General features: G+C 51.6%; 48 protein-coding genes and 2 pseudogenes (1 of these 50 running past the window's edge). 38 read left to right on the top strand and 12 right to left on the bottom strand.

All coding sequences use genetic code 11. From position 1 onward, the window contains the following. The 5 genes from TY10_RS12575 to TY10_RS12555 form a co-directional block, all read left to right on the top strand. On the top strand, positions 1 to 23 hold the 3' end of the coding sequence (locus tag TY10_RS12575) for a GNAT family N-acetyltransferase (RefSeq protein WP_042163893.1). Its footprint begins 484 nt before the window's first position; 23 of the gene's 507 nt are visible here — the last part of the coding sequence; the start codon falls outside the window, past its left edge; its stop codon occupies positions 21 to 23. A 54-nt stretch (positions 24 to 77) separates the two neighbouring features. Beyond that, positions 78 to 3,113, top strand: coding sequence for a HEAT repeat domain-containing protein (locus TY10_RS12570; RefSeq protein WP_042163891.1), 3,036 nt, complete (start codon positions 78 to 80; stop codon positions 3,111 to 3,113). 398 nt (positions 3,114 to 3,511) lie between these two features. Beyond that, complete coding sequence (gene pheS / locus TY10_RS12565; protein ID WP_042163888.1) at positions 3,512 to 4,543, top strand: phenylalanine--tRNA ligase subunit alpha; 1,032 nt, start codon at positions 3,512 to 3,514, stop codon at positions 4,541 to 4,543. A gap of 23 nt (positions 4,544 to 4,566) precedes the next feature. Beyond that, positions 4,567 to 7,011 carry a phenylalanine--tRNA ligase subunit beta gene (gene pheT, locus TY10_RS12560; protein ID WP_042163887.1) on the top strand — a complete coding sequence of 815 codons (2,445 nt, stop codon included), beginning with the start codon at positions 4,567 to 4,569 and terminating at the stop codon, positions 7,009 to 7,011. Positions 7,012 to 7,157: 146 nt separating this feature from the next. Then, positions 7,158 to 10,664 (top strand): hypothetical protein, encoded by a 3,507-nt coding sequence (locus TY10_RS12555; RefSeq protein WP_042163886.1) that lies wholly within the window; start codon positions 7,158 to 7,160, stop codon positions 10,662 to 10,664. An 89-nt stretch (positions 10,665 to 10,753) separates the two neighbouring features. On the opposite strand, the gene TY10_RS12550 is transcribed toward TY10_RS12555, so the two are convergent. The 3 genes from TY10_RS12550 to TY10_RS12540 all read right to left on the bottom strand — a co-directional run bounded on the left by TY10_RS12550 (position 10,754) and on the right by TY10_RS12540 (position 12,575). After that, positions 10,754 to 11,434, bottom strand: coding sequence for an SDR family NAD(P)-dependent oxidoreductase (locus TY10_RS12550; protein WP_042163885.1), 681 nt, complete (start codon positions 11,432 to 11,434; stop codon positions 10,754 to 10,756). Positions 11,435 to 11,658: 224 nt separating this feature from the next. Then, on the bottom strand, positions 11,659 to 12,036 hold the full coding sequence (locus tag TY10_RS12545) for a cupredoxin domain-containing protein (protein ID WP_042163883.1): 378 nt from the start codon (positions 12,034 to 12,036) through the stop codon (positions 11,659 to 11,661). A 173-nt stretch (positions 12,037 to 12,209) separates the two neighbouring features. Further along, the gene (locus TY10_RS12540; protein WP_042163881.1) at positions 12,210 to 12,575 is read right to left on the bottom strand and encodes a phage holin family protein; all 366 of its coding nucleotides are present in this window, start codon (positions 12,573 to 12,575) and stop codon (positions 12,210 to 12,212) included. Positions 12,576 to 12,758: 183 nt separating this feature from the next. Here TY10_RS12540 and TY10_RS12535 point away from each other — a divergent pair, with 183 nt between their 5' ends. The 5 genes and pseudogenes from TY10_RS12535 to cysK all read left to right on the top strand — a co-directional run bounded on the left by TY10_RS12535 (position 12,759) and on the right by cysK (position 18,633). Beyond that, positions 12,759 to 15,131, top strand: a complete 2,373-nt coding sequence (locus TY10_RS12535) for an endonuclease MutS2 (protein WP_042163993.1) — start codon at positions 12,759 to 12,761, stop codon at positions 15,129 to 15,131. Positions 15,132 to 15,210: 79 nt separating this feature from the next. Beyond that, positions 15,211 to 15,634, top strand: a pseudogene (locus TY10_RS12530) (DUF350 domain-containing protein). A gap of 107 nt (positions 15,635 to 15,741) precedes the next feature. Then, positions 15,742 to 16,293 (top strand): hypothetical protein, encoded by a 552-nt coding sequence (locus TY10_RS12525; RefSeq protein ID WP_042163879.1) that lies wholly within the window; start codon positions 15,742 to 15,744, stop codon positions 16,291 to 16,293. A 105-nt stretch (positions 16,294 to 16,398) separates the two neighbouring features. Then, positions 16,399 to 17,664 (top strand): MFS transporter, encoded by a 1,266-nt coding sequence (locus tag TY10_RS12520; protein WP_238327570.1) that lies wholly within the window; start codon positions 16,399 to 16,401, stop codon positions 17,662 to 17,664. Between the two features lie 42 nt (positions 17,665 to 17,706). After that, positions 17,707 to 18,633, top strand: a complete 927-nt coding sequence (gene cysK / locus TY10_RS12515; protein WP_042163876.1) for a cysteine synthase A — start codon at positions 17,707 to 17,709, stop codon at positions 18,631 to 18,633. A gap of 30 nt (positions 18,634 to 18,663) precedes the next feature. On the opposite strand, the gene TY10_RS12510 is transcribed toward cysK, so the two are convergent. The 3 genes from TY10_RS12510 to TY10_RS12505 all read right to left on the bottom strand — a co-directional run bounded on the left by TY10_RS12510 (position 18,664) and on the right by TY10_RS12505 (position 20,090). Further along, entirely contained in the window at positions 18,664 to 19,383 is a 720-nt protein-coding gene (locus TY10_RS12510; protein ID WP_162160606.1) for a CotH kinase family protein, read from the bottom strand. Beyond that, positions 19,310 to 19,735 carry a CotH kinase family protein gene (locus TY10_RS30425; RefSeq protein WP_155985840.1) on the bottom strand — a complete coding sequence of 142 codons (426 nt, stop codon included), beginning with the start codon at positions 19,733 to 19,735 and terminating at the stop codon, positions 19,310 to 19,312. The genes TY10_RS12510 and TY10_RS30425 overlap by 74 nt, the downstream gene beginning before the upstream one ends. Before the next feature lie 103 nt (positions 19,736 to 19,838). Further along, complete coding sequence (locus TY10_RS12505) at positions 19,839 to 20,090, bottom strand: hypothetical protein (RefSeq protein WP_042163875.1); 252 nt, start codon at positions 20,088 to 20,090, stop codon at positions 19,839 to 19,841. Between the two features lie 277 nt (positions 20,091 to 20,367). Between TY10_RS12505 and TY10_RS28855 the strand changes: the two genes are divergently transcribed. From TY10_RS28855 to TY10_RS12425, 15 genes and pseudogenes are all read left to right on the top strand, one after another. Further along, complete coding sequence (locus TY10_RS28855) at positions 20,368 to 21,153, top strand: hypothetical protein (protein WP_052350523.1); 786 nt, start codon at positions 20,368 to 20,370, stop codon at positions 21,151 to 21,153. 101 nt (positions 21,154 to 21,254) lie between these two features. Then, entirely contained in the window at positions 21,255 to 21,920 is a 666-nt protein-coding gene (locus TY10_RS12495; RefSeq protein ID WP_042163873.1) for a hypothetical protein, read from the top strand. A 117-nt stretch (positions 21,921 to 22,037) separates the two neighbouring features. After that, positions 22,038 to 23,153: an endospore germination permease gene (locus tag TY10_RS12490; protein ID WP_042163871.1), complete on the top strand. Its 1,116-nt coding sequence runs from the start codon at positions 22,038 to 22,040 to the stop codon at positions 23,151 to 23,153. Beyond that, a complete protein-coding gene (locus tag TY10_RS12485; protein WP_042163869.1) occupies positions 23,150 to 24,601 on the top strand; it encodes a spore germination protein in 1,452 nt (483 codons plus the stop codon). The genes TY10_RS12490 and TY10_RS12485 overlap by 4 nt, the downstream gene beginning before the upstream one ends. 4 nt (positions 24,602 to 24,605) lie before the next feature. Then, positions 24,606 to 25,778, top strand: coding sequence for a Ger(x)C family spore germination protein (locus tag TY10_RS12480; protein ID WP_042163867.1), 1,173 nt, complete (start codon positions 24,606 to 24,608; stop codon positions 25,776 to 25,778). An 81-nt stretch (positions 25,779 to 25,859) separates the two neighbouring features. Further along, a complete protein-coding gene (locus tag TY10_RS12475) occupies positions 25,860 to 26,084 on the top strand; it encodes a hypothetical protein (RefSeq protein ID WP_202903178.1) in 225 nt (74 codons plus the stop codon). Positions 26,085 to 26,102: 18 nt separating this feature from the next. Beyond that, a complete protein-coding gene (locus TY10_RS12470; protein WP_042163863.1) occupies positions 26,103 to 26,510 on the top strand; it encodes a spore coat protein in 408 nt (135 codons plus the stop codon). 1,121 nt (positions 26,511 to 27,631) lie between these two features. Beyond that, positions 27,632 to 28,126, top strand: a pseudogene (locus tag TY10_RS12460) (Lrp/AsnC family transcriptional regulator). A gap of 13 nt (positions 28,127 to 28,139) precedes the next feature. Continuing rightward, a complete protein-coding gene (locus TY10_RS12455; protein ID WP_042163859.1) occupies positions 28,140 to 29,351 on the top strand; it encodes an aminotransferase class I/II-fold pyridoxal phosphate-dependent enzyme in 1,212 nt (403 codons plus the stop codon). A 188-nt stretch (positions 29,352 to 29,539) separates the two neighbouring features. Next, positions 29,540 to 30,115: a cob(I)yrinic acid a,c-diamide adenosyltransferase gene (locus TY10_RS12450; RefSeq protein ID WP_042163857.1), complete on the top strand. Its 576-nt coding sequence runs from the start codon at positions 29,540 to 29,542 to the stop codon at positions 30,113 to 30,115. Next, positions 30,112 to 31,080, top strand: coding sequence for an RluA family pseudouridine synthase (locus TY10_RS12445; RefSeq protein ID WP_042163855.1), 969 nt, complete (start codon positions 30,112 to 30,114; stop codon positions 31,078 to 31,080). The genes TY10_RS12450 and TY10_RS12445 overlap by 4 nt, the downstream gene beginning before the upstream one ends. A gap of 18 nt (positions 31,081 to 31,098) precedes the next feature. Further along, positions 31,099 to 31,461 (top strand): arsenate reductase family protein, encoded by a 363-nt coding sequence (locus TY10_RS12440; RefSeq protein WP_042163854.1) that lies wholly within the window; start codon positions 31,099 to 31,101, stop codon positions 31,459 to 31,461. Next, complete coding sequence (locus TY10_RS12435) at positions 31,449 to 32,684, top strand: aminotransferase class I/II-fold pyridoxal phosphate-dependent enzyme (RefSeq protein ID WP_042163851.1); 1,236 nt, start codon at positions 31,449 to 31,451, stop codon at positions 32,682 to 32,684. The genes TY10_RS12440 and TY10_RS12435 overlap by 13 nt, the downstream gene beginning before the upstream one ends. An 86-nt stretch (positions 32,685 to 32,770) precedes the next feature. Beyond that, positions 32,771 to 33,676, top strand: coding sequence for a 5'-3' exonuclease (locus TY10_RS12430; RefSeq protein ID WP_042163848.1), 906 nt, complete (start codon positions 32,771 to 32,773; stop codon positions 33,674 to 33,676). A gap of 122 nt (positions 33,677 to 33,798) precedes the next feature. Continuing rightward, positions 33,799 to 35,196: a phosphodiester glycosidase family protein gene (locus tag TY10_RS12425; protein ID WP_052350522.1), complete on the top strand. Its 1,398-nt coding sequence runs from the start codon at positions 33,799 to 33,801 to the stop codon at positions 35,194 to 35,196. Positions 35,197 to 35,281: 85 nt separating this feature from the next. Here the strand turns inward: TY10_RS12425 and TY10_RS12420 are convergent, their stop codons facing one another. After that, complete coding sequence (locus tag TY10_RS12420) at positions 35,282 to 35,557, bottom strand: hypothetical protein (RefSeq protein WP_042163846.1); 276 nt, start codon at positions 35,555 to 35,557, stop codon at positions 35,282 to 35,284. Between the two features lie 60 nt (positions 35,558 to 35,617). Next, positions 35,618 to 35,914 (bottom strand): DUF3055 domain-containing protein, encoded by a 297-nt coding sequence (locus tag TY10_RS12415; protein WP_202903177.1) that lies wholly within the window; start codon positions 35,912 to 35,914, stop codon positions 35,618 to 35,620. A 200-nt stretch (positions 35,915 to 36,114) separates the two neighbouring features. Between TY10_RS12415 and TY10_RS12410 the strand changes: the two genes are divergently transcribed. The 7 genes from TY10_RS12410 (at position 36,115) to TY10_RS12380 (ending at position 43,625) form a co-directional block, all read left to right on the top strand. Then, the gene (locus TY10_RS12410) at positions 36,115 to 37,098 is read left to right on the top strand and encodes an HRDC domain-containing protein (RefSeq protein WP_042163844.1); all 984 of its coding nucleotides are present in this window, start codon (positions 36,115 to 36,117) and stop codon (positions 37,096 to 37,098) included. A gap of 233 nt (positions 37,099 to 37,331) precedes the next feature. Beyond that, entirely contained in the window at positions 37,332 to 37,793 is a 462-nt protein-coding gene (locus TY10_RS12405; RefSeq protein ID WP_042163840.1) for a chemotaxis protein CheX, read from the top strand. Positions 37,794 to 37,872: 79 nt separating this feature from the next. Then, positions 37,873 to 38,646, top strand: a complete 774-nt coding sequence (locus TY10_RS12400; RefSeq protein WP_042163837.1) for an SDR family NAD(P)-dependent oxidoreductase — start codon at positions 37,873 to 37,875, stop codon at positions 38,644 to 38,646. A 25-nt stretch (positions 38,647 to 38,671) separates the two neighbouring features. Then, positions 38,672 to 40,105 (top strand): DEAD/DEAH box helicase, encoded by a 1,434-nt coding sequence (locus TY10_RS12395; protein ID WP_042163833.1) that lies wholly within the window; start codon positions 38,672 to 38,674, stop codon positions 40,103 to 40,105. Positions 40,106 to 40,235: 130 nt separating this feature from the next. Next, positions 40,236 to 41,489 (top strand): S-layer homology domain-containing protein, encoded by a 1,254-nt coding sequence (locus TY10_RS12390; protein ID WP_042163831.1) that lies wholly within the window; start codon positions 40,236 to 40,238, stop codon positions 41,487 to 41,489. A gap of 112 nt (positions 41,490 to 41,601) precedes the next feature. Beyond that, positions 41,602 to 42,375 (top strand): ABC transporter ATP-binding protein, encoded by a 774-nt coding sequence (locus TY10_RS12385; protein ID WP_272945290.1) that lies wholly within the window; start codon positions 41,602 to 41,604, stop codon positions 42,373 to 42,375. Beyond that, positions 42,372 to 43,625 (top strand): ABC transporter permease, encoded by a 1,254-nt coding sequence (locus TY10_RS12380; RefSeq protein WP_042163830.1) that lies wholly within the window; start codon positions 42,372 to 42,374, stop codon positions 43,623 to 43,625. Before TY10_RS12385 ends, TY10_RS12380 begins: the two co-directional genes overlap by 4 nt. Positions 43,626 to 43,671: 46 nt before the next feature. On the opposite strand, the gene TY10_RS12375 is transcribed toward TY10_RS12380, so the two are convergent. Then, entirely contained in the window at positions 43,672 to 44,973 is a 1,302-nt protein-coding gene (locus TY10_RS12375) for an aminotransferase class I/II-fold pyridoxal phosphate-dependent enzyme (RefSeq protein WP_042163826.1), read from the bottom strand. 376 nt (positions 44,974 to 45,349) lie between these two features. On the opposite strand from TY10_RS12375, the gene TY10_RS12370 reads away from it, so the two are divergent. Beyond that, positions 45,350 to 46,141 (top strand): helix-turn-helix domain-containing protein, encoded by a 792-nt coding sequence (locus TY10_RS12370; protein WP_042163823.1) that lies wholly within the window; start codon positions 45,350 to 45,352, stop codon positions 46,139 to 46,141. 72 nt (positions 46,142 to 46,213) lie between these two features. On the opposite strand, the gene TY10_RS32260 is transcribed toward TY10_RS12370, so the two are convergent. Both TY10_RS32260 and TY10_RS32255 read right to left on the bottom strand, forming a co-directional pair. Then, positions 46,214 to 46,507, bottom strand: coding sequence for a hypothetical protein (locus TY10_RS32260; RefSeq protein ID WP_337588355.1), 294 nt, complete (start codon positions 46,505 to 46,507; stop codon positions 46,214 to 46,216). Next, positions 46,443 to 46,841: a pyridoxamine 5'-phosphate oxidase family protein gene (locus tag TY10_RS32255; protein WP_337588354.1), complete on the bottom strand. Its 399-nt coding sequence runs from the start codon at positions 46,839 to 46,841 to the stop codon at positions 46,443 to 46,445. Before TY10_RS32255 ends, TY10_RS32260 begins: the two co-directional genes overlap by 65 nt. A 133-nt stretch (positions 46,842 to 46,974) precedes the next feature. Between TY10_RS32255 and pdxR the strand changes: the two genes are divergently transcribed. Continuing rightward, complete coding sequence (gene pdxR / locus TY10_RS12360; protein WP_042163821.1) at positions 46,975 to 48,474, top strand: MocR-like pyridoxine biosynthesis transcription factor PdxR; 1,500 nt, start codon at positions 46,975 to 46,977, stop codon at positions 48,472 to 48,474. An 85-nt stretch (positions 48,475 to 48,559) separates the two neighbouring features. Here pdxR and asd read toward each other — a convergent pair whose 3' ends face one another. Beyond that, entirely contained in the window at positions 48,560 to 49,351 is a 792-nt protein-coding gene (asd, locus tag TY10_RS12355; RefSeq protein WP_042163817.1) for an archaetidylserine decarboxylase, read from the bottom strand. A 184-nt stretch (positions 49,352 to 49,535) separates the two neighbouring features. Here asd and TY10_RS12350 point away from each other — a divergent pair, with 184 nt between their 5' ends. The 4 genes from TY10_RS12350 to TY10_RS31525 form a co-directional block, all read left to right on the top strand. After that, on the top strand, positions 49,536 to 50,729 hold the full coding sequence (locus TY10_RS12350) for a glycosyltransferase family 4 protein (protein WP_042163812.1): 1,194 nt from the start codon (positions 49,536 to 49,538) through the stop codon (positions 50,727 to 50,729). Between the two features lie 217 nt (positions 50,730 to 50,946). Next, entirely contained in the window at positions 50,947 to 51,990 is a 1,044-nt protein-coding gene (locus TY10_RS12345; RefSeq protein ID WP_042163809.1) for a FecCD family ABC transporter permease, read from the top strand. Continuing rightward, a complete protein-coding gene (locus TY10_RS12340) occupies positions 51,990 to 53,012 on the top strand; it encodes a FecCD family ABC transporter permease (RefSeq protein ID WP_042163806.1) in 1,023 nt (340 codons plus the stop codon). The genes TY10_RS12345 and TY10_RS12340 overlap by 1 nt, the downstream gene beginning before the upstream one ends. 313 nt (positions 53,013 to 53,325) lie before the next feature. Continuing rightward, positions 53,326 to 57,671, top strand: a 4,346-nt coding sequence (locus TY10_RS31525; protein WP_272945289.1) for a pentapeptide repeat-containing protein, incomplete at its 3' end; no start/stop codon positions are given.

Here is a 57,671-nt window from a genome sequence, read left to right as displayed (position 1 = left end):
GGAAACTACTATACAGCGCTTAGCCGTTCAGCCGCTGATACGGGCTTAATGAGTGTGCGAAACGGATGGATAGCCTAATGAATATGGAACGAATGATAGGCGCGATAGGCGCCCGTGCCGAAGATCAGCGCAAGCTGATCTTGATGGCACCTGTTTTTTTTATATGCGGTATAGCCGAAATGCTCAATTACAACGGCTTTATGACGCTGTTCAACCAACGGCTCGGAAGCGAGTATTTGCCTTACGTTTATGCGGCGGAAGCGGTCATTTTACCGCTTGAAGCTTGGCTGTTGTCCTGGCTTGCGGGAAGACTGCCAAAGCCGCAGCTGATGCGGGTCATGTATGGCATGATGCTGGGGATTGTGGCGTTCAATGCGCTGGTGCTGCTGACACTGAAGCTTGCCGGTGTGGAGCTGTTATGGTACTACCCTGTGCTGTTCATCTTCTCTAACTTTGTCGTCAGGCAGCAGACGATTCTATTGTGGAGCCTTGCTGTTGATACATGCCAGACGCAGCAGGCCAAACGGCTAATGCCGATATTTGTCGGGGCAGCAACGCTTGGCGGCGTAGCGGCCGGCTTACTAGCCCAAGCGATCAGCATCGGCTTTGGTCCAGAGACGATCTATGCAGCCGGAGCTGTTCTTCTTCTGCTTGCATGGCGTAATTATAATCAGGTAATTGGAAAATATCTGGTGCCGCTATCGTTAAAAGCGGAAGCTTCCCGTGAAGAGGCTCCTGTCCTTACGACGGGAGCAGTGTTTCGTGATGCGCTCCGGTCGCCGTTTTTGCTTACGGTTATTTTACTGATGACCTTTATGCCGGCACTGTACTTTCTAATGGAATATCAGTTCTTGAATGTAACGAGAATCTCTTATCCTAGTGAACAAGAGTTCAGCCGTTACTTCGGGATGATCACAATGGTGCTGTTCATACTCGCCTTCCTGCTGCAGACCGTATCGGGCAAACTGATGGCAAAGCTGGGTGCAAGCCAAATGCTGACGGCAATATCCGCCATTTACGTTCTATCATTTGCCGCTGCCGTTATGCTAATTGGCTCGTCTGCCGCACTGCCTATCATTTCTGCGGGCTATATGCTGCTCTATTTATTGCTCTATTATTCGGCAGAGCCGTCTTATCAGATCTTCTTCAAAACCTTCCCGCTTGCTCAGCGGGACAGCTACCGCTATGCGGCTCAAGGCATTGCGGCATCAGTCGGTATTATGGCGGGCGCTGCTCTGCAATTTCTTCATTCTGGACTGGGAATGTCATGGACGCTGCTATCGCTTGTCGGCTTATGCGGTTCCGTGCTTTTGCTCGGACTGGCCTGGATCGGAAGAAAATATTATATGCGCGAGCTGGTAAGCAGCGTACAGTCGGCCGGTGAGCTTGATCTGACGGAACAATTTGAGGAGCTGGTTCGCAATCCGGCTGCTATGGCGAGAATAAGCGGCATGCTGAAGGAAGAGAATGATCCGGCCAAGGAAATCGCTCTTCAAATCATAGCACGCCTGCAAAATCCGAGAGATCTGCCCGAGTTATTGAAACTGATTGAAGACCCGAGTCCCCGGATTCGGGTGTCGGCAGTACGTGCGATGAACTTGGAGCAGGCTGATTTAACAGCTATGGTGAAAATCGCGGCTTTTCTGGAGGACCCTGATGATGAGCTGCGTGCGGAGGGTGTTCGGCAGATCGGCCGGATGAAGCATATGGAACATCAGGCTTTTTATTTTTTACGGCAAAAGCTGCTCGACCGTCATCCCGCTGTAGTAGCGGAAGCGGTCAAGGCGATGTATTCCTTCAATAATGCGCCCAGCTTTGAGGCGTGCTCTGAAGTGATTCACCGTATTTTGCAGGAAGGCGGACAAGCCTCTATCTATATTTGCCGGGTAGTCGCGGAGCTGAAGCTGAAGGATTTCATTCCTGAAGTTAAAAAGCTCGTACATGACCAGCATCCTGCCGTTCGTGTCGCGGCCATCGCTTGCCTCGGCGAGTTGGGCGAGGAGGGGTTGCTGCCGGAACTGCTTCAGGGCTTGCCGACCATGGATCAGGAAATGACCCGGACGGTATTCCATTACTTCGTTCAGATTGGAGATCGGGCAGTTGCTCCGCTGCTGGACAGCTTGGAAGGTGCACATCCGAAGCGATGGACGATCGCGATTCAGGCACTGGCCAGATTGCTTCCTGAGGATGAAATTCGTTCCCGGCTTATTGAATCTGCGTTATTAAGGCTCGCCCACTTGGATGATGCCGCTGCATATGGCGCAGCATTTGCCGCCATGGAACGAGAGGATATAGCTCAGCTTGCGGGTTTGAGGCTGAATGAAGTTCGTATTTTTTACATGGATGGCGTATGGTCGGTACTTGGCGCCCTGGCAGATGAGCAGGTTGTGGATGCTATCCGTAAAGCGGCTGGCGATCCCGATGAGGAGATTCGCAGCAATGGCTGGGAGGTGCTCGCCGAAGGTGTCGGAGACCGCAGATTGTCGCAGCGGCTGCTCCTTTTATTGGAGCAGGAGGATTCTGCCGGACCGATAGATCGTCTGCCGGAGTCTGGCACCCAGAATGTATTGGATCAGGCGCTTGCGGAATCGGATGACTGGTGGCGGGAGATGGCTGTTGCGAGCCAACATGGAAAGGGTGGGGACATGTCGCAGGAACAGGCAATGGGACGATTGAATAAAGTGGTGTTTTTGCGGCAGGTGCCGTACTTTACCGATTTATCGCTGGAAGAGCTAGGATTAATCGCAACGATTGCCAAAGAGAAGGTCTGGGCGGATGATGCTAAGCTGCTGGAGCGGGGAACGCCAAATATGGCGATGTATGTCATCATCGATGGCAATGTTGAGCTTACTAGTACTTCCGCTGCCGGCTGGGAAGGGACGATCGGTGTACTTGGCTCCGGCGATGTATGCGGGGAGACATCAGCTCTCGACGGTACGCCGTCATCGGTATCCGCACAGTCACTGCTTGGCGAAGTTCGCGTGCTGGAGCTTGCCGGTGATGATATGGCGCGCCTTATCCGCCTGTATCCGGAGATTGGAATGGGACTGCTGCGGGCGTCTTTTGCCAGAATTCGTTTACTGGAAGAGATGATGATGCGGATTGATTCATAGGCGGCTTTCGAAGTTGCAACCGTTGCTGAAATTGCATATAATAGAGACTAATGTTTTAATATTGAATTTATATGCTTGAAAGCCGAGATGGAGATAAGTAAGCAGTGCTGCCGCACAGGGAAAAGACGCCGTAGATTGAGAGCGCCTTTACGATTACACACTGATGAAATTCACTCCGGAGCAGACGCCTGAACCGCATGTATCATGTCATATATGCTCGAGTAGGGATTGTCCGGTTCCCGCCGTTATGGGAATAAGGGATTGCAGCAAGGCGGCCGTATCGCGCCGGCAGCAGTCCGAATTAGGGTGGTACCACGGTTCTTTCGTCCCTTGCGGGGAGAAAGGGCCTTTTTTTGTTTGTCCCGAACGAGAGATGGTAAATATGGAGGCGAATGTTGATGAAAGAGAAATTGGAAGCTTTGCGCGGCGAAGCGCTGCAAGAGCTGCAGCAGGTAGACAGCCCGCAGCTGCTGAATGATTTGCGAGTGAAATATTTGGGCAAAAAAGGCGCTTTGACCGAAATTCTTCGCGGCATGGGAGGCTTGAGCGCTGAAGAGCGTCCGATCATCGGCCAAGTCGGCAATGATGTCCGGGCAGCGATTGAAGCTGTTATTGAAGAAAAACAAGCGGCGTTCCTGCAGGCGGAGACGGAAAATCGTCTGCGCGCAGAGACAATCGATGTGACGCTGCCAGGTAAGGCGCTGCCTACTGGATCCGTTCACCCTTTGAACAAAGTAGCACAGGAGATCGAGGATATTTTCGTAGGTCTCGGTTATACGATTGCGGAAGGTCCCGAGGTGGAAACCGATTATTTCAACTTCGAGGCGCTTAATTTGCCGAAAAACCATCCGGCCCGCGACATGCAGGATTCGTTCTATATTACAGACGATATCTTGATGCGTACGCATACGTCCCCGGTGCAAGTGAGAACGATGCAGCAAATGAACGGGAAACCCGTTAAAGTTATTTGTCCTGGCAAAGTGTATCGCAGAGATGATGACGACGCGACTCACTCCTTCCAGTTCAATCAAATTGAAGGACTCGTAATCGGCGAAAACATCCGGATGAGCGATTTGAAAGGCACGCTGCTGCAATTCGTACAGCAAATGTACGGTTCGCAAGCGGAAATCCGCCTTCGTCCAAGCTTCTTCCCGTTCACGGAGCCAAGTGCCGAGGTTGACGTTACTTGCGTGCAATGCAGCGGCCGCGGCTGCCGGATGTGCAAGCACACCGGCTGGTTGGAAATACTGGGCAGCGGCATGATACATCCGCGCGTATTGGAGATGGGCGGCTACGATCCGGCCAAATACAGCGGTTTTGCGTTCGGTATGGGCGTTGAACGGATTGCATTGCTCAAATACGGCATTGACGACATCCGTCATTTCTACACGAACGATATGCGCTTCTTAAGTCAATTTGGGAAAATGTAACGGAAGGAAGGGGAGATAAAGCGATGAAAGTATCCTATAAATGGTTGAATGAATATGTCGATCTGTCCGGCTTCACGGCGGAGGAACTTGCGGAAAAAATGACGCGCGGAGGCATCGAGATCGATAGCGTGGAAAACCGCGATAAAGGGGTAACCGGCGTCGTTGTCGGCTATGTGACATCCCGCGAGAAGCATCCGGATGCGGATAAGCTGAATGTTTGCAAAGTGGACGTAGGCACCGGCGAAGAACTGCAAATCGTGTGCGGAGCGAAAAACGTGGAGGCAGGCCAGCGCGTTCCGGTAGCGACGATCGGCGCAGTACTTCCTGGTGATTTCCGCATTAAGCGCGCGAAGCTGCGCGGTGTGGAGTCGCAGGGCATGATTTGCTCCGCGAAGGAGCTGGGCTTGAACGACAAGCTGCTGCCGAAGGAGCAGCAGGAAGGCATTCTTGTGCTGCCGGAGTCGACCCCGATCGGGACATCAATCAGCGATGTTCTTGGCATCAATGATGAGGTGCTTGAGCTTGACCTGACGCCAAACCGCTCCGATTGCTTGAGCATGCTGGGCGTTGCTTACGAAATCGGCGCACTGACAGGACGTCCTGTTAAGCTGCCGGAAAATACGATTAACCATACACCAGAGCGGACGGACAGCCATATTTCGGTAGCAGTCAGCGTGCCTGACTACTGTTCGCATTATAGCGCCCGTTATATTAAGGGAGTAAAGATCGGTCCTTCGCCGCTTTGGCTGCAGAACCGTCTGATCGCTGCCGGCATTCGTCCCATCAGCAACGTTGTCGACGTAACGAACTTCGTCATGCTGGAATATGGACAACCGCTTCATGCGTTTGATGCGGATGCTGTACAAAGCGGGAAAATCGAAGTACGCTTCGCGAAAGAAGGCGAAACGCTGGTAACGCTTGATGATCAGGAACGCCGTCTGGAGCCGCATATGCTGCTTATTACCGATGGGGTGAAGCCAATCGGCCTTGCGGGCGTTATGGGCGGAGCGAACTCGGAAGTGAACGAGAGCACCGTTAATATTTTGCTGGAGTCGGCTAAGTTCGACGGCGGCACAATTCGTAAAACGTCACGCCAACTGGGGCTGCGTTCAGAGTCGAGCATTCGCTTCGAGAAGGAAGTGGATCCTGCCCGCGTCATTCCAGCCTTGGACCGTGCGGCGGCATTGATCGCTGAACTCGCTGATGGTCTGGTAACAGAAGGCATTGTCGAGGCAGCAGCTGCCAAAGCTGAGCCGGCCAAAATCGACATTACGCTGGCTAAAATTAATGGCTATCTTGGTACGGAGCTTTCGAAGCTGGAAGTTCAGACGATTTTCGAACGATTGAATTTCGGCTACAGCCTGTCTGATGAAGGCAAGTTTACCGTTCAAGTGCCTACGCGCCGCGGTGACATTACACGCGACGTTGACTTGATTGAAGAAGTTGCTCGTCTGCACGGCTACGACAACATCCCGACGACGCCGATTCACGGCGATGTAACACCGGGTTCGTTGACAAAGCCGCAGGCAATCCGCCGCGATTTGCGCCGGAGATTGACCGATGCAGGACTGCATGAAGTAATCAGCTATTCGTTTACTTCACCGGAGCGTACGGCGCTATTCCCGGCCTTGTCCGGCGAAGGGCAGAAGCCGGTGAAGCTGGCGATGCCGATGAGCGAAGACCGCAGCGTACTGCGTACAATGCTGGTTGCTCAACTGCTTGAGACGGCAGTCTACAACCGCAACCGGAAAAACGATTCAATCTCCGTATTCGAAATCGGCAGCGTCTTCCATACCGATGAAGAAGTGTTGACACGCTTGCCGCAAGAGAAGCACCGTTTCGCAGCTTTGTTGACGGGCAGCCGGACAGAGGCGCAATGGAACCGCAAATTGGAGCCAGTCGATTTCTACGATGCCAAAGGCGTTCTGGAGACGTTGTTCCAAGTGCTTGGCTTAACTTCGAAAGTACGTTATGAAGCTGCACAACCGGAGCACTTCCATCCGGGCCGCACGGCTGCAGTCTTGCTGGAAACGGCTAGAGGTCCGCAAACGATCGGCTACGTTGGACAATTGCATCCTACGCTTCAGCATGAGAGCGACCTGGCTGATACCTATGTGCTCGAAATCGAGCTCGATGAGCTTTACGAGCAGGCTCAATTCGATATCGAATACAAAGCGCTGCCGCGTTACCCGGCTATGCAGCGGGACATTGCAGTCGTACTGGACCGTTCCGTTCCGGCGGCTGATCTGACAGCTTCGGCATGGGCAACGGCAGGTGAGCTGCTGGAGTCTGTTCGCGTGTTTGACGTATTTACCGGCGAGAAGCTGGGAGCGGATAAGAAGAGCGTCGCGTTGTCGCTCGTATATCGTCATGCTGACCGGACATTGACTGATGAAGAGGTTACAGAGCTTCATGGGAAGGTAGTTGCGGAGCTTGAACAATCTTTTGCCGCAGAATTGAGAAAGTAGGCAGGAAACCTCCAAAGTCGCATCGAAATAGTTCCTTGTGAGCTTTCGATGCGGCTTTTTTCTATAAGCTCAGGCAGATCTATGCTGGCTGTCTGGCTTTCATCTATGACAAGCGATCAAGAGATAGACTATAGGAGGATTCCTTTATGATGGATGCTGATCAAACCGTCGTAACCGTTGATATATACGGAAACCAATATAAACTTAAGGGCCATTCCAATATTGAATATATGAGAAGAGTTGCCAGTACGATTGACGATACGATGAAAAAGCTGGCAATAGGCTACCCTCGGCTGGATATGCCGAAGCTGGCCGTGCTGACGGCTGTGCAAATGACTGAGGAAGTGTTCCGGCTTCGCCGCGAGAACGATACGCTTCATGATTCCGAAGCGAAACGTCTTGTTCTGGCTGAGCAGCTGGAGCATGCGAACCAGCGGACATCGGGCTTGCAGGAGGAGCTTGCCGCCTTGCGTGAGCAAGCGAAGGCAGACCTTGAGGCTCATGAAGCCGAGCATGAAGCGAAGCTGGCCGCTGCTGTTGCAGAAGCGGCGGAAGAGCTGGCGTCAAAGCTGGAGGAGGCTGCGCGCAAGCTGTCTGTTCAGCAAGCGGAAGCCGAGGAGCTGTTTGCCGTTCAGGAGGCGCAAGCCGCCGAGGCGCTGAAGCGGGAGCAGGCGAAAGCAGCTGAGCTGCTGGCAGCGCAGGAGGCGAAGTCTGCCGCAGCGCTGGAGCAGGAGCAGGTAAGAGCTGCTGCTGTCTTGGCGAAGGAGCAGTCTGCTGCGGCTGAGCTGCTCGCAGAACAGCAGGCGAAGTCGGCAGCGGTACTGGAGCAAGAGCTAGCGAGAGCAGCAGCGGCACTGGCGGAAGAGCAGTTGGCTGCTGCGGAACTGCTTGCCGAGCAGGAAGCGAGGTCGGCAGAGAAGCTGGAGCAAGAGCTGGCGAAAGCGGCAGCGGCATTGGCGGAGGAGCAGATGGCTGCTGCCGAGCTGCTTGCCGAGCAGGAAGCGAAGTCAGCAGAGACGCTGGCAGCGCATGAGGCGAAGTCGGCAGAGAAGCTGGGGCAAGAGCTGGCGAAAGCGGCGGAGGCACTAGCGGAAGAGAAGTCTGCTGCAGCCGCACTGTTGGCAGAGCAGGAAGCGAAGTCAGCAGAGAAGCTAGAGCAAGAACTGGCGAAAGCGGCGGCTGCCTTGACGGAGGAGCAGATGGTTGCAGCTGAATTGCTTGCCGAGCAGGAAGCAAAGTCGGCTGAGAAGCTGGAGCAAGAGCTGGCGAGAGCGGCAGCGGCACTGGCGGAAGAGAAGTCTGCCGCAGCGGAGCTGCTTGCCGAGCAGGAAGCGAAGTCAGCAGAGAAGCTGGAGCAAGAGCTGGCGAGAGCAGCGGCGGCACTGGCGGAGGAGCAGTCGGCTGCTGCAGAACTGCTTGAGACGCAGGAGGCGGAAGCGAAGGCAGCGCTGGAGAAGGAGCGGTCGGCGACTGCCGGATTGCTTGCGGAGAAGACAGCTGCAGCAGTGAAGCAGCTTGAGGATGAGCGGGCGAGCGCAGCTGCCCGGCTGAAGGCGAGTGCAGAGGAAGCCGAGCAGCAATTGGCGGAGCAGCGGGCTGACACAGAAGCGCAATTGGCAGAGCAGCAGGCCGCAGCGGAAGAGCTGCTGAGGATTCAGCAGGCGGAGGCGGAAACGCGTCTGGCACAATTGCAATCGGAGCTGGCATCCTTGCAAGCCAATTCGGACGCACGATTAGTCGAAGCGGAACGGCGTTTGATCGAGCAGCGCGATGACGCGGAGGAGCAGCTGCTCACTCTGCAATTGAAATTGGAAGAGGAGCGGACTTCACAACGAGCGGCTGCAGAAGAGCAGCTGGCAGCTTTGCGCGCAGAGATGGAGCAGCGCCTTTTATCCCAGCAGGAAGAGGCGCAGTCACTTCTCGCGGCACGTCAAGCGGAGGCGGAAGCCCAATTGGCCCGCGAGAAAGACGAACTGTCGGAGCTGCTTGCACTGCAAGAAGCGGAAATGGCTGATCTTCGCGCTAAAGCGACCGAAGCGGAGCAGACTGCCGCTGTGAAGCTGGTTGAGTTGGAGCAAGGGTGGAAAAGCGATGTCACTCGTATCGAGGAGCGATACATAACAGAAGCAGAAGCCAAAGCTGCGGAGCATGCGCAGCTGCTGGAGGAAAGCCGGCTGCAGCTGCAAAGTGAATTTGAACAGAGCAAAGTCAGCTGGCAGGAGGAGAAGTTGCGCCTGCAAGCTTTGGCGGAGGAGCTCCAGCAGAGCTGGAATGCGGAGAAGGCATCATTCGAGCAGCGTATTCAGGCTGCGGATGATCATTTGATGCAGGCGATGGAGCAGGAGGAAGCACTTCGTTCATCCTTGCAATCGCAAGAGCAGCTTGGCTCTGAGCAGGAAAGCATGCTCACAGAGGCACTTGGCGAAGTGGAAACGTTGACGGAGCAGGCAGCTCTCAAGGCGGAACGAGTCCGTCAGCTGGAACAGCAATTGCAGGAGAAGCAGGAACAGGAGCTGTCTGCTGCCCAGCAGCAAGAACAGCAGCAGTCGGAGCTTAACGCGCTCAAAGAGCAGCTCGCAGAAGCGAAAGTACAAGCGGAGGAAAGCTTGCGTCAGTTCGAGTCGGAACGGGGCGAGCTTGGACGCAGCAATGAAGCGAAGCTTGAAGAGCTGCAAGAGCGGTTCGAGGCTGAGGTTCGGAAGCAGTCGGATCACCGCGAGGAGCTGGAGCTTGAGAAAGCCGAGCAGTTGGCTCAATTGGAGCAGTTGAAAGAACGGCAGCAAGCTGAGCGTCAGCGGTTCGAAGAGCAGACTGGGGAGCTGGCCGCCAGCCACCAGGCCGAGGTTGCAGAGCTGGAACGGCAATTCGCAGAGCAGGGCAAGAAAAGGGAGCTGGAGTTCCAAGAGTCGCTTGAGGAGCAGTTGCTTCAGCAGTTGGAGCAATATGATTCGCTTGAACGCCGCCATAAAGAGCTGGAACGCGAGCTTCAAGCTGAATTTGATGCCAGTGAGCTTTATGCCGCACGGCAGCAGCAGCTTGAGAAACAGCTCGTAACACGTACTCGTGAGACCGAGAGCACGCTGGAAGAACAGCAGCTGAGACATACGGAGCAATTGCAAGCACTGCAAGCCCAATTAGAGGAATTGAAGGCCTCAATCGATCATGCGGAGTCCCGTGAGCTTGAGCAGCTCGATGAGCTGGAATCTTACAAAACCCGGGAACGCGAGCTGACGGAGCAATTCGAGTTTATCGCGGCTCGGGAACGGATTGCCGCACAGCAAATTGAGGCGGCGATTTCGAGGGAGAAAGAACTGGACGGCCGGTTGCAGGCCGGACGGTTAGAGCTGGAGCAAATGAAGCAGACGGCGGAGAAGCTGCAGGCTGCCGAGCAGCAGCGCCTGGAATCCGAGGATACGCTTCGCAGACAATTGGAGCAGGTTATTGCTGAAGCAGCCGCTGCATCGGAGCAGCAGGGCGCGCAGGACGAGCGTATGGAACTGCTGGAGCTCGAGCGCAATGAGGCACAGGCTGCAGTGGAGCGGCTGCAAGAGGAGCATGACCGGATAGCAGTGCAATTCGACAAGCTGTCGAATGAATATCGAAAGCTTCAAACGGAATACAATGAATGGATTGAACTAATCGAGCAGAGCTGATTAGAATCATAATTCATTGGGGAAGAGAAGGGGCTGACCGCCGGATCCATACGATCCGGGGCCAGCCCCTTTGCCCTTCTATTTGCGATCTATCCATAACTGACGATCGTACCGGTCGTGCCGCCCAGCGGAAGGCTGGCCAGCCGGATGAGATCAGGCGTAACGATTGCGGGATCTTTGCCTGTGGCATGCATTTCGGTGCGCAGCGTGCCAGGATTGTACAGGTTAACTAAAATGCCGTATTCATATTCCTCGTCGGCGAGCGTCCGGGTGAGCGATTCCAGACCGGCCTGAGCCGCACTATAGGCGGCAAAGCCTCCAGATCCGTTCCGCGAATGCGCAGACGTAATATTGATAATGCGTCCGTATTTCGCCGCCCGCATCGTCGGGAGAACAGCTTTCGTCAGCAAGAAAGGTCCGGTTAAATTGGTTGCTACCTGTGATTGCCAATCTTCCTTCGTTAATTCCAATACGGTACCTTGTTCCATGATGGCTGCGTTATTAAGCAAGATGTGAATAGCGCCCCATTGCTGAATCGCTTGCTGAACAGCCGAATCGATCTGCCTTTCATCGGTGATGTCAGTAGGAATAATTAATGTTTCCTGTCCTGTTTGCTGGAGAATAAGGCCGGCTGTTTCTTCCAGCTTGCTGCGCCTGCGTCCGAGCAAAGCGACGCGCGCTCCTTCTCTTGCAAATGCGAGCGAAGCTGTTCTTCCGAGTCCGCTGCCCGCACCGCTAACGATCGCAACCCGTTTATCGAGTAAGCTCATTAGCCATCCCTCCTGATCTGTTCCAATCGGCATCATAATACATTTATATCCAGTATATGAAATGATAGCAGAGCGATGAATACAGGGGAAGAGGGAGAGCTATCAGTCTTTCTTGGGGAAAGGCAAACTTTCGATTATAATTGGGGCATCCTGTCCTGACCATAAAAAAACCTCCTGATATCCGAGTACAGAATCGGATATCAGAAGGCTATTAGGCGCTGAACCTATTCAACGATCAGCTTGGCTGTCATTTTCGCATGTCCGTTGCCGCATGGCACGTTGCAGACGATATTGTATTCGCCGGCTTCAAGCGTTACCACTTTCGTCTTTTTGTTGGCGATTTTTATGTTGGTTTTGGAAATATCGATCCCGTGAACGCCGCCATTGGATTCAAGCGTCAAATTAACAGGCTCGCCTGCTTTAATTTTGTATTCTGCTTTGTCGAATTCCCAGCTTTTTGCTTTGATAACGACTTCAGGCGCTGCTGTATTCGGCTCCGATACGCCGCTTGTTGTTGGCTCGCTGTTACCTTTATTGCTTCCGCATGCTGCGATTACGGCAACCAAGCAAAGCACTGCCGCAAATAAAATCCATTTTTTCAAAACTAGCTCCTCCTTGAAACGGAAATAATTGTTTTTCAGCTCTATTGTAACCGATTATAAGCTGCTTTGCAGTGACAACCCGGTGACAATCTTGCCCAGAAAAGAAAAGCCCTCAATCTCCAACAAACGAGATCAAGGGCTGATCTTCACTCGGTGCCTGATGCATTGCAGGTCTAATCGTGATCCCGGCTGCTCCGGCCGGCTTCATACGGTGTGCTGACCGGGATAAACAAGTCGATTATCCCGATAACGAGCGCAGCCAGTATGGCGCCAAGCCATGTAACGGTAACACCGCCCACGATAAATTGCGCGACCCAGATGACGACGGCGCTGGCGATAAAGCCAACGATACCGCGGCCAAAAGGCGTAACCTTTTTGCCGAAAATTCCTTCAATGATCCAGCCCAAGGCTGCAATAACCAAAGCAAGGAAAAAAGCGCTCCAGAAGCCGCCGACGCTAAACTGGGGAACAATCCACCCGACAACCATCAGTACAAGCGCTGATACGATAAATCTGACAACATGGCCTAAAAAATTCATATCCACAACCTCCCAATAATTTGCGCCTAGGGCTTCCGTTCACTTCGGTCCGGAGCCAGACTGCGCACTGGTGAAATGGCATTTCGAATTCTTTTGTAGTATGACCATAAATCATTTATCCATGTATGGTTCGTGCATCCGCGCCTAGGTTCGGATATAATAAAGTGGCGAGAGGAGTGTTACATTGGACAGCGAAAAATTTTATCTACACTTGAATTTCATAAAATTACACATAAATTGCAGCAGCATGCCGCAACTTCGCTTGGCAAAGGGATCATTGAAAAGCTATTGCCAAGCTCTGATCTGGAGCTGGTGAAGCTGTCGCTGCAAGCCACGGATGAAGCTTATAAGGCGGACCGCTTGAAAGGAAATGCGCCATTCGGAGGCATTGTCGATATTAGCGGTCCGCTTCACCGGGCCCGCATCGGCGGAACGCTCAATCCCGAAGAGCTGCTCGATATTGCGTTGACCGCTCGCGGCTCCAGACGCGTCAAGAAGCATATTGAGGTGCTTCACGAGGATGACCCGATTCCGCTGCTGCAACAAACCTCGGATGAACTGAGTGAACACAAACCGCTTGAGGATGCGATATTTGATTGTATCGATGATCAGGGTGAGGTGCTGGACAGCGCAAGCGCAGAGCTTGCTTCTGTGCGCCGCGAGCTGCGGAGCGGAGAGTCGCGGGTTCGTGAGAAGCTCGAGCAGATGATCCGTTCAAGCTCCGTGCAAAAAATGCTGCAGGACGCGATCGTTACGATCCGTAATGACCGTTATGTAATTCCGGTTAAAGCTGAATACCGCTCGAACTTCGGCGGTATCGTCCATGATCAGTCCGGTTCGGGAGCTACTCTATTCATTGAGCCGGAAACGATCGTTGCAATGAACAACAAGCTTCGAGAGCTGAAGGCGAAGGAACTGCGTGAAATCGAGAAGATTTTGCAAAAGCTCACAGCACTGGCATCTGACCATGTCGATGACTTGCTGTACAATCTGGAGCTGATCGGACGATTGGATTTCGCTTATGCGAAAGCGCGCATGGCGCATGAAATGAAGGCAACACTGCCTCGCATGAATGACCGCGGGTTTCTGAAGCTGAAGCGCGGCCGCCATCCGCTCATTGCGGCGGATCGAGTTGTTCCGCTGGACGTTGAACTGGGCAACCAGTACACGGCAATAATTGTTACGGGTCCCAACACGGGCGGTAAGACCGTATCCCTCAAGACAATCGGCTTATTAAGCTTAATGGCGATGTCGGGACTGTTCGTGCCAGCGGAAGACGGAAGCCAGCTTTGCGTGTTTGATGCCATCTACGCCGATATTGGCGATGAGCAGAGCATTGAGCAAAGTCTGAGTACGTTCTCCAGCCACTTAACGAACATTATTCGTATTTTGCAATCGATGACTTCGAAAAGTCTCGTCCTGCTCGATGAGCTTGGCGCGGGTACCGATCCGGCAGAAGGCTCGGCGCTTGCCATCGCCATATTGGAGCATGTGCATCGCAAAGACAGCCGCATCATCGCTACCACGCATTATAGCGAGTTGAAAGCGTATGCCTATAACCGTAAAGGCGTTATTAATGCGAGCATGGAGTTTGACGTTGCGACGTTAAGTCCGACTTACAGGCTGCTCGTTGGTGTTCCTGGACGAAGCAACGCATTCGCTATCGCTGAGAGGCTGGGACTGGATAAAAAAATTATCGATCACGCCCGCGGAGAGGTTAGCGAAGAAGATCAACGGGTTGAGAATATGATCGCATCCCTTGAGGAAAATCGACTGAGTGCGGAATCCGAGCGACTGACAGCGGAATCGCTGCGTCAGGAAATGGAGCGACAGCGTGCCCGTCATGAAGCTGATATGACGCGGTTCGAAGAACAGCGCGACAAGCTTCTGCTGAAAGCGCAAGAGGAAGCAGCTGCGGCTGTTGCGAAAGCTAAGAAAGAGGCTGAGCAAATTATTGCCGATCTGCGCAAGCTGGCGCTGGAGGAAGGCGCTTCCGTCAAAGAGCATAAGCTGATCGAGGCTCGCCGCAAGCTTGATGAAGCTGCTCCGGAGCTTGCTAAGAAGAAAAAAGCGGCTGGTGGGGGAACAGGCGGAAAGCCAGCTAAGATTGAGCCAGGCGACGAGGTTACGGTCTACAGTCTGAACCAAAAAGGAACAGTTGTGGATATCAGCGGGTCGGAGGCAACAGTTCAGCTCGGAATCATGAAGATGAAGGTTGCGCTGGACGATTTGGAACTCATTAAGCAGTCCGCTGCCGTCAAGCAGCAGCAGCCGAAGCAAGCCGCCAGCCTGAAGCGCTCCAAAGAGGATCAAGTCCGGATGGAACTTGATCTGAGAGGTGAGAACTTGGAGGAAGCGATTATTGAGGTTGATCGTTTTCTGGATGAATCGTACTTGGCCGGCATGGGTCAGGTTTACATTATTCACGGCAAAGGCACAGGCGTATTGCGAACAGGCATTCAGCAATATTTGCGGAGGCATAGCCTGGTCAAAGCATACCGGATTGGCAATTACGGAGAAGGCGGTACGGGTGTGACGGTGGCGGAGCTGAAGTAGCTCTGCCCCCTATCGTAATCAACAAGCTGTCAGGCGTATGCCGGCGCTTGCATTTTCAACCGCAGTGAGGTGAAGAACAATGGAAAACGAAGTCGACCGTTTGCTTAGCAATTCCTATGCGGCATCGCTCGTATATGTATCGCTTGTCGTCCTGTCGCTTATCGTCTTTCTGTTTGTGTTTGAACTGGTTACCAAGTACAACTGCTGGAGCGAAATTAAGAAAGGCAATCTTGCAGTAGCCATGGCGACCGGGGGACAAAATTTTCGGCATCTGCAATATTTTCCGATTTTCAATTGAAGCTAACGATTCAATCTACCAAAGCTTAATTTGGGGCGCATTCGGTTTCATTATATTACTGGCTGCCTATTTCTTATTTGAGTTTTTAACGCCGGTATTCCGCATTGACGAAGAGATTGCCAAAGATAACCGTGCTGTCGGATTTATCGCGATGATGATCTCGATCGCCCTTTCCTATGTCATTGGGGCGACAGTTACCTTATAGCTGGGGGAATCTATGAAATATTTATGGGGCATTTTATTGGTCGTTGCTATTTTATTTTTTGTGTTTGGTGTTATTTATTTAATGAATAATTAAACGGGGTGTGAAGAATGGAGCAAGAACAAGAACTGCAAACCATCTGTCCATGGTGTATGACCGAGATCGTATGGGACGAAGAAATCGGACCGGAGAAGCATTGTCCGCACTGCGACAATGAACTCAGCGGCTATCGCACGCTGCAAATCGGCTTGGATCAAGAGGATGACATGGAAGACAAAGACGAAGAAGACGCTAAGGATGAGCCGGAGTGGGATGCAGGGGATGAAGATGAGTCCTATGGCGGCGGTTCCGCATGGAAAGATACAGATCAAGGCTTCCGCCAGACGAACAGGGCTTGGATGGCCGTAGAAGAAACGCTTCGCCGGGTTGTAGACGAGCAGGAGGAAGCGCCTGAATGTCCGTCTTGCCGGGAGTATATGATCGAAGCGGGCAAGCAGAAGCTGAACGTCGAACCAACGATACATGGTGCAGTTGGACGTCCTCTAGTGCAATCGCCTATTGAGACGACTCTTTACGTATGCCCTTCTTGCTTTAACACGTCTTCGATATTGAGCGACAAGGACAGGGAGCGGATGCTTAAAGCGCTGACTCCGCAGGACTGATTTGCTTACTGGAAAATGAAAGCCGCATGCAGGCCGGCTAATTAGGGCAACTTACAAAACGTAATTCCACCATTGCTTCCATCAATGGAAAAGGGGGAAATCGTTTTGATCAGGCAACCTGCATCGGCCGCCTCTCGCGGACATGGCGAGACTCGTAATGGCGTGTTGGGCTCACAGGCAGCTTTGCTGCTTGGCGTCCAATGGCTATTCGGCGTCGCAAGTGCATTATCAGGCACTTTTGTGCCGGTCTACTTATGGAAAGCCAGCCAGTCCTATATGCTGATCGGCTGGTTTGCATTGGGACAATATGCGCTTGGCGGCATCACTTTCTATATAGCAGGCAAGTGGGTCAAAGAACATAACAAAATGAACAGCCTCCGTCTTGGCATTGTGCTGTCGGGGGTCTTTTATTTCACTGTACTTATGCTGGGCAAGCAAGCCCGATATTATGGCATCCCGCTTGGCATGCTTAGCGGCATGGCTCTTGGCTTCTATTGGCTGGCATACAACGTTGTCTACTTCGAAATAACGGAACCCGACAACCGGGACCGGTTTAACGGGATTGCAGGGCTGCTTGGTTCAACGGCGGGAATGATCGCGCCGTGGATTTCCGGCCTGCTCATAACAACACTGCGCGGCGACCGCGGATACCAGCTTATTTTTACGCTGTCACTTGTCGTATTCGGCATTGCCTTTATATTAAGCTTCTGGCTGGCAAAGCGGAAGCATGTTGCGGCACCATACGAGTGGACCTATGGCTTTAGACAACTGGCGCAGCGGGGCAATCCGTGGCGGAAAATGTTCGCCGCCATCGTTGCGCAAGGTGTACGCGAAGGGGTGTTCATGTTTCTGGTCGGTCTTGTTGTGTATATTGCAACGAAAGACGAGAGCAAGCTCGGCAGCTATACGCTCTTCACTTCGCTGGTTGCTTTAGTCAGTTTTTGGTTTGTCGGCAAGAAGCTGAACCCCCGCAACCGTAATAAGGCGATGCTGGCGGGAACGATTATGCTTGGGTTGTTTATACTCCCGCTGTTTTGGAAGGTCAGTTATTCCACGCTGCTGATGTTCGGTATTGGAACCGCTTTGTTTCTCCCGCTATACATCATTCCGATTACTTCTCGAGTATTCGATCTGATTGGCCAGTCGGAAGCCAGCGTCAAAATGCGGGAGGAGCTTATTGTCCTTCGTGAAGCCGGACTTATCGCAGGACGTCTAATCGGCTTAAGTGCCTATCTCATCCTGCTGCCTTTAAATGATTCGCCTTCGGCAATCGTGTGGCTGATGTTCGGGGTAGGCATCGTGCCAATTGCCGGGTGGTGGTTCCTGCGTTCTTTCTTAAAGGCAGAGGAGCCGGCGGGAAGCAGATCTTAAAGTCTTGAATATATAGGAACTTGTATGGGAGAAGGGGAAGAGATGCAAGGAAAGAGACGTATCGCAGATTCTGTTATCGACCTTATCGGAGATACGCCAGCGGTAAAATTGAACAGGCTGGCTGAGGAAGGAAGCGCAGATATCTATGTAAAGCTGGAAATGTTCAATCCAAGCGGAAGCGTGAAGGACCGTGCTGCTTCGTCGCTCATTATGGCAGCTGAGTTGAAGGGGCTAATTAAGCCGGGCAGCACCATTATTGAGCCCACAAGCGGCAACACCGGCATTGGACTGGCAATGAACGCTGCGGCTAAAGGCTACCGGCTTATTCTCGTCATGCCGGACAACATGTCCGAAGAACGCATACAGCTGGTTCGAGCTTATGGCGCTCAGGTCGTGCTTACGCCAGCGGCCGAGCGGATGCCCGGTTCGATCCGTAAAGCGCTGGAGCTGCAGCAGGCGAATCCGGGCAGCTTTATTCCGAACCAGTTCGAGAATGAAGCCAATCCGAATATCCATCGCATAACGACAGCGGTCGAAATTTTGGAGCAGATGGAAGGCAGGCTTGACGCCTTTGTAGCAACGGCGGGTACTGGAGGAACGATTACGGGAACAGGGGAGACGCTCAAAAAAGAGCTGCCTGACTTGTACATAGCCGTCGTTGAGCCGCAGGGATCCCCTGTTCTGTCGGGCGGGCAGCCAGGTCCGCATAAGCTGGTCGGCACTAGCCCCGGTTTTGTCCCGGCTATCCTGAATACATCCGTCTATGACGAGATTATTCAAGTCGCTGATGACGATGCGCTGAATACGATGCGGAGCCTCGCACGCAGGGAAGGCTTGCTGCTGGGGCCTTCGTCCGGAGCTTCCGTCTGGGCCGCAATGCAAATTGCCAGGCGGTTGGGACCAGGCAAGCGGGTGCTCTGCATTGCTCCTGATACAGGAGAACGTTACTTAAGCATGGATATCTTTTAAAAACTAGAATATTGAAGAAGCAGCAGCCCTTCAGGCCTTCCAAGCCTTGAGGGCTGCTTTGATGATGGCGCGTCTTTCCCGGACGTAATCCAGTATGAAGGAAGGTTCGTTCAAAAACGTATCATAGCTGCTTTTTCTGGTGAAGTCATGCCGGATAGCCGGCGTAATTTGCTTGTAATAGCGGGTAATAACAGGATCAATCCGTTCAACTGTAAACTGGTTAACAAGTAAATTATTCATAATCGCCCTGTAGATTTTTCGGCAAGCTGAATATTGAAACAGCTTCTCGGTCAAGTTATTGTAGCCCTGCAGCCGAACCAGATCGCTTCCGCAGGGGCGTCCATAGCAGTTTCTTCCCCAGGTTCCCTCGTAGTCCCAAGGAATGATCCGGTATTTCCCCGTTTTTCGATGCTCATAGAGAGCGTAGTTCTGATCAAATCCGTCATAGTTTCCAGTTAATACAGCCCCGGCGAGCCAAAGCAAATATTGCTTGATGTCCAGCTTTTTTGCTGTAAAAGCGACAAAGTTTTTCCCAGTGTACCGATTAATGCCCCTGACGAAGCGTACGAGCTTCGGTTTAGTGACCTTATTGCTTCCGTATTTCAGCTCATAGCCGTCGAAAAGCGAGCTTTTATTTCCTCTATGGATGGGATCGATCAGGCTGAAATCGGCGCTGTCATTGCTTGCATAGAGGATGGAACGAAAGCCGATTCCTCTTTTTTTGGAAAAAGGTTGCGTCCACAGATTCAATCTCGAGGTAGACGCCTTGAGGACGATCATTGATTTCTACCTCGATATGCTGTGTCAGAGGGGACGGTACCCCGATTTCATTAAAGAAATGGAAGGATAACGCATTGCGGATGAGCGAGGGATCGTCAAATTCCGCGTTCCAGTGCAGAGTTGGACCTCCCTCTACAATGACTTCATACGATTTTTTGCTATAGTGCAGCGTATGTCCTCCACGGAATCCAAATTGTGCCTTATATTGTTTTCCATTCATGATGATGTCAACGGTTTTGTATCTTTCCCGTTTTGCTGTTTCCAGCAAATCATTCCAATCCTCGGTATCAATTGTTATTTTGCGAACCGGAAGCTCTTCCATGGGTCCACCCCTTGGGCAAAAGATAAAGCCTATCGCAGCTGATAGGCTTTTGTGCTTATTTACCGTATTCGGGAGAGGTCCGTATTGACACTACCTTTGAAACTTAGACGGGGCCACCGGAACGATTGCCGCGGGAGCGGTTGCCTTGCGTGCCGCCAGAGCGGTTGCCGCCGGAGCGATTGCCTTGCGTGCCGCCAGTCCGGTTGCCGCGGGAGCGATTGCCTTGCGTGCCGCCAGTCCGGTTGCCGCGGGAGCGGTTGCCTTGCGTACCGCCAGTGCGATTGCCTTGCGTACCGCCAGTCCGGTTACCCCGGGAGCCGCCGGTTCGTTGATTCTTTTCTTTTTTCTGAGACATTTAATCTCCTCCTTTTCTCGTTGCTCTAATCTATGATCGAACTCTATTAATCGCATGGGTCATTCACTTAATCTCAAATAAATAGATAGTAATCTAGTACCCTGCATATCAGAGATACATATAGATATATTACATATCGTCTCCCATGACAGATGAACCCAAGCAAGTATTGGAGGGATGCATGCGTAGGAAGTAAAGGCATTGATAGACTCCTGTCGTTCAGTATGTTAGATAGGCCGATCAAACCAATATGAGAGATTACCGGAGGGATTTACTAATGACAAGATATTTTTACAATCAACCGTTTGCAGGTCAGTTCCAAGTTCAAAACAATCAGCACAGCAGCAATCAACACAAAAGCAACAAGCATCACACTGGAGATCAAAACACCAGTACAGAGCGGGATTGCATTAAACAATTGGAAGGCAAGAATGTAAAGATCAACCGCGGAGGGCCTGAGTCCTTTGAAGGTAAACTGCTTTCCGTTCAGTCCGATTATCTCGTTCTGCGAACTAAGCATGGCATTGTTTACGCAGTAACTGCTCATGTCAAAAGCATTGCGGAAGAAGGGAATTGCCACAGCAGCGGCGGCCGTACTCACAATTTCATTAAAGCGGCTAACTTTAGAGGTGTTCTGCGGGCACTGAACCAGGAATTTGTTCAAGTGAACATGGGCGGACCGGAGAAACAAGAGGGCTTTCTGGCCGAAGTTTGCAGAGATACAATCAAGCTGGTAAATGGCAGACAAGTGGTGCAAGTTTTAATTGACCACATCAAGACGATCAAAAAAGAGAGCAAGTCTTGCGGCTCCCAAGGCAATCGGACTGGCGGAGCAAGCGAAAACAACAATAACAACAAAAGCGGCGGCAACAAAAACAAAAACGAGAACAAAAACGAAAATAAAAATGAGAACAAAAACAAAAACAAAAGTGAAAACAAGAACAAAAGTGAAAACAAAAACCGCAGCAACAGCGGCGGCAACCGTACAGGCGGCACTCGTACCGGAGGGAATAACCGCTCAGGCGGCAACCGCAAATCTAATGGCAAAAAATCGGGCAAATAGCTTGGAATGCAAAGTGGAGTCCGGGCTCGGCATTAGCCGCTGCCCGGCTCTCCTATCTTTGCAATGCAAGCGAATGATTCGGATGAAAGGAGGTTGATCGCATGAAAAACCGGCATCCGCTGCTCGACCGGCAGGTTGAACTTGAAATTTCCGGAAAAATGACGCCGATACGCGGCAAGCTTATTGAATGTGGCCCAGACATTCTGGTTCTTCACAATGGAGTTCAGTTTCTTTATGTGCCATTGATTCATTTGCAGCAATTAAGGCTCTCTTCTCAGGAGGAAGGACCGTTTGAAACTCCCGAGAATCCATTCGAACCGATTAACGATCCGATCTCTTATCGGAAAATATTAATGAACGCTAAAGGGATGTTCTCCGAAATTTATATAACCGGCAATCAGTCCATTCATGGATATGTAACGACGGTTATGAATGATTTCTTCGTTTTCTACTCTCCTGTGTACCATACCGTCGTTATTTCACTCCATCATTTGAAATATTTGATTCCGTATAACCCGAATTCGACGCCTTACACTTTGACTGCGGAGCAATTTCCATTGAAGCCTTCGCCGTTGACACTTGCACGCACGTTCGATCAACAGCTTAGGAAATTAATTGGCGAGTTCGTTGTGCTCGATCTTGGAGAGAATCCGAATAAAACGGGAGTGCTCAAAAATGTGGATCAAAGCATGATCGAGCTGGCTAATGCCAGCGGGAACAGTGTATATCTTCATTTTGACCATGTTAAAACCGTTCATGTTCCTTAACAAAAAGCGTCCTTTCTACTTGCCCCAAGGCATGGCGGAGGACGCTTTTTGTTTGTCTTTTTTAATGCATGACTTTTCTAGACAAGGGGAAAACTGGATCGAAAGGATGTGACTGCTATGAAGCCAACCGCTCTCAAGCCCTTTTCCTTATGGCCAGTTGTCATGATGACACTGCTGTCAGTCGGACTCGTCAATCACGTTATTGTCGTACCCTTGCTCCTTAATGTCGCGAAACGCGATGCCTGGTTATGCGTTCCGGTTGCTTTAATTATTGTGCTGCCAATCGTTGCATTACCGCTACACCGTGTTCTCATCAAGCTTAACGGAGAACGGATTGACACGTGGATGAAAAGGCGGATGCCGCGTTTTATCTCGTGGCTGTTTATTGTTTTTTTTATTGTGATATCTTTGCTCGTCGCTTTTGGCACCATGGTAGATGTCGTTCGATGGACGTCTGCGACCTATTTGCCGGAGACCCCTCAACTTGTCGTCTGCTGCATTTTTGGAGGACTTTGCCTCTATGCTGCCATCGCTGGCTTGCGGACGATTGCGTATATTTCTTGTATATTGCTTCCCGTCGTTGTGCTGCTTGGCGATTTTGTCATGTCCGCCAATATGCCGGCCAAAGATTATCATTATTTGCTGCCCATGCTGGAGAACGGATTTTCGCCAGTACTTAGGGGTGCGCTCAACAGCTTAACTTCATTTTTGGAAATTACATTTTTACTGCTCATTCAGCATCATTTCAAGAGCCGGTTCAAAGCTTGGCATCTTATACTGTTGACGCTTGGATTCGGGTTACTGACATTAGGGCCGACTATCGGAGCCATAACTGAATTTGGACCGGAAGAGGCATCCAATATGCGTTACCCTGCGTATTCGCAGTGGCGGATGGTTAAAATCGGCGATTACTTTGAGCATGTCGACTTTTTCGCCGTGTTCCAGTGGTTGTCCGGCGCATTTATCCGTATCGCTGTTCCTATATACATAGCCAATGAATTTGGGCCGTTCAAGCGTTTGAAGCGGCAATGGATCGGGATGTCGGCTGCGGCAATGTTAATTGTAGCTGCCACCTGTGTGATGCTGAACCATATGCGATACTACCGGATGCTGCTGGGGTACTATTATTCTTATGCATGGATCATACTGTTTGCCGTATTGCTGTTCCTTTGGGCTATATCCGCCAAGACGGGCAGAACAAAAGCCATTGCGACAGGAGGCCGGAGAAGATGAGCGAAAGCTTGGCAAGGAAAGGGACAAAGCTGTACGACATCATGCTCACTTTACAGGATTCCCAGGATGTCCTTATTCAGGATTTCATGACGGATGGCGATCGGAGGCACAAATTCAAAATTGTCAGCTGCGGCGGTATGGTAGATATGCAGACGTTATTTATTGCATTGCCGCCTAATTTAGACAGACTTGCAGCATGGACTGAAGAAGGGAGAAAGTCTGAGGAGGACAATTCGGATGATTTCAAATGGTCAGCAGGTGTGATTGGCGTACACATACCCCTGCGCAGTGAGAAGGATGTTGAAGGCTTCTATACTTCGTTGTTTTCGGGAAGTGTTATTGTTATCCACGTTGAAAGCGGAATGGTATTCGCTTTTGACTTATCCGACCAGCCGGGCAGACAGCCCGAAGAGTCGACGATGGAGCTGTCGCTGAAAGGACCGAGAGATGGTTTTATTGAGAAAATCGGTACGAATATCGCATTAGTCAGAAAGAGATTGCGGACGCCCGATCTGAATTGCCAATATTGGTCGATTGGCAGTGAGACGCATACGGAAGTGGCTCTTCTTTATATAAAAGGAAAAGCGGAGCCCGATCTAGTTGAAGAGGCCAGAAGAAGGCTGCACAATATTAAAATTGAGGCGTTGAACAGCGCTTCACAGCTGGAAGATTTAATTTCCGACCGCCCGTATTCGCTATTTCCGCTGGTCGAATATATTGGACGTCCCGATTACGTCGTGCACTCGCTTATGAAAGGCAAAGTAGCATTTCTCGTTGACGGGTCGCCTTCTGCGATTATCGCACCAGCGAATTTGCTGCTGTTGACTAAATCGCCTGAAGATTTTCATTTGCCGTATTACTTCGTGTCGCTGGAGCGGCTGCTGCGTATTGCAGGCTTGATTCTGGCACTTTGCCTGCCGGGATTTTGGGTGTCGCTGTCTGCCTTCAACATTGATCAAGTTCCGTTTACGCTGCTGGCGACCGTTACGATTTCTCGAATCGGACTGCCGATATCGGCAACGATGGAAATGTTTTTTATGCTAACCATATTCGAGCTGTTCAGAGAAGCGGGTGTTCGTCTTCCGAGAGCAGTAGGGCAGACCGTGTCGGTCGTCGGAGGATTGATTGTCGGGGATGCGGCAATTAGTGCCGGGCTGACTTCTCCGACTATGCTAGTGTCAGCTGCGATAACAGCTGTAGCAACCTTTACGCTCGTTAATCAGTCGCTAAGCGGGACTGTAAGTATATTAAGATTCGCAATACTTATATTGTCTTCGCTGTTTGGCATATTCGGTTTTTTTGTCAGCGTATTTGCCACTTTGACCTATCTGTGCTCGCTGGAGTCCTTCGGCAGGCCTTATATGGCGCCTGTTGCGCCGATTAGCTGGAGATCACTAATTCCTGCAATTTTGATCAGGCCGTTTAAGGCTCAGGCAAAGGAGGAGTAGCTATATGGCTGCAACCAGCCTTTACCTTTGGCGAAGAGCAGTACTTAGAAGTTCAGCGCTGTTAAAGCTTCTTTTATCTATGACGATACTCCTTACCGCTACAGGCTGCTGGGATGAGGTCGACCTGCAAAAGGTCAGCTATGCAGCTGCGCTCGGCATCGATTATGTCGATGACAACTATGTGATTTACACGCAGCTGCTGTCGTTCGACTCGATTGCCAAAAGGGAGTCGTCGGCGGCTAGCGAGAAGCCTATATGGATAGGGAACAAAAAAGGGGATACGCCGCTTAATGCCTTGTTTAATTTGATGACTAGCTCTCAATACAATCTGAGCATGGATCATCTAAAAACGATTGTTATTCACGAGCGGGCTTTTGCGCATGTGAAGACAATTCTGGACGGAATTAACCGGATGAGGGCAACGCGTTATACGACTTATATTTTCGGTACGAAAGAGGACTTGGAGCGGCTGTTCGAAGTCGACAACTTTTTCTCCTCTTCTCCCCTGAACAGCGCGCTTTACAGCCCGCAAATTACCTATCAGGAAAACAGCTTGGTCAGGCCGATGAGGATGCAGGATATCGTGAGGCAAGGATTAGAGCCGGGCATTACGACTCTTTTGCCAAGTATAAAAACGACCAACAAGGATTGGAAGAATGCTGGAGAAAAGATGGATCTGGATATAATCGACGGAGTATTCGCCTTTAAAAATTCGCGATATGCCGGATTTCTGCCGCGGAAGGACATTCAGGGGCTTGCCTGGGGAGCTGAAGGTTTTGAACGTACAATTGTTTCTCTAGAGCCAAAGGAAAACCAGGAAGCGACTGTCATTATCGACAAGAGCAAGATTGATATAACATGGGACCCGCAGGCATCTGTGTTCCATCTCCAGACAACAATGAAAGGTCATATCGTAGAGTGGGATACGGATGTGGACCGGGTTCAGTTCATAAAGATGATGGAGGAGAAGATCAAGAAAGAAATTAAAGCAACCTTTCTGAAGGGGCAGGAGATTGGCGTTGATTTGTACCCGCTAGAGCATGTTTTGTACCGGTATCACCTTAAGCAGTGGAAGGAAATACGGAAGCAAGGCGAATGGAAGCCCAACGTCGACGATGTGGTCATCGATGTGGATTTTACACTGAAATATTCCGGTGAAGTCGAAGTTTTCAAATAAACCGGCTCCGTACATAAATGTGGAAGATAGCGCGGATAATACGTAATGGCTTGGCATTACATAAAGAAGGAGGAGAGGAAATTGTTACAACCGATTACGGCGAAAGAACTGGAGTATATTGCAGATTCCTTGTCCAATGAAGATTTACTGATGAAGCAGAATGCGCTGCTGGCAGCTTCGGCTAGCAACCAGGCATTGCGGCAAATCGGCCAGCAAATGCTTCATACGCATCAGCAGCATTACCAGACGCTGATGCAATCGTTCCAGCAGCATCAATCGATGGCGCCAACACAGCCACAGCATTAATAAAGGAGGATGACGAGCATGTATCAGCAGCAACAACAGCAGCAACCGCTGCCGGATGAGGATTTGGCCTATACCGTATTGTCCGATTTGAAGCGGGTTGTCCGGGAATACGCGACGGCAGCGACGGAATCGACATGTCCGACAGTGCGCCAGATGTTTACGAATTTGCTAAATAGCACGCTGAAAATGCAAGGCGATCTGTTCCAAGCGATGCAGTCTCAAAATATGTACAGTACCGCTTCTCCTGCTTTGCGTCAGGAGCTGGACAAGCAGATCAAGGAATACTCGCAGACGCAGCAAAAAACGTCGCAATGGCTGCAGCAGCGCCTAGGCGGTTCGCAGCAGGGCTTTGGCTCGTTCGCGCCTTATCAGCATCAGTCGCATCAGCAGCATCAATCGAACCAGCACCAGCCTTATTATAGCTAAGACTTTAGGCCCTGTGGGGGGAGGCTGCCGATAATGATTCGGCAGCCTTCTTTAGCTTTGCGGGGGTATACTTCGGGCTCGCTGCGCGTTTCGGTTCGTGCTGCCATTCTTGATTCTTGATTTATCATTGTTTTCACAATAAGAAATGAATCGAATCTTCAAAAAGTCATCCCGAACTCGAACCGCTCCGCTCCCCCTAGTTGCGCACAAATGCATAATACATACTTGCGTTGCCGCATAACGAAGCGGCTTCGCTGATTAGCGAAGGCCGCTTCGCAAATTTTACTTGAAACAGGTGGATTAAAGGTGCGCTACAGCATTAACGAAGAGAATTTCGCTAATGAAGAAGCTAGGTTCACGAGTTGCGAAGATTGGTTCGTTCCAGCTCATTCTGACGTCATTTGGCCCTCTTATAGCGAACTTTGCTTCGCTGTTTAGCGAGTCTGGTTCGCAATATGGTCTTCACGATGAGGAGTCGATGGGATGTATCTTTTGCTGCGATGACAGTTCTGGGACCGCTGCGCGTTTCGGTTCGTGCTGTCATTCTTGATTCTTGATTTTTCATTGTTTTCACAATGAGAAATGAATTGAATCTTCAAAAAGTCATCCCGAACACGAACCGCTCCGCTCCCCCTAGTTGCGCACAAGTGCATGATACATACTTGCGTTGCCGCTTAACGAAGCGGCTTCGCTGATTAGCGAAGGCCGCTTCGCAAATTTTACTTAAAACAGGCGGATTTAAGGTGCGCTACAGCATTAACGAAGAGAAGTTCTCTAATGGAGAAGATAGATTCACGAGTTGCGAAGTTTAGTTCGTTCCAGCTCATTTCGATGTCATTTGGCCCTCCTGTAGCGAACTTTGCTTCGCTAATAAGCGAAGCTGGTTCGCTATATAAGAGCAATAGTGTTCCGCTAGCGATAATGGTTTGCAACAGAAAAGCAGCAATTGTTGGCACCTGAAGAGTGGTAAGGGTTTGATGCAGAATAGCGACAGTAGGGAGCTGCAGGAGTACTCTAGTCCGAGCCCCGCTTTGGGAGCTTTTGTTTTTTTCTTTGCAGGAAGTTTCAATTCGTTGTAAAATATTTTTTATAACTACAGGCGCGTTGGAAGGAGTAGGGCGATGAACGAACTGCAATTGAAAGTGCTTGAACTGCTTAAGGAAGACGCTAGACGGGACGCGGAGCTGATCGCGACGATGCTGGACCGTTCGATTGAAGAGATCAAGCAAGTGATCGCTGAGCTTGAAAGCGACCATATCATCGTGAAATATGCGACAGTTGTTAACTGGAGCAAGGTTGACGATGAAAAGGTGACAGCGCTGATTGAGGTACAGATTACGCCGGAACGCGGACGCGGATTCGAAGGCATCGCCGAGCGTATTTATTTATATCCGGAAGTGAAATCGGTTTATTTGATGTCAGGCGCATATGATCTATTAGTGGAGATCGAGGGCAAAAAGCTTGAAAGAGGTTGCCTCGTTCGTATCGAATAAATTGTCTCCGATCGACAAAGTGCTGTCGACGAAGACGAACTTTATTTTGGAAAAAATTACAAACAAGACGGCATTATCTTCGAGGAGCATGAAGATGACCATCGTTTGATTATTTCGCCGTAAGAGGGTGATGGCTATGATAAAAGATAAAGAAACAGTAACCCCTCGCAAGGAGATGGCCGATTATTTGTCACCGATGGCTAGAGGCATCAAGCCCTCTGGAATCCGGCGGTTCTTCGATCTGGTCAGCGCGCGCAAAGATGTAATCACACTTGGCGTGGGCGAACCGGATTTTACGACACCTTGGCATGTCCGCGAGGCAGCGGTCTATTCGCTGGAAACCGGCAAGACGCAATACACGTCCAATGCCGGGATGCCGGAGCTTCGCGGTGCGATCGGCCAATATTTGAACGATCAATTTGCGGTGGAGTATAATCCGGCCGACGAGATTCTCGTAACGGTGGGGGGCAGCGAGGCGATTGACCTAGCGCTTCGGGCGCTCATTACGCCTGGAGATGAAATTCTAATTCCAGAGCCTTGTTATATTTCCTATTCGCCGATTACGACGTTAAGCGGCGGAGTCGCGGTAGGCATCGAAACCTTCGCGAAGGATAATTTCAAGCTGAAAGCGGAGTCGCTGCAAGCCGCGATTACGCCTCGATCCAAAGTACTTATACTTTGTTACCCTAGCAATCCGACAGGCGGTATCATGACGTATGAGGATTGGCTGCCTATTGCAAAAATCGTCGAGGAAAACGATTTGATCGTCATTTCCGACGAGATATACGCCGAGCTTACTTATGGCTCTAAGCATGTCAGCTTCGCCGCTGTACCGGGAATGAAAGACCGTACGATTCTCGTCAGCGGTTTTTCGAAAGCATTTGCGATGACCGGCTGGCGTATGGGCTACGCCTGCGGACACACGGATCTTATTGCCGCAATGCTGAAGATCCATCAATATACGGTTATGTGCGCCCCTGTTATGGGACAATATGCTGCGCTTGAAGCGTTGTCGCCTCATGGCCTGGAAGAGAAAGACCGGATGATGGAATCGTACAATCAGCGCAGAAGGCTTGTCGTTAAAGGCTTCCGCGAAATTGGCCTCGATTGTCATGAGCCGGAAGGAGCTTTCTATGCGTTCCCGTCCATTCAGTCGACAGGTCTGACGTCGGAGCAATTCGCACAGCGCCTGCTGGAGGAAGCGAATGTTGCAGCTGTTCCCGGAGGCGTATTCGGTTTAGGCGGCGAAGGACATCTTCGTTGTTCCTATGCAACATCTGTTGCACAGCTGACTGAAGCGCTGGACCGGATTGGCAATTTCGTAGCGAAGGTGAAGCAAGGTTCGTAATCATAAGGAACTGTGGATGAAAGGCAGTGCCATCGGGGCGCTGTCTTTTTTTATGCCCGAACTGCATAGAGCGGTTATAGGAAAATAGAGCCGGAATGCCGAGAGGACGGCATTTTATGATATAGTAGAGTCAATGAATACCGAAGCGGCCAGTCGTTGGCCGAGGACAGAAAGGGCGGCGGAAGCCAATGAATTTATATACGAGAACCGGTGATAAAGGCGATACTTCGTTGATCGGAGGCCGGGTTCGGAAAGATGATATTCGCGTAGAGGCCTACGGGACACTCGACGAGTTGAACGCTTTTGTCGGTCAAGCAGCAGCGGAGATGGAAAAGCATGAGGCGCTTCACGAGTTAGTGGAGGAGTTCACCGTTATTCAGCATGAGCTATTCGACTGCGGCGCGGATCTCGCTTATGCGCGGCCGGGAGCTCCGCTCAAAGTGAATGCAGAGCCGGCGGCAAGACTCGAAACGCAAATTGACCGTTATAGCGCGGAAGCTCCTGAGCTTACCCGTTTTATTTTGCCCGGAGGAAGTGGAGCGGCGGCGCTGCTCCATGTATGCCGTACCGTGTGCCGTCGTGCGGAAAGGCTCGTCGTTACGCTGGCTTCCGAGCATCCGGCTAATCCTGAGGTGCAAATCTATTTGAACCGGTTATCGGATTATTTCTTTGCTGCGTCCCGGGTTGCCAATGCGCGGCTTGGCGTATCCGATATTGAATATGTCCGGAGCGCGGAAGTGTTCCGCAAGCGGGACCCAAAATGAGCTTGAATATTGACGATTACTATAAACCGTTGACGGTAATTGCGGGACCGGCCGATGAAGGCAAGCCTGTGCGAACTGTGCTGGAGCGCAGACTTGGCATTTCCCGTAAGCTTCAGTCACGGATAAAGCTGACTGAGCATGGCATCGCATTGAACGGGAAGCGGGTCTATACGTCCGATATTGTACACGAGGGCGATGAGCTGACGATCCGGATGGAGAAGGAAACGTCGGATGATATTTTGCCAGAACCGATTCCGCTCGCTATCGTTTTTGAAGACGAAGATCTGTTGATCGTTAACAAGCCCGCTGGCATCGTCGTACATCCCACTCATGGGCACTATACCGGCACACTGGCGAACGGCGTCGTTCATCACTGGTTGATGAAGGGAGAGCAGGTCCGCTTCCGTCCGGTTCACCGGCTGGATGAGGATACTTCCGGACTTGTCGCCATAGCGAAAACGCCGTACGTTCATCAGCAGCTGTCCGAGCAGCTTCAGGCGAACGGCGTAATGAAGCTTTATCGCGCTTATGTCTACAGCCATCCTCCGGAAACGAAAGGGGTAGTTAATGCCCCGATCGATCGTAATCCGGATGCGCCGCATATTCGCATCGTTACCCCTGACGGTTATCCTTCTGTGACCCATTATGAGACGGGGGCTGTCTTTGGCGGCGGAGCGGCGGCAAGCGTCCGCTTGAAGCTGGAAACTGGAAGGACGCATCAAATCCGCGTTCATATGCGGCATATCGGTTGCCCGTTGATCGGCGACGAAATGTACGGCCCTGACAACGGAGGGCATGCGGAATGGGAAGCTGCGGCTGGCCGGCAAGCGCTGCATGCCGAAACGCTTGGACTTACGCATCCGATTACGAAGCAATGGATGGAATGGACGGCAGAACTGCCGCCAGAGCTTGTCCGGTTGGAGGAAGTACTGGAGAAGCCCAGCCGGGATGAACTTACTATTTAGAAGGAGCTTGACCTATACATGGCTAAATTAACGATGTATCAATATCCCAAATGTGGAACTTGCCGCATGGCTGTCAAATCGCTTCAGGCTAAAGGCAATGAGCTGGAGCTCAAACATATTGTTGAGGAAACGCCAACAGCCGCTGAGCTGAAAAGCATCGTGGCGAATAGCGGACTTGAGCTTAAGAAATTTTTCAATACGTCGGGCGAAGTGTACAAGGCGCTTGGACTGAAGGACAAGCTTGGCGCCATGACGGAGGACGAGCAGCTTGCGCTTCTCGCATCCAACGGCATGCTTATTAAACGGCCGATTGTGACTGATGGCAGCAAAGTAACAGTAGGCTTTAAAGAAGAGCAATACGAGCAAATATGGAACGGATAACGGGTGAGAAGCAGATGGCGAACAAACGATGGAGATCGGAACGGTTGGAGCAGCTTGGTTCCTCTATTTTTGCCGAGGTGGCCGAATGGAAGCAAGCGGCGATAAAGGCGGGCCGAGATGTGATTGACCTCGGCATCGGCAGTCCGGATAAGCCTCCGACGGCTGCAGTCCGGCAAGCGTTGAGCGAAGCTGCGTTGAGAACGGATATGTACGCCTATCCGGGAACGCATGGCAGCGAATCGTTCCGGCAGGAAGCGGCGAAGTGGATGGAGCATCGCTTTGGCGTGAAGCTCGATGCCAATGCTGAGCTCGTTTCCTTAATGGGCTCGCAGGATGGTCTATCGCATTTGGCGATGGCGATTTGCAGTCCCGGCGACGTAGCGCTTGTGCCAGACCCTGGCTATCCGATTTATACGGCAGCATTGGCGCTTGCCGGTGTGGAGCCGGTGCTGCTGCCGCTTAAAGAGGAGAACGGTTTTCTGCCCGATTTGGAGGCGGTGTCTGACGAAATATGGGATCGCGCTGCGTTCATACTGTTGAACTATCCCAGCAACCCGGTATCCGCTGTTGCCGATCTTACATTCTTCGAGCGGGTATTGGCGAAAGCGGGGCAGCATGGCGTGCTGGTCGTGCATGACGCCGCCTATTCGGAAATGGCTTTCGACGGCTTCGACCCGCCGAGTATTTTGCAGGCAGAAGGAGCTTTGGACGGAGCGGTCGAATTTCATTCCTTATCCAAAAGCTTTAACATGGCAGGCTGCCGAATCGGCTTTCTGGCGGGCAACCGTGAAGCGGTCGGTGCCTTGCGCGAGTTGAAGGGCAATATCGATTACGGCGTATTCAGCGCCGTTCAGGAAGCGGGCGTCGCTGCGCTGCGCGAAGCGATGTCGGAGCAGGCTCCGCCTAAGGCAGGAGTACTGTACGAGCAGCGGCGGGACGCCTTTGTTGCCGCATTGCGGGCAGAGGGCTGGAATATCGATAAGCCGAAGGGGACGATGTTCCTATGGGCTCCGCTGCCAAACATGCAGTGGTCCTTGACGGAAGCGTGGAATTCGCGTCGAATTTCCCGGGAAATGCTCGAACGGACGGGCGTCGTTGTCATTCCAGGCGAAGCTTTCGGAGCGGAGGGCGAAGGCTATGTCCGTATTGCCCTCGTCGAAGAGGAAGCGCGCCTGCTCGAAGCAGCTAACCGAATAGGGAAGTTTATCCGGGGCGAATTTTAGCTGGTACTTTTTTACTGCGCAACTAATAGAATAGAGCGACTGTGATTGAGCAGTTGATAGAATCGAAATTGCAAGGAGGGAAAGCGATGAAAGAAAATAAAGTGCTGATTGTCGATGGAATGGCGGTGCTGTTCCGCGCTTTTTACGCAACATCCTATAGCGGATATATCCGCAAGACAAAAGCAGGGCTGCCAACTAATGCGATTTATGGCTTTATCCAATACTTTTTTGATGCGATTACAACGTTTCAGCCTACGCATGTCATTTGCTGCTGGGATATGGGAAGCAAAACGTTCCGTACAGAGCAGTTTGCCGACTATAAAGGGAACCGGGGAGAGCCGCCGCTGGAGCTGATTCCTCAGTTTGATCTGGTTAAAGAGGTAGTAGCTGAGATGGGAATTCCCAATGTCGGCATTGTCGGATTTGAGGCGGATGACTGCATCGGCACTTTGTCCCGCCAACTGCGGGATGAGGCGGAAGTTTATATTTTAACCGGCGATCATGATATGCTGCAGCTTGTCTCCGATAAGGTGAAGGTCGTTATTATGAAAAAAGGCAAGTTGAATTACGCGATTTACGATTTGGCGTATCTGCTGGAAGACAAGCAGCTGGCTCCGCATCAGATTATTGATATTAAAGGCTTTATGGGCGATACGAGCGATAATTATCCCGGAGTCAAAGGCATTGGCGAGAAGACGGCGCTGAAGCTGCTTATGGATTATGATACGGTGGAAGGCGTGCTCGAAAATCTGGACAAGCTGCCTAAAGGCGTCCGAACCAAAATTGAAGCCAATCTCGATATGCTGCATCTTTCCCGGGATCTTGCAACAATCCGGTTGGATACACCTGTAGCTTGCGGTTTAACAGAATGCGTATGGGAATTGCAGCTGGAATCGGCTGTCCGAAAGTTCGAGGAGCTGGAATTCGGCGGGCTGGTGAAGCTGTTGGAGTCTCATTCGCGAGCGACAGAGGTCGATCTGTTTACGATTTAGAATTGTCTATCATGACCGGGCTGTCGAGAGGTTTCGACAGCTTTTGTTTTGTTTATTAATTAACATTCGCCAAGTAACCGATATAGTTAGTTATTATCGACTTCAAGGAGGATACGAAAGAAATGATTAAGGCTTGGAATCAACTTTTGAAAAAAACGGCGATTGGCACGACAGCAACTGCTCTTCTGCTTTCCGGGGCTTTGACTGGAACGGATGACGGCTGGAACAGAGAGGCAGTCGCTGCAGCCGCTGTAACTGCCGATAAGCAAGTTGCGATAACCTATCCCGCTGCTTCGGCATCGGTAACGTTAGATAAGCGTCTGCCGCTCAAGAAGCAGCTTAAGCTCTCGGATGACGTTTCTGTACGTTATGAATCGGGGAATAATGCGGTGGCCCGCGTTAACAGCAGCGGCGTGGTTGTTCCCGTCGCTCCAGGAACGACGAATATACGAATAAATGTAATCACTCCCGGTTATTCAGGGGGTTTGACTCTGCCCGTGACGGTCAAAGCGGGATCGGCTTCCTATAAGGTAGTTACGGCTGTGAAAAAAGTATCGGCTGGAGGCAAATCCTTCTCCGTGCAGACGGTTACGATTCCGAAAGGCATGCCCGTAACGGCGGCACTTGCAGGAAGAAGAGTAGGGGCGCTTCAGCAACTGCAGGAGATTGCCCAGTCTTACCGGGCCGACGCAGCAATCAATGGCACTTATTTCGAGGCATACGGCGGCGTGCCAGATCCGTACGGAACTGTCATTACGGACGGCGTTGTGGAACATATCGGCAACACAGGCACCAGCGTCGGCTTCAAATGGGACGGAAGCGCGGTTATGGATACGCTGCGTATTAAAGTAACGGGTGCTACTGACGGCTCTTATAAGTTTCCGAATAACTGGTATGTCTACTTCGTGAACCGGACTCCAACACAGGGGATCGCTTCCGCAGTTATGTTCACGCCAAAGAGAGGCAATAAAGTTGGCTTCAGCTACGGCAAAGCAGTAACCGTTCGCAAAGGGATCGTGACGAAGACCGGCAGCAACCAGAATGCAGACATTCCAAGCGACGGCTATGTGCTCGTATTTAACGGCTCCGAGGCAAAGCTGGCCGACCGGTTTAAAGTAGGAACGAAGGTAGAATATAAAGTATCGTACACGAACGCGGCTGGACAGGAAATTGATTGGAGAGACGTGCATACGGCGATTGGGGCTGGACCACGGCTCGTGAAGGACGGCAAGCTTGCTGTCGATCCGGCGAAGGAAGGCTTCAGCAGTCCGAAGATTTTGACGGATGGCGGCGCCCGCAGCGGCATTGGGATTAAAAAGGATGGAACGGTCATTCTCGCGACCGTGCCGGGGGCAACAATCAAACAATGGGGCAATATCATGCTCAGCCTTGGCGCTTATCAAGCGATGAATCTGGATGGCGGTGCATCCTCTGGCTTGTACGCATCCGGCAAAATTGTGACGAATCCAGGCCGGCAAATTAGCAATTCACTTCTGTTCAGCAATAAGATGAAGTGGTAGATTGATCTGGTTTTGTAAAAAAATCCCCTTGTGCCTGCTCGATGCCGAGTCAGGCGCAAGGGGATTGCTTTGTCAGGTTCCGCTATTAAGGCTCATCCATTGCATCGGGGATGGAGAGATCCTCATCGTCGCCCGGATAGTGCCTTCCATTCCCTTCGTGCAGGGATTTGTTCTCATAAGAAAAGGGGCCGTTTTGCCGCTGTCCGCTACGCCAAGGCGTGCTTTTGCCAAGCGACTCCGACTCTATCGACGCGCCGAGCGGCCCTTCGGGAAACTCTTCGCGGGCCAGATCATTACGCTGTGATTGTACTGTCGACAGCTCCGAGTAATCGGCGCTATCCTCGTCTATAAACCGACTCAACTCATATCGCCTCCTGATTAGGGTAGCCTGCAATCAGCTTGCCTTCTCAGTTTGCCCGCTTTAATCGGTAAAATTCACCGTGCCTACCACAAAATATAAAAATTGTGCCAGCTCGGCGGCTTCTTCTTCCTCCAGCTTGAAGACATGCTCCAAATATCCTTCTTCTTCGAGATCATCGGCTCCGATTATGGCCGTCTTTCCAGCCTGCAAGTCGGTAATGAGCTTTTTTCCATAGAAGCGGTTCGTATTGGTGATTGCAAGATCAAAACGCTTCAAGCTCGGTGAGATGAAGGTTACAAATCGGGTAGATGTTTCTTCCGTCGTATCGGACATGAAATCAAAATCAGGCAGCTGCATGCGGTGTAGCCTCCACTTCCGTTAGTTTCGACCATTATACACCAACAAAACGCTTGTAATAAAGAGACGGTTATGCTAGATTTAAGCTAATCGAATGATCGAACGTAGAGGAAGCACCTCTCTTGCCAGCCGGCAGGAGGGGTGCTTTTTGTCGTTTGCGGCCATTCGTCCAAATTCGGAGTACGGGAGGAGTCAGTAGCATGCATATCGTTTTTTTGAATACGTTCGAGAGACCGGTGGAAGGAGGCAGAATTGCCAGCGCCAAGCTGTCCATTTGCGAACGGGAGGGCGTCTGGTCGGTGTTATGGGTGGAAGGAGAAGAGCAGCCCGCCGTCTTGTTCGAGGGAACCTCATGGGAGGAGATGATCGTCGCTTTCCGGCATGGTGTAGCGGTAAGGATGGGAGAAGGCTTCACTCCGGTTATCGACGGCATGCTGGAGGAGAAGCGGGGCGGAGCCGGCAGTCTGTTGTCGATGCTGCAATGCTACGGCGAGCTGCATGCCAACGCCGAGCTGTTCGAGGCGCTGCGCGATTGGCGGAGAACGAGGGCGGGACAGGACAGAAAGTCGGCTTACTTAATCGCAACGAACCGGATGCTGTGGATGATCAGCGCTTACGTTCCGCAGACGCCGGAAGAGCTGCTGCAAATTCCCGGCTGGGGCGAGAGCAAGCATAACGCCTATGGCGAGGAAGTACTGGAAGTAACGGGTAAAGCGCCGCGGACGACCGGTTTCCCTTTGCAGTGGGTAGCTGACGAGTTAGACCCGGCAGCCTTCACGCAATGGCTTTATAAACAGAAGGAAAATAAATATAAAAACGATATGGTGCGCCAGCATCAGAAGAAGAAAATATTGCACTTCGTCATGGAGGGCGGGTCGCTGGAGCAGCTGCAGACGGAGCTTGAGCTGCCGCGGAGGGAAGTGATGGACCGTATCGAGCAATTGGAAACGGAAGGGTACGATTTTGAACCATTGATCGACCGGGAGCTATCCGATATGCCCGACGATGAACGCGAGCTGATTTGGAACGCTTTCCAGCAATCAGGCGACCGTTATTTGAAGCCGGTACTGCAGCAAGTTTATGGAGCCGAAGGAGTCAAGGACAGGCAGGCCGATGTGCTCTATGAACGGCTGCGGCTCGTTCGCCTCCGATACCGGAAGAACAGCAAACGGGAAATCTCTTAATAATTCCGCGCCGCAGCGCTCTGGGTATGTAGTTCCAGAGCGCTGTTCTATGTTAATTTCGCCTTACAGTTTCCCCCTATTTATGACAAAGTTGGCGGGTTAATCACGACTAACAACATAGGTCTAAAGTTTCAATAATGACATAAATAGTATACTTGTCCTACGGAATTAAGTATAATAGCAATTAAACAAGACCATGCGCGAATTTTGTCGAAAAGGAGCGTTTCCTCTTTATGAAGGCAGAATATATTAATCCGTTTCTTGAATCCGCAAAAATCGTGATCGAACAAGTGATCCAAATCCGCCCGTCAACGGGCCAGCTTGGCTTGAAAGATATTAAATTTTCAGAAAACTATATTTGGATCCAAATTGGATTGAACGGGCAAATGAACGGTGATATTGTATTTGGCCTCAGTGAGGAGGTCGCGCTCAAGATGGTGTCGGCGATGATGGGCGGTTTCGTAATCTCAGAGATTGATGAAATCGGACGGAGCGCGATATCTGAGCTGGGCAACATGATCAGCGGAAATGCCAGCACGATGCTGTTCAATCAGGGTGTACGCGTCGATATTACGCCGCCGAAAGTGATCCATTCTGCTAACGCCGCTGGATTTGTGGCGACGCAAGCTTTAACGGTTCCGCTCATTATGGAAGGAATCGGAGTTTTGGACATTCAGGTACTAGTCGCATCATAGCACAAGTACAAGGCTCCTTCGGGAGCTTTTTCTTTTGCTTAAAGAGGTCGAATCAAGTACACTAGACTGGGTGATATGGATGTTGAAAGATAAGGTTGTGCTCCTGTCCGGAGCTTCAAGCGGGATCGGGGCGGTGACAGCCAAATTGTTGGCGGAACGGGGAGCCATCCCGGTGTTGACCGGACGAAATTTGGATAAGCTTCGCGAGAGCGCTGAGGCGGTCACAGGCCCATGCTCTGTGTTTCCAATGGATGTTACCGACATGGAGCAAGTGACAGAAACGGTGGAAGCGATCATCGCCAAGCATGGGAAAATCGATATTTTGCTGAACAACGCCGGCTTTGGCAAGTTTGAGAGCTTTATCGATGCGCCGATCGGGAGCTTTGAATCGATGATGGATACGAATTATATGGGAATCGTCCGCTGTACAAAGGCGGTATTGCCCTATATGCTCCAACAGGGCAGTGGCCATATCGTTAACATCGCATCGATGGCCGGCAAGATTGGCTCTTCCAAATCGACCGGGTATTCGGCATCGAAGCATGCGGTGCTTGGATTCACGAATTCGCTGCGGATGGAATTGAAGCCACAGGGTATTCGAGTATCCGCCGTAAATCCGGGTCCGATTGATACTTCTTTTTTTGAGCTTGCCGACCCTTCTGGTTCGTATGTGAAAAATGTAAGCTGGTTTATGATGAAGCCTGAATATGTCGCCAAATCGATTGTGCGCGTGATGGAGCGCGGAACGGCAGAAGTGGATTTGCCGAAATCGGCCGCGGCGGGCATAAAGCTGTATCAGCTGTTTCCCCGTGTCGTAGACCGGTTTTTCGGAAACCTGTTCAATCGAAAATAGCGTTATTATAAGTGAGGAATCGACAATGAGTACGATGAATTGGAATGAAATGGGATTATTGAAGCCGCTCGTTGATAAGCTGGCAGCGAGTGACATTAAGGAGCCGACGGTTATTCAGGCGGATGCCATTCCTGTGCTGTTAGAAGGCAAGGATGTGTCGGCGCGTTCGCAGACCGGCACGGGCAAAACGCTGGCTTATTTGCTGCCGATGCTGCAGCAGCTGAAGCCATCCTCCAAAGCGGTACAGGGCGTTATTCTCGCCCCTACGCAGGAGCTCGCGATGCAAATCGTTCGTGTAGCGGAAAGCTATGCGGAGCCGCTAGGACTGCGTGTGCAGCAATTGATCGGCGGAGCTGCGCTCAAACGGCAGGTGGAGAAGCTGAAGCTTCATCCGCAGCTTGTTATTGGCACGCCGGGACGCATTCACGAGCTGTTGAAGCTGCGCAAGCTAAAGCTGCATGACGTGCGAAGCGTCGTCATCGATGAGGCCGATCAAGTGTTCGAGCTTGGTTCTACGCGCGAGGTCGAAGCGATTTTGTTTGCCATGGGCAGTGAACGGCAAATTGCTTTTTTCTCGGCAACCTATCCCGATCAAATGGCTAGATTTGAAGGGCGCTGGATGAATGATCCGGTAAGGATTCAAATTGCGCCGCAGCACCGGGTATCCGAGACGATCGACAATTATTACTTGGTCAGCGATAAAAGAGATAAGACAGATACAGCCCGCCGGCTTCTTCGGCTGCTGAACCCGAAGTCGGCTCTGCTGTTCCTGAATGCGACCGACAATATTGCCAACTGGGAGTCGAAGCTCAGCTATGAGGGCTTTAACGTTGAGACGCTATATGGCGATGCGGACAAACAGCGCCGTTCCGCTACATTGGCACGCTTCCGCGACGGCCGCTGCCAGCTTCTGCTTGCGACGGATGTTGCCGCAAGGGGGCTCGATATCGAGGGGCTGCCGCTCGTTATTCAACTGGACCCTGCTGTCGATGCCGACCATTATGTGCATCGCGCGGGCCGGACAGGGCGAATGGGGAAATCCGGTACGGTCGTATCGATCATAACGCCGCAGGAGCTGTTCATTATGGACAAGTTCCGCAAGCAGCTTGGCATTGAGCTGCCGGAGAAGGCGATGTACCGCGGCAAGCTGATGACGCCGGAAGAGGCGCGCAGCGCTTCGGCAACGAGCAGATTCAGCAAGCCTGACAAGTCCGACTATCCTTCGGCCGCGAAAAAACCGGTTAGCCGGCCGCAGTTCGCTCCAGTTGAACGCGACAGTGTCCGTAATGAGCCAAAAGCACGTATTGGCGTCGCGGATACACAAAAAGCGGCTGTCAGCCGTGCGCCGAAGCAGCCTTCCGCAGCTAAGCAGAAGCAGGAGAAACAGCGTGACAAGAAGAATAAAGGCGCTCCGAAATGGTTGAAAGCGAAGCGTGAAGAGAACGAAAAGCAGGACTAGGACGATTTTCCTGTTTTACGAAAAATAGACCAGCCACCCTCCCAAAGCGAATTGCCTTCGACGAAACGTATTAGCGAAGGTCAAGCGGAATCATTTCCGTACAATCGCGATAAGGAGAGTGGCTTTTTTGATGAATACTCCAGTTTGGAAAAAGACGATTATTACTTCCATGGCTTTGCTGATGCTCGCAGGAGGCGGAACTTCGGCATTTGCGCATGGCAATAACAATGGAAAAAATGGCAACCATCAGCAAAATCAGGACCAAGATGATCACAAGAAAAAGAAAGACAAAGATAAGGATAAAGAGAAGGACAAGGACAAGGATAAAAACAAAATTACGTGGAAATTTGAAGATGAGGATGAGCTGAAATGGGCTCTGGAATACATTATGCGCCTCGCTTCCAAGGGAGTGTTCACGGGCTATGAAGACGGAACCTTTAAGCCTAATCAAAAAATTTCCCGTATCGAGACGCTGGTAGCCGCGGTACGCCTGATGGGACTTCGCGAACAGGCGGAATCGCCGGACAAAATGAAATCGAATCTGAATTTCAAGGACGCCGACAAGCTGGCTAAAAAATACCCTTGGGCAGTTGGTTACGTAGCTGTGGCACTGGAAAATGACTTATTCACAGAGACCGAGTCTGAGATTAACCCTGAGCAAAACGCGAGCCGCTTGTGGGCGACGACGATTTTGATTAAAGCGTTGAAGCTGGAGGACGAAGCGAAAGCATTAAACAATACGAAGCTGGACTTTAAAGACGCGAAGAACATTCCCGCCGGTTCCGTTGGTTACGTAGCTCTTGCAATTAAAAAAGGCATTATTACCGGGTACAACGATCAAACCTTCCGTCCGAACCAGCCGGTATCGAGAGCTGAGCTGGCGGCACTGCTGGACCGCACCGATTCAGAAATGCCGGATCACGATGCGCTGGCGATTACGGGCAAGCTGAAAGCAGCCGCATCGGGCAGCAAAATTACGGTCGTTAAACCCGACAACAAAGAGCTGACGCTTGATCTGGACGCGAACGTATTTATTTTCCGCGAGGATAAAAAAGCAGCTGTCAGCGCACTTCAAGCCGGCGATGAGGTACTGGTTCGCACGTATCAAAACCGTGTCGTCTTCATTGAAGTAACGAAAGCTGCAACGCCTCCGGCGTCGACAGCGTTCACGGAGCTGGGCAATGTAAATACGGTAACGCTGAATGCGCAGGGCCGGCTTGCAACGATTTCCGTAACGAGAATTACGAACAACCAGACCTACACGTTTATCTACAACATTGATCCTAATGTTGTAATCGTAGGCAATGCCTCCTTACTCACGCAAGGCCAGCTTGTTGAAGTAAAAGGCGAGAACGGAACGGTAAAAACGATTACGATCAAGTAATAGGAAAAAACATATAAACAGCCGATATGCATCTTGGGAAGGGCGCATATCGGCTGATTTTTTTGAGTTTTGAGGAAATTTTAGGTATGCTGATAGAAGAAGCATTTCATTTATGGAATTTGAAGGTGAGAAGATGACCGAACCTATATTGAAGGTAGAGAGCTTAACAGGCGGCTACAGCCCAAGGCGGCCGGTGCTTCACAACGTCTCATTCGATATCCGGCCGGGAGAGATGGTTGGCTTAATCGGATTGAACGGTGCGGGCAAAAGCACGACGATCAAACATATTCTAGGCTTAATGAAGCCGCATGATGGCGGCATTCAAGTGAATGGAGTGGCGCTGGAGCAAAATCAGGAGCGATACCGTTCGGCATTCGCTTATGTGCCGGAAACGCCGGTCTTGTTCGACGAGCTGACCGTGGAGGAGCATTTGAAGCTGACTGGCATGGCTTACAATGTAGATGGCAGCGTCTTTGAAGACAGAAAGGATCAACTGCTGAAGGAGTTTCAGATGACGGCAAAGCGGGGAGCATTTGCCTCTCATTTGTCCAAAGGGATGAAACAGAAGGTAATGATTATGAACGCGCTTTTATCAGAACCGCCGCTTTATATTATTGACGAGCCTTTTCTCGGCCTCGATCCGCTCGGCATCCGCTCCTTACTGGAGCGTCTTGTTGAAGTGAAACAGAAAGGCTCGGCGATTCTTATGAGCTCCCATATCCTTGCGACAGTGGAAGCCTATTGCGATCGCTTTATCGTAATGCATCATGGTGTCATTGCCGCGCAGGGCAATCTGGAGGAAGTATGCGCCGCAGCCGGAATCGAGACGCGCAGCGGCGGGCTGGAGGATGCCTTCTACAAGCTTGTAACCGGTGAACGGCCATGATGTCACCGCTTCAAGCATTGGAAGCGATGTGGGTAAAGCGGGCTGCCGATTACCGCAAGGAAATACTGCCCTACCTCGGCTATATGGGTCAAAGCGGTTTTTTGCTTGTCTTGTCCTTTATTGCGATTACTTCGGGATTCGGTTATATCAAGCTCCTTCGCGATGTGCCGCCTGATTTTCCGTTTACGCTCGTTGGCGTCATTGCATTAGTTCCGGTCTTATGCTGGAGTCCCCTGCGGACATGGCTTGTACCGGCTGACATCGTCTTTCATCTGCCGCTGGAGGCGAGAATGGACCATTACTTATTCCGCTCCTTCCGGCGCAGCCTGCTGCTGACGATCCTGCTTGCGGGTCTTGTGCTGCTCTTGTACTGGCCGCTATACCGTCATGGAGACGGATTGGCAGGCGGCTGGTGGCTGCTGCTGTTCGCCGCTGCACTTCGTGCCGTCAATACGTGGGGCGCCTGGCGGGAGCGGCTGCTGGCCTGGCCAGGGATGCGTGTACTTCTCCGGCTGCTGCGCTGGCTGGCAACTGCTGCCGGGTTGGCAGCAATGCTCTCGCGCGAGCCGTGGATGGCCGCAGTATTTGGTGTTCTGATCTTTGCATTGTTAGCTATCGTGTACCGGATTCCGGCCAGACATGCCCTCCCTTGGGAACGATTAATAGAAGAAGAGGCGAGAACGAGAAGAACGATCTATTTATTTTTCGGATTGTTTATCGACGTTCCGTCCATGGCGTCCCGTTCAACACCGCGGCGCTACCTCAGCTGGGCGTTAAGCTGGATCCGTTACCGGCATGCGAATACATTTGTTTATTTGTACGCCGCATCTCTAATTCGAACGGAGCTAGGCGGCATTATCGTTAGACTTGGGCTTCTCAGCGCGCTCATCGTCTATTGGTTTGCCGAAGCGGTATGGCTGGATGGATGGGGGGCTGCTGCCGCATACGCGGTTTTAATGCTGATCATAGCGGTTCAGCTCGGCGGATTGCGCCGTGTTCATAGCTTTACAGTGTGGAGACATGTCTACCCGCTGCCGGATGCGAAGCGAACGGAAAGCATTGTGCGTGTCGATTCTCGGGTATTGGCCATCATTGCCTTTCTCGTATGGCTGCCAGCTGGCATCACACTGCTGATTTTCGGCTATACGCTGCCGGCCGTCATTGCGCCAGTCATTATGATTGCTTACGCATTGTTTCTTCGTCCGGGGCGGATGACACGGAAAATCGTCCGCGAAGATGATGAGGAATAAAAAGAAGGCTTGGCAGCGGAAGCTGCCAAGCCTTCTTCTATTGGGATTAACGGCTGCCGGAAATTTCCGTTACCGCTTTGTAGATCGTATCGAACAGCTCTTCCAAATTCGGCTCTTCAATGCAGGAGAATGCGACGCGCAGATCGGTTTCCCCAAGAGCGATAGTGCCGACGCCGTACTGGTCAAGCAGTCTTGTACGTACTTCTTCAGCCGACACGCCGTTCAGCTTCAGACACATGAAGTAGCCGGAGTTGAACGGATAGTAGCCCCATACATCGCCATAGCGCCCGCTGTCGAGCAGCGACTTCACGCGGTTGGCGCGTTGTTTCATAATCTCATATTTTTCCGCTTTTTGCGCTTCGAACTCTGGCGATTGCAGGGCGCGAAGAACGAAGGTTTGCGACGGATGCGGGCCGCTTGAAATCGTGGCGCGAATAATGCCCATCGTTTTTTGTTCGAGCGCAACCAGCGTGTTATCCGATTGCGAAGCGTACGTAATGAAGCCTACGCGGAAGCCCCATACATATTCTTCTTTCGTCGCTCCGTCTACTTTAACAGCAAGAACACGCGGATGCAGATCGGCAAGCTTGCCGAACAGTGATTCATGAACCGAATCCTCAAAGAACAGGCCGAAGTAAGCATCATCGGTAACAGCAACAACGTTAATGCCGGCTTCAGCCGCTTCACGGATGACTGCGATGATCTCATCGCCTTCCTCTGGTCCTGGCGTGTAGCCTGTCGGATTGTTCGGGAAGTTTAGAATAACGATCGCTTTGCCTTTATCCTTTTGTGCAAGCAGTGCTTCGCGAAGGCCAGCCGCATTAAAGCGGTTGTTCTCGTTATACAACGGATATTCTACGATTTCTGCACCACGGCGGATGCCGAAGGTAAGCTCATAGTTTTCCCAGTTTTTGTTCGGGATAATGACAGCGTCTCCCGCATCTGCGAACAGATCGGCAACGATGCTCAGGCCGTGTGTCAGAGCGTTCGTCGCAACGGGATTGCTAATTGTTTTGCCTTCAACCGAAGGGTTCTCCTTCAGCATTTTAGCCTTCCATGCCGCACGGAGCTCAGGCTTGCCGGCAGGAGGCGCATATTCATATATATCTTTCGGATCGTATGCACTCAGCGTATCTTGAATGACCTTCAAATGCATCGGCTTTCCGTCTTCGATTGCGATACCGATCGTAGCGTTATATTTCTTGGCTTTTGCCTTCGCTTCTGCGGATTGGCTCAAGATGCCTTCCTTCGGGAAATAAATCGCCTTTCCTAATCCGGACAACATCGCGTAAACGTCAGGGCTTTCCGCTTGTAAAGTCTCGTTCAACTGCCGAGCAAGTGGGTTCATGGACCTCATTCCATCCTTCCGATAGTTCAGTTCATTATAGTATTATTTCCTGTAGAGATTGCTTATCGGGAGCTATTATAACATTTTTTGCAGTGTTCAAACCATGCGAAATTAAATAAATTTAACAAACAATCGGATGATATGCAGGAAAATGCAAATCGTCCCGTACAGGCTTGCGAAAAAGTTTGGCGCTGTTGTATGATGACGGCAGATGCTTTATTTCCTCACTTTTATTTGATTTTGAAATGAATACGGACAGGTTTCAGGCTAAGGCAAGCAGACATATTGAGCAGTCGATGACCGGAATAATATCGTCAATAACTGCAAAGCTTTTTAACCTCATTAAATCGTCCATGCATAGGAGGACTGCTCGCAGATGCTGCATATCACACCGGAATCGCTTATTTTGCTGCCCCCGCTCGCCAAAATCGTATGTGAACCTGGCTGGAGATGGGCACCGCGAGAGAAGCCAATGCCGAATTTCGATTTATTTTACGTATGGAGCGGAGAAGGGGAAGTCGAAGTAAACGGGTCGAAGTATCCGGTCGGCAAAGGAAGCTGCTTCCTGTTCCGCCCCGGTGATTTCACCAGTGCAACCCATAACCCTCAAAAGCCGCTCGTTTTGACTTATATTCACTTTGATACGAGGGTGCCTGTCGTGCAGGTGCCGGGACGTTACAGGCAGTTTGCCGACACCGTCGAGTTTGAGCATTTGCTTTCCCGTTACGTGCGCCTATTCCTCGTGAAGACCTTTGCGGCCGAAGAAGAGGCCCAGCTAGTGCTCAAGCAGCTCATTATTCATCTGCTGCGCGAGGATCTGGACCTGCAGGTGCCGCTGGAGAGGAAGGCGAGCAATCAGCTGACGGAAGCCATTCATGAAATCGCCAATTATGTGCGGCAAAATCCAGGCGTTCCACACCGGGTAGAGGATTTGGCTCATCGTGCTCAGCTGTCGCCCCGCTATTTCTCAATGAAATTTAAAGAAATGATCGGAACGTCGGTACAGTCCTATATGATCCAGACACGGATTGAGCGCGCTCAGCACCTGCTGATGCATGAAGGGATGAATGTGACGGAGGTGGCCGATGCCCTCGGCTACCGGGACATCTTTTTCTTCAGCAGGCAGTTCAAGCAATATACAGGAAGAAGCCCTTCCGAAATCCGGTAAATTAATAGTGTGAAAAAAGAACCTCCTGGCCAGTCTCGCTCACTAGAGCAGACTGGCCGGAGGTTCTTGCTTTTATTGGCTGCCCCCGTTGTGTTGGGGACAATACTTACGCATCAGCTCGATTGTCTCGTGATCCAGCTCTCCGCCTCGTTCCCGAAGTCCTTCTAGAACCGGCGCTCTATCCTCCAGGGTTTCATTTTGGCCAAACTTGAACTTGGCGCTCATATGCTCCACATTGATGCGAACGACTGCAACCCCTTTAACATTGCCGCGGTATGCCGGATCATCAGCCAGAATGGGCTTATGGCCGCCTTCCGGTTGAAGCTTGACCATCAGCGCCTGCAAGGCTGAAGCTTTCTCGGGCAAATCTTCGACGAGTGATGCTCGTCCGGCGATAACGACCGATTTGAAAAAAAGCGGTTGCGGGACATGCCAGTTCGGGGTCGGTGTAGTAGGAAGGGATAATGGCATATTCCTTAGCTACGCAAAAGGTGACGTTAGGCCGCTTGGAAAGGTTGGCAATTTTCTCGCCTGCTCTTGCTCCATGAAAGTAAATGCTGCCGTTCGTAAATACAAAGTTCAACGGCGTTGCAGCCGGAAATCCGTCAGCGGATACCGTTGCCAATACACCGAAGCTCATTTCAGCCAGAAACTGTTCGATATCTTCTTGATTATCAACTGCAAGCTCTTTTCTTCGCATTCTGCAAAGCCTCCTTCGTCTTCCCATGTGGAATACAGCTATGGTAGACTGAAATCTGATCGCTAAAAAGATCCAATTCCATCGAATTTTAATAGACCAGTTAACAGTATGAATGGCAGGGGGGGCAATCTCCATGGAGCATAGCATTATAGCCGCTTATGAAAGAGCAGCTGCCCGCGAGGGGAAGAAGACGGCGGCTTTGTTCCAAGCACTGCGGGAATTAATTGTAACGGGTACACTGCGGGGCGGTGAACGTCTGCCTTCGAGCCGGCTGCTCGCGGATCAATTGGAGCTGTCTCGCGGACTTGTGAATCAGGTGTACGACATGCTCATAGCGGAAGGCTTCGTGCGAACCGAAAGGGGCAGCGGTACCTTTGTCGCCTATGACAGGCCTGCCCTTCAAGTCTCCGAATCGGTGGAGCGGGCGAAGATTCCGCTGTCAACTTGGGCTAAGCGGTTGAATTCCGGACGACAATGGCTTGAAGCTGAAGCTCTTCCGGGCATTGAGAACGGGGAGAAAGCCATCGACTTCTCTATTAGCCGCACGGATGCCTCGCTATTCCCATGGGATGACTGGCGCACGTTAATGTTCGAGCAGGTTCGCCGCCTCTCCGAGCAGGAACGCCATGAATCGTTAGAGACATCGGGCAGCCGCTCACTGCGTGAGGCCATCGCGCATGAATTGCGGCGGGAGAGAGGAATCGTCGTATCGGCAGATGACATCGTCATTACGAATGGCTCCATGTATGCCATCGCGCTGTTGTCCATGCTGCTGATCGAACCCGGAAATAAAGTTGTTGTGGAAAATCCCTCCTATGACGGTATCCGCCGGGCTGTAGAGGCGGCGGGCGGCTGTCCTGTATACGCTTCTGTTGACGATCATGGGATCGTGCCTGAGCCATGGGATGCGAGACTGCTGTTCGTTACTCCGAGCCGTCAGTTTCCGACAGGCGTGGCTCTTGATCCCCAGCGCCGAAGACAGCTGCTCGAATGGGCTTCCATTCATGAGGCCGTCATTATTGAAGACGATTATGACAGTGAATTCCGCTGGGGCGGCCGTCCTTCGGAGCCTCTCAAGGCGCTCGATTATGAAGGCAGAGTCGTATACGTTGGAACCTTCTCCAAAACGATGTTCCGGGAGCTTCGGCTTGGTTATGCGGTCGTGCCGGAATCGCTAAGAGAACCGATGCGTCTGGCCAAGCATTGGCTGGAGCCTCGTTCTAGCGGCGTTGCGGAGCAAAGAGCTTTGGCGGCCTTTATGGCAAGCGGTCTCTACTCCCGTCATTTGCGGCGTCAACGGCGGTTGTATGGCAGGCGGCTGTTGAAGTTTCGTGAAGAGGCAGAGCGTCACTTAAGCGGGCTGTTCCGCTTCAAACCCTCTGACGCCGGTCTGCACCTGTATGCGGATTGGGCAGGCAATCCGGATGACTTAGAACAGTTGCGAACGCAATGCGTTCAGGAAGGCATTAAGTGGAGCAGCTCCAAGCCTTATTGGATAGCAGATCACACAGGCGGGGCGGCTCCAGAGGGAGGGCCGGCCGGCGCATTGTTCGCTTTTGCCCATTTGAATGAAGGAGATATTGCGGAAGGTCTCAGAAGAATCGGGGACTGCTGGCGGAGGCTGGCTCGCTAATACGGGGGAAATAGACATAGGCTGTAAATAAAAGGACCGCGAATTCTCTTCACCCTGGAGAGTTCACGGTCCTTGCTTATTTTTATTAGGTTTGGCTAATCAATTTACCCAAGCGCTCGCCCATACGAACCTTGAGGCCGACTTGCAAATCGGCGCGAGGCTCGAAAGTATCGTCTTCGAGCAGAAGCACGACGGTGGAGCCGAATTCGAAATAAGCGAGCTCGCCGCCTCTTTCCGCCGTTGGCTTAATCGGCTCTACATAGCGGATGCTGCTTACGTTCATCGCTCCAACCTTGACGACCGCGGTTTCTCCCCCATCATGCTGAATATAAGTGATCAGACGCTCATTGCGGCTGAGCACTCTGCGCATGCGGGTCAGACCGAACTCGTTAACCGGATATACTTTGCCGGGCACATGCTCACGCTCGACAATGCGTCCGCTTACCGGAGAATGAATGCGGTGATAGTCGGTTGGACTTAAGTAGAGCACGATGTAATAGCCATGCTTGTAATTTTCCATGCGGGGAGAACGGTTCAGCAGCTCTTCAACGGTGTAGTCCTGTCCCTTTACATTGACGATCGTCCCGCTTGTAATAGGGCCTGCTCCGGTAATGAGAGCATCAACCGGACTGATTAGCGCAGTCATGTCCGAATCCAGTAAACGGGCTCCTGGCTTCAGTCTGCGTGTGAAAAATTCATTTAACGTTTTGTATTCTTGAAGCGGCTTCTCAGCCTCTTCTGTCTTTATGCCATACATGCTGGCGAATTTAGCGATAAACAATCGGCTTCCTCTGGATTGTGCGAACCTTCCGGTGGTTTTGGAAATCCATTTGCGCGAGCTTAATTCCGTCATGGCACGAAAAAATCGGTCTTTCATGAATCGTACCGCACGTCCTTTCATACTTCGTAGGTTGTTGCTTTTCTCGAACAGTGTGCCATAAGAAGCAGTACAAAGCAATAGAAACTAAAGCGCAGCGTGTCTTCATTGGCCTATAGCAACCACGGAAAAGAATGCGTATGCTAGTGAATCAACGCTTCTGGCAGGAGGTTTTCATAGACAAATGGCATCCCCAAGGGTCGCATTCGTTACTCCGGGTTCCTTCCCTATTCCGTCTGGAAAAAGCAGTTCCGTTGAGCGTGTCGTCGAGAAATTCGTTCCACTTCTAAAACCGCATGCTGAGCCGCGTATTTATGGGAAAAGCATGCGCGGCCTGGCTAGAACCGGCTATGTCAACGGTGTCTTCTGTGAAAGATTCAATGCGATGAACAAAGCATCGTACATTGCAGCAGCAGGAAGAGCGATCGCGAGATTTGCGCCCTCTCATATTCAAGTGGACAATCGTCCCTTATACGTATTGGCCTTAAGGAGAAGATATCCGCGTAAACAGATTTGGCTCAGCCTGCATTCCTCTACCTTTATAGGCGGCAAGTATTTGACACGGTCCAAACTGCGGCAATGCTTGCGTGCAGCGGACAAGATTATCGTGAATAGCGAGTTTCTGCTGCGGACAGTCGCTGCACGGGTTCCTGAGGCAAGATCAAAGTTAAAGGTTGTTTACCCGGGCGTCGAGCCTGAACGGTTTCCGTCCCGGTTTTCGGATGAGGGGATGTCTATGCGGTCTTTGATCCGGGAACAAAAAGGGCTGAGCGGCCGGAAGGTGGTTATTTTCCTCGGCCGGTTAATTCCGCTCAAAGGGGTGCACCATCTGCTTCGCGCAGCTCCGGCGCTTGCCCAAATCGATCCTGAGCTGCTGATCGTCATCGTAGGCAGCCCCTTTTACGGCTCGCACCGGACGACAGCCTACTCCCGGAATCTGCATAAGCTCGCCCGCAATTGTCCCGGTAATGTGCGCTTCGTTCCTTATGTACCGTATACTGAAGTGCCGAAATGGTTCATTGCTTCGGACATTGCCGTCGTTCCTTCCGGCCAGCGGGAAGCGTTTGGCCTCGTCAATGTTGAAGCGATGGCTTGCGGCTTGCCGGTGATTGCTACGAGTGCAGGGGGAATGAAGGAAATTATACGCGACGGGGAAACCGGCTTTCTTATCGACCCCGGGCGGGTGGAGAGTGAACTGGTCGATAAATTGAGACTGCTTCTTCTCGATAAAGAACTCCGTGACCGGATGGGAGCGGAAAGCAGGAAGCGCGTGGAGCAGATGTTTACCTGGCAGCACACCGCCGACCGCTGGCTGAAGCTGCTTCGAGGAAGCACAGCAGGGGCAACTGCAATAGCAGATGCCGAATCAGAATTATAGAAGGAATTGCTATTTAAGCTGATAGCAAATAGGAATAGAAGGCTGTTCGCGGAGCTAGCATAATCTCGCCCGGGACGGCCTTCTTCTATTTTCGTACTGTTGGGAAAAACAAAGCGCATAATTAGAATTGAATTTGGAATCAAACTTTGATATATTTGAAAACGAGAATCGTTATCAAATGAATTTATAAGTTACATACAGAAAGGTAGTTGCATCAATGGCACTCAATAATGAAACGGAAGCAAAGCCTTCCGTCAAGCTGCATGCCAGACCGGTCGTTGCGACGATCATCCTCATAGGCGGTACAGCAGCGCTCTTGCTTTCCATGGCACTGGCGATATCGGTCGGAGCAGCCAACATCAGTCTGGAAACCGTGTGGGAAGCGGTATTTAAGTTTAATCCGGATTTAACGAGCCATCAGATTATTCGTGAGCTTCGTATGCCTCGTGCAATAGCTTGTGCGGTTGTTGGAGCAGCCTTTGCTGTGTCTGGCGCAATTATGCAAGGGATGACGCGAAATCCGCTTGCCGATCCCAGCTTGCTTGGTCTGAATGCGGGCGCAGGGTTTGTGTTGGCTATTTGTTTTGCCTTTTTCCCTAGTCTTTCATATATGAGTATTATGCTTTTCTGTTTCGTAGGCGCGGCTCTTGGCGTCGCTATCGTATACGGAGTTACCTCCCTGTCTAAAGGCGGCTTGACGCCGGTCCGGCTGACGCTTGCAGGCGCTGCAGTCAGCGCATTGTTCGTCGCACTTAGCTCAGGTATTCAAATTCATTATAAGGTGGGCCAAAACATGGCCTTCTGGTATCATGGCGGCGTTGCCGGCATCAACTGGCAGCAAATTTCGATTATTACACCTTGGATCGGCGGCGGGCTAATTGGCGCCATTATTATATCTCGCGCTATTTCTTTGCTGAGTTTGGGTGAAGATATTGCCGTCTCGCTGGGAACGAGAACCGGCTTAATAAAAGTGTTAGGCTTAATCTTTACGTTAGTGCTTGCGGGCGCAGGGGTATCGGTCGCGGGCGCTGTAGGCTTTATTGGACTTATCATTCCGCATTTTGCCCGTTACCTGGTTGGCGTCAATTATCGCTGGATTATACCGTGTTCGGCAGTGCTTGGCGGATTGCTGGTCGTGCTTGCTGATATCGTAGCCAGAACGATGAATCCTCCATCGGAGTTTCCGATCGGCGCTTTAATTGCACTGATCGGCGTACCGTTCTTCCTCTACCTTGCAGTGAAACAGAGGGGAGAATTGTAATGAATAAACTAAACATATCCGTAACGGAAAGCAGAAGAAGAAGCCGTGCGATTATCGTTATGCTGACTTTAACGATCCTGGTTATCGCAGCTTTTATTGTTAGTATGAATACCGGCCACATCCGGCTCTCGCCGATAGATGTCGTGAAGACGCTGTTTGGCTGGGGAACTGACAAGCAGCATCTGATTCTATTCGAATTCCGGCTGCCGCGGATCATTATTTCGGTTCTTATCGGTGCAGGCTTTGCCGTGTCAGGTGCGATTTTGCAAGGGCTGTTCCGCAACCCGCTCGCTGATCCGGGTCTCCTTGGCATTAATGCGGGCGCAGGTTTAATGGTGACGCTGTACATTGCTTTCCTGCGGGATAATTCGTCAGCTAATTTGTTCCTCCTGCCGTTATTGGCGCTTGGAGGAGCGGCAAGTGCAGCGGTTCTAATCTTCATGCTTGCCTATAAGCGTCACAAAGGATTGCTCCCAACACGTATGATCTTGATTGGGGTAGCCGTCCAGGCTGGTATTAACGCCGCGATGGTTGTCTTGACACTAGCGCTTGATCCGGAAGATTATCAGTACGTATCGATCTGGCTCGCAGGCAGCATTGCAGGCTCGAACTGGAAATACGTTATCGCTTTGGTTCCGTGGATTTTTGTACTTATTCCATTTGCAATGATCAAGTCCCGTTCGCTTAACATTCTGAATCTGGGCGATCAGATGGCAAAAGGCTTGGGTACGCCGATCAATCGCGACCGGATTTGGCTGCTGGCAGCGGCAGTAGGCCTCGCTGGCTCCTGCGTTGCGATTGGCGGCGGCATCAGCTTTGTAGGTCTCGTTGGACCGCATTTGGCCCGGCGTCTGGTTGGTCCTCAGCATCAGCTGAATATCCCGACCTCAGCGCTGCTTGGCGCATTGCTCGTTATTGTGGCGGACACAATTGCGAGGTCCTTCTCTTCATTACCAACAGGCATTATTGTAGCGATTATCGGAGCACCATACTTCCTGTACCTGCTTTCCAAAACGAAATAAAAGATCTAGGGCGTGTCTGAAAACCCGTTCAGTGGCACCTTTCACCGCCTTTCCGCCCCCTGCATCGTTCCGTTTGCTTGACGTACCCCCGGGTACGCCTTCACAAACGCGCCTTGCATGGAACGAAAATTCGGCAAAATTTGCTGCCCTCAGAGTTCTCAGACACACCCTGAATACCCGTTCATGCGCCTATACGCGTGAACGGGTATTTTTTATGCGCTGCGTTTGTAGTGAACCTTCCTGCCCCAGTAACGAGCCTATGGGTAGATGCATATATTACGTATGACATTTCAGGTGGAAGAAGGAGAGGACAATGGCTAAAAGCAAAAAACCGAGAAGCGCCAAAGGGCGAAGACCGCTCTTCTATGTCGACAATCCGAATGCTTCCGAATTAAAGTGGCTGGACGATTTGAATAAAAGAAAAGCTTCGCAGCCGTCGAGTCAGGCCAACATTACGCCTGCCCCTGCACAAGCGCCTAATCAAGCGCAGCCAGTACAGCCGGCACAACCGGTGCAGGAAACTAGAGACGTCAGCATTAATGCAATTGGAGTTCCGTCTTTACAGGAGCCTGTCGATGCAGTCGAAGATGAAACGCCGCCAGCACCGGTCGCACCAGCCGCTTCACTTCCGGTGGCTGAGTCTCCAGAGACAACAGCAGAAACGAATAGCAGCACTGCTGAGCCAAGCTATGATCAGAAATTAGAGCGGCTGGCGGAGAAGCAGGACTTGTATGAGCCCGTTCCGTTCATCTATACCGATGATTTGGTCGATGGTGCCATTACAGGCGACAAAATCGCTACAGGGGCTGTCGAAGGCGAGCATTTACGAGCTGGCAGCATCGATTCCAAGGCGATAGCCGATTTTGCAATAGACAGCATACACATCGTCAACGGCGCGGTGAACGGCGCGAAAATTAAGCCGGACTCCATTCACTCTGCTCATTTGATGAATAATTCCATTACCGGGGATAAAATATTGGATCAATCGATTTCCGGCAGCAAGCTGGCAGATGACAGCATTACGTCTGATAAGCTTGCCGACCGGACGATCAGTTCCGATAAAATCGCTGAGGGTTCTATTGAAGCGAAGCATCTGAAACAAATGATCATAACAGAGAAATTGCTGGACAATCAATCGGTGACGTCTGACAAAATCAAGAGCGGGGCTGTTCGTCCGGAAAACATTGCGAATGAGTCCATCAACAGCTCCAAACTCGCTGATGGCGCGGTTACCCGCTCTAAACTGCGGGACGGAACGGTTGGCAGTGATAAAATTGCAGTGGAGGCTGTCGATTCCGTACATTTGAAACCGGGGCTGATATTAGCCGAACATGTAGCGGTAGGTATCATACAGGGAAAGCATTTGGCCCCGGGCGTAATCGCAGCAGAACATTTGGCCGAAGGAGCAATAGGGGCAAGGGAGCTGCAGTCCGGGGCGGTATCATCCGGGCATCTGGCGCAAGCCGCAGTAGACGCGTCACATCTTCAACCGTCGGCCGTCCTTGGTACCCACATCGGCCCAAGGCAAATCGAAAGCGGCCATCTCGCTGAGCAGGCCGTCACATCGGCTAAGCTGCTTGATCAATCAGTGTCCACCATCAAGCTGGTGGATCATGCCGTAACGGTATCTAAGCTTGCGGAGCAAAGCGTGACTGCTGTAAAGCTGGCGGATGATGCGGTGCAAAGCCGGCATTTGAATCGCGGCAGCATCGTAGCGGATAAAATCGCTGATGGACAAATTCAGCAGCGCCATTTGGCTGAAGGTTCCGTATCCGGAGAGCAGCTTCAGTCTGAATCGGTCGGCAATGAACATTTGCTGGATAGCGCGGTAGACAGCACGAAGCTTGCAGCAGCTTCCGTCCAGATGAAGCATATTGCAGGCGCCTCGGTGGGAGGGGAGCAGCTTGTAGAGCAATCCGTGTCCGAGGGGAAGCTTGCTGACGGTGCGATAAGCGAATCGAAAATCGCTAGCGGAGCTATTTCCACCCGGCATCTGCAGGACGAGGTCGTTACATTCGAAAAAATCGGACTGGAAGCTGTTCGATCCTATCATCTGTCGGCCGGATCGGTAACGGAAGAAACAATTTCTCCTGAAGCGGTGAATGGACAGCATCTGCAGCAGGCAATCGTGGAGCAGCAGCATTTAGCACGCCAATCGGTTGGTACGGAAGCACTGCAGGATGGTGCAGTAACGAGCGCCAAACTGGCAATCGGTGTCGTGACGGAACGTTATTTGGCTCCGGGCGTTGTGTTCTCGCATCATTTAGCCGACTATGTCGTTAATTCCTTGAAGTTGTCTCCCGAGGCTGTGTCGACGGATAAAATGGCAGACAGCAGTGTAACGGCTTCGAAATTGGCGGACGGCAGCGTTGGAAGGTCTAAGCTGCAACCGGGAATCGTAGATGCCTCATTGCTTGCAGAAGGCTCGGTTGGTGTGCAGCACCTGCAGCCTAAATCATTCGGAGGCGAGCATCTGAAGGAGGGAACCATCGGGAGCCAGCATTTGAAAATAGCTGCGGTTGGCAGCGAAGAGCTGGCTGACGGTTCGGTTGGCTCTGCTAAACTGGCTTCTGGTACAGTGCTGGCAAAGCATATTGAGGACGAAGCGGTCCAAAGCCGTCATATTATGAACGCTTCGGTGCTCGGCATTCACATTGGCGAGAGCAGTGTTCGTGACGGGCACATTGCAGATGGGGCGGTTAATGCGGCAAAGCTTGCGGCAAATAGCGTCGGATCAGGGCATCTGCGTGAAGGATCGGTCGAAAGCATTCATTTGCAGACAGATTCTGTTGGAACAGCGCATATTTCTGATTTTTCCGTAACGGAGAGCAAGCTTGCGGAGCTTTCGGTAGGCTCTATCCAATTGCAGCTGTTGTCGGTAAAGGGCGAGCATCTAACGTCCAGCAGTGTGTCGGAGGACATCTTGCAGGATGAATCGGTAACGTCCGCCAAATTGTCGGCAGCAGCGGTGTCCGGCGAGCATATTCAACTGGAGACGATCGCGGGCAAACATTTGAAGGCTGAGACGGTGCAAGGCTACCATATTCGTAAAGGTGCTATTACATCGGCTCACTTAAGCGGAGAAGTATGGCGCTCGGATAAGGTTGAGGATGAGAGCATTGGCGGAAGCAAGCTGGTGGAGGGCTCAGTAGGTCAACGTCAGCTGGCTGATGCGAGCGTGACGGAAGCGAAGCTGGACGATGCAAGCGTAACGGAAATGAAGCTTGGTGATGCGAGCGTGACGGAGCTGAAGCTGGCTGATGCGAGCGTGACGGAGTCGAAGCTAGGCGATGCGAGTGTGACGGAAGCGAAGCTTGGTGATGCGAGTGTGACGGAGTCGAAGCTGAGTGATGCGAGCGTGACGGAGTCGAAGCTGGGCGCAGCGAGCGTGACGGAGTCGAAGCTGAGTGATGCGAGTGTGACGGAGTCGAAGCTGAGTGATGCGAGCGTGACGGAGTCGAAGCTGGGTGCTGCGAGCGTGACGGAAGCAAAGCTTGGTGATGCAAGCGTGACGGAGTCGAAGCTGAGCGATGCGAGCGTAACGGAAACGAAGCTGAGCGATGCGAGCGTAACAGAGTCGAAGCTGAGTGATGCAAGCGTAACGGAAGCGAAGCTTGGTTATGGGAGCGTGACGGAAGCGAAGCTTGGTTATGCAAGCGTGACGGAAGCGAAGCTTGGCGATGCGAGTGTCACGGAAGTGAAGCTGGTCGATGCGAGTGTGACGGAGTCGAAGCTGAGCGATGGAAGTGTGACGGAGTCGAAGCTTGGTTATGCGAGTGTGACGGAGTCGAAGCTTAGCAATGCAAGTGTGACAGAAGCGAAGCTTGGTTATGCGAGCGTGACGGAGTCGAAGCTTGGAGATGCGAGCGTAACGGAGTCGAAGCTAGGCGCTGAGAGTGTAACGGAAGCGAAGCTGAGCGATGCAAGCGTGACGGAGTCGAAGCTGAGGGCTGCGAGTGTGACCGAATCAAAGCTGAGCAATGCGAGCGTGACGGAAACGAAGCTGGGCGATGGAAGCGTGACGGAAGCGAAGCTGGGCGCAGCGAGTGTGACGGAAGCAAAGCTGGGCGATGCGAGTGTGACGGAGTCAAAGCTGAGCGATGGTAGCGTAACGGAAGCGAAGCTGGTTGATGGTAGCGTAACGGAAGCGAAGCTGGTTGATGCGAGCGTGACGGAATCGAAGCTGAGTGAAGCTAGTGTGACAGAGTCAAAGCTGGGCGAAGCTAGTGTGACGGAGTCGAAGCTAGGCGCTGCGAGTGTAACGGAAGCGAAGCTTGGTGACGGGAGCGTAACGGAAGCGAAGCTGAGCGATGGAAGCGTGACGGAAACGAAGCTGGGCGACGGAAGTGTAACGGAGTCGAAGCTGGGCGCAGCGAGCGTGACAGAAGTGAAGCTGGGCGATGGAGTCGTGACGGAAGCAAAGCTCGGTGACGGGAGCGTAACGGAAGCGAAGCTGATTGATGCAAGTGTAACGGAGTCGAAGCTCGGTGACGGGAGCGTAACGGAAGCCAAGCTGAGCGATGCAAGTGTGACAGAAGCAAAACTGAGTGAAGCTAGTGTAACAGAGCCGAAGCTGGGCGATGGAAGTGTGACGGAAGCGAAGCTGGGCGATGGAAGCGTAACGGAAGAAAAGCTGAGTGCTGGAAGCGTGACGGAGTC

Source organism: Paenibacillus gorillae (assembly GCF_000513275.1).
In the GTDB taxonomy this organism is placed as follows: Bacteria; Bacillota; Bacilli; order Paenibacillales; family Paenibacillaceae; genus Pristimantibacillus; species Pristimantibacillus gorillae.
This window is presented reverse-complemented; position numbering and strand designations above follow the sequence as displayed.

Excerpts from the sequence above, each read along its gene's own strand:
- pheT (WP_042163887.1), top strand. The coding sequence starts at position 4,567 with ATGAAAGTATCCTATAAATGGTTGAATGAATATGTCGATCTGTCCGGC.
- TY10_RS12570 (WP_042163891.1), top strand. The coding sequence starts at position 78 with ATGAATATGGAACGAATGATAGGCGCGATAGGCGCCCGTGCCGAAGAT.
- TY10_RS12425 (WP_052350522.1), top strand. The coding sequence starts at position 33,799 with ATGATTAAGGCTTGGAATCAACTTTTGAAAAAAACGGCGATTGGCACG.
- TY10_RS12450 (WP_042163857.1), top strand. The coding sequence starts at position 29,540 with ATGAATTTATATACGAGAACCGGTGATAAAGGCGATACTTCGTTGATC.
- TY10_RS12505 (WP_042163875.1), bottom strand. The coding sequence starts at position 20,090 with ATGTCTCAGAAAAAAGAAAAGAATCAACGAACCGGCGGCTCCCGGGGT.
- TY10_RS12485 (WP_042163869.1), top strand. The coding sequence starts at position 23,150 with ATGAGCGAAAGCTTGGCAAGGAAAGGGACAAAGCTGTACGACATCATG.
- TY10_RS12405 (WP_042163840.1), top strand. The coding sequence starts at position 37,332 with ATGAAGGCAGAATATATTAATCCGTTTCTTGAATCCGCAAAAATCGTG.
- TY10_RS12525 (WP_042163879.1), top strand. The coding sequence starts at position 15,742 with ATGGAGCAAGAACAAGAACTGCAAACCATCTGTCCATGGTGTATGACC.
- TY10_RS12375 (WP_042163826.1), bottom strand. The coding sequence starts at position 44,973 with ATGAACCCACTTGCTCGGCAGTTGAACGAGACTTTACAAGCGGAAAGC.
- TY10_RS12495 (WP_042163873.1), top strand. The coding sequence starts at position 21,255 with ATGAAAAACCGGCATCCGCTGCTCGACCGGCAGGTTGAACTTGAAATT.
- TY10_RS12540 (WP_042163881.1), bottom strand. The coding sequence starts at position 12,575 with ATGAATTTTTTAGGCCATGTTGTCAGATTTATCGTATCAGCGCTTGTA.
- TY10_RS12550 (WP_042163885.1), bottom strand. The coding sequence starts at position 11,434 with ATGAGCTTACTCGATAAACGGGTTGCGATCGTTAGCGGTGCGGGCAGC.
- TY10_RS12395 (WP_042163833.1), top strand. The coding sequence starts at position 38,672 with ATGAGTACGATGAATTGGAATGAAATGGGATTATTGAAGCCGCTCGTT.
- TY10_RS12555 (WP_042163886.1), top strand. The coding sequence starts at position 7,158 with ATGATGGATGCTGATCAAACCGTCGTAACCGTTGATATATACGGAAAC.
- TY10_RS12435 (WP_042163851.1), top strand. The coding sequence starts at position 31,449 with ATGGAACGGATAACGGGTGAGAAGCAGATGGCGAACAAACGATGGAGA.
- TY10_RS12470 (WP_042163863.1), top strand. The coding sequence starts at position 26,103 with ATGTATCAGCAGCAACAACAGCAGCAACCGCTGCCGGATGAGGATTTG.
- TY10_RS12345 (WP_042163809.1), top strand. The coding sequence starts at position 50,947 with ATGGCACTCAATAATGAAACGGAAGCAAAGCCTTCCGTCAAGCTGCAT.
- TY10_RS12350 (WP_042163812.1), top strand. The coding sequence starts at position 49,536 with ATGGCATCCCCAAGGGTCGCATTCGTTACTCCGGGTTCCTTCCCTATT.
- cysK (WP_042163876.1), top strand. The coding sequence starts at position 17,707 with ATGCAAGGAAAGAGACGTATCGCAGATTCTGTTATCGACCTTATCGGA.
- TY10_RS12390 (WP_042163831.1), top strand. The coding sequence starts at position 40,236 with ATGAATACTCCAGTTTGGAAAAAGACGATTATTACTTCCATGGCTTTG.
- TY10_RS12440 (WP_042163854.1), top strand. The coding sequence starts at position 31,099 with ATGGCTAAATTAACGATGTATCAATATCCCAAATGTGGAACTTGCCGC.
- TY10_RS12480 (WP_042163867.1), top strand. The coding sequence starts at position 24,606 with ATGGCTGCAACCAGCCTTTACCTTTGGCGAAGAGCAGTACTTAGAAGT.
- TY10_RS12455 (WP_042163859.1), top strand. The coding sequence starts at position 28,140 with ATGATAAAAGATAAAGAAACAGTAACCCCTCGCAAGGAGATGGCCGAT.
- TY10_RS12370 (WP_042163823.1), top strand. The coding sequence starts at position 45,350 with ATGCTGCATATCACACCGGAATCGCTTATTTTGCTGCCCCCGCTCGCC.
- pheS (WP_042163888.1), top strand. The coding sequence starts at position 3,512 with ATGAAAGAGAAATTGGAAGCTTTGCGCGGCGAAGCGCTGCAAGAGCTG.
- TY10_RS12410 (WP_042163844.1), top strand. The coding sequence starts at position 36,115 with ATGCATATCGTTTTTTTGAATACGTTCGAGAGACCGGTGGAAGGAGGC.
- TY10_RS12430 (WP_042163848.1), top strand. The coding sequence starts at position 32,771 with ATGAAAGAAAATAAAGTGCTGATTGTCGATGGAATGGCGGTGCTGTTC.
- TY10_RS12340 (WP_042163806.1), top strand. The coding sequence starts at position 51,990 with ATGAATAAACTAAACATATCCGTAACGGAAAGCAGAAGAAGAAGCCGT.
- TY10_RS30425 (WP_155985840.1), bottom strand. The coding sequence starts at position 19,735 with ATGGAAGAGCTTCCGGTTCGCAAAATAACAATTGATACCGAGGATTGG.
- TY10_RS12385 (WP_272945290.1), top strand. The coding sequence starts at position 41,602 with ATGGAATTTGAAGGTGAGAAGATGACCGAACCTATATTGAAGGTAGAG.
- TY10_RS32255 (WP_337588354.1), bottom strand. The coding sequence starts at position 46,841 with ATGCGAAGAAAAGAGCTTGCAGTTGATAATCAAGAAGATATCGAACAG.
- TY10_RS12400 (WP_042163837.1), top strand. The coding sequence starts at position 37,873 with ATGTTGAAAGATAAGGTTGTGCTCCTGTCCGGAGCTTCAAGCGGGATC.
- TY10_RS12490 (WP_042163871.1), top strand. The coding sequence starts at position 22,038 with ATGAAGCCAACCGCTCTCAAGCCCTTTTCCTTATGGCCAGTTGTCATG.
- TY10_RS12445 (WP_042163855.1), top strand. The coding sequence starts at position 30,112 with ATGAGCTTGAATATTGACGATTACTATAAACCGTTGACGGTAATTGCG.
- TY10_RS12415 (WP_202903177.1), bottom strand. The coding sequence starts at position 35,914 with ATGCAGCTGCCTGATTTTGATTTCATGTCCGATACGACGGAAGAAACA.
- pdxR (WP_042163821.1), top strand. The coding sequence starts at position 46,975 with ATGGAGCATAGCATTATAGCCGCTTATGAAAGAGCAGCTGCCCGCGAG.
- asd (WP_042163817.1), bottom strand. The coding sequence starts at position 49,351 with ATGAAAGACCGATTTTTTCGTGCCATGACGGAATTAAGCTCGCGCAAA.
- TY10_RS28855 (WP_052350523.1), top strand. The coding sequence starts at position 20,368 with ATGACAAGATATTTTTACAATCAACCGTTTGCAGGTCAGTTCCAAGTT.
- TY10_RS12380 (WP_042163830.1), top strand. The coding sequence starts at position 42,372 with ATGATGTCACCGCTTCAAGCATTGGAAGCGATGTGGGTAAAGCGGGCT.